The sequence below is a fragment of the Aeromicrobium sp. CFBP 8757 genome, assembly GCF_014841755.1.
Taxonomy (GTDB): domain Bacteria; phylum Actinomycetota; class Actinomycetes; order Propionibacteriales; family Nocardioidaceae; genus Aeromicrobium.
On the sequence record NZ_JACYUM010000003.1, the window covers coordinates 336,562 to 393,157 of the forward strand.

The following is a 56,596-nucleotide window of genomic DNA, read 5'->3' on the forward strand; positions in this document are numbered from 1 at the left end:
CACCGTCGTACAAGGTCGGCCAGCGCATGTGGGAGCAGCTGCGCGACGACTGGGTCGCGGCGCAGGGCGACCGCGCCGACCTGAAGGAGTTCCACCGCCAGGCGCTCTCGGTCGGCAGCATCGGCCTCGGCACCCTTCGCGAGACCCTCCTCGGCTGACGCCCGTCAGGGGGCGGTGACGCCCTCCTGGGGGTCGTCGTCCTCGTCGTCGGGCAGGCGGCACGCCCGCTCGAGCAGCAGCGCCGCCACCATCAGCAGCAGGCTCGCGATCGCCGCCGCGAGGCCGCGCACGAAGCGCTCACGGCCCAGCGTCGCGTCGAGCGCGTCGAGGAAGGCCAGGGCGTACCCGCCGTAGTAGCCACCCACGAGTGCCCCGACGATCGCGCTGGCCTTGGCCAGCGCGAGCATGCGGATGCCGTGGTCGACGGCGATCCGCTCGTGCCGGCGGTGCAGCGTCTGCCACGTGCTCCACGCGAACATCCCGACCACGACGGCACCGGCCAGGAGCGTCAGCGGGGCGATCCACCCCAGGCGGGGCGGGTTGCCCCCCAGGCGCACGACCAGCGGCGGCGTCAGCCGCCCGGCGACGACGCCGACCGCGAGCAGGACGGCGACCAGCAGCGCCGGGGTCGGCTTGGCGATCACAGGATGATCTCGAGGTCCTCACGCTTGACGACGCCGCTGACGTCCACATCGCCGATCAGGTCGGCGACGAAGCCCTTGCCGGGGATCTCGCCCTCGGGGTCGATCTCGAGCCACGGCACGAGCACGAAGCCGCGCTCGTGGGCGCGCGGGTGCGGCAGCACGAGCTGCTCGTCCTCGGCGACCCGGTTGCCGACGACGATGACGTCGACGTCGAGCGTGCGCGGCGCGCCCGGCTCGGAGCGCTCGCGGCCGAACGCGTCCTCGATCGCGAGCGCGCGGTCGAGCAGCGTGTGGACCGTGAGGGTCGTGTCGATCAGGACGACGGCGTTGAGGAACTTGCCCGAGCCGTCGGGGCTGCCGACCGGCTCGGTCTCGTAGACCGACGAGATCGCGACGATCGTGACCTCGGGGGTGTCCTCCAGCGCGGAGACGGCCCCCTGCAGCTTGTCGATGCGATCGCCCAGGTTCGATCCGATCGCCAGGACGGCCTGACGGATCGGACGCATGCCGCCCGTCATCGTGTCGGCGTCCAGCACGTACGGGGTGGGCGCTTCGGTCACTGTCTGCTCCGCTCTATCGTGACGGCGACGTCGTGGAACGTCACCGCGATGGGCGCTTCGGGCTTGTGCACCGTCACGCTAACCCATCGGACCGGCTCTTCGGCCAGGCACAAGTCCACCATACGGAGCGCGACCGTCTCGATGAGGTCGACGGGGTCGCTCACGATGGCGTCGTGGATCTGCTGCGCGAGCACCCCGTAGTGCACCGTGCGCGTCAGGTCGTGCTCGCGCGCCGCGGGTCCGAGGTCGAGACCCAGGCTCACGTCGACGACGAATGTTTGCCCGTTCTTCTTCTCCTCGTCGAACACGCCGTGGTGTCCGTGCGCCGAGATGCCGATCAGGTCGATGCGGTCGAGACCGTCGGGAATGGCCATTCAGTCGTCCTCCTGCATCAGCTCGGCGATCGGCGAGGCGTGGCGGGACCAGAACTTCCAGCCGCCCCCGGTCCTGACCACGATACTGGTGCACACCGCACGGCCCCCCGCGAAGGCGTCGGGCGACGACATGCCCTCGCCCGACAGGATGTTCTCGGTGCACACGATGACGGCGGTGTCGGGCTCGTCGGCGCCGCGCGGCAGCATCACGACGTCGACGTCGGTCAGGAAGAACTGGATGTAGCCGACGTTGGCCATCAGGACGGTCCACGACCGCAGCACCTGCGCCGTGCCCCTCAGCGGGACGGCTCCCGGGTGCACGCACGACGTGTCGGGGTCGTCGACCCACAGCGACGCCATCAGGTCGACGTCGCCGGACTCGACGGCGTCGTAGAACAGCCGGTGCACCTCGAGCGGCTGGACGGTCATCGCGGGCCCGACTCGGCGGCGAGCCGGGCCGCGACGCGCACGGCGTCGGCGGACGACCGCGCGTCGTGCACGCGCACGCACCACGCACCGGCAGCGGCGGCGAGGGTCGACACGGCGGCCGTGGCGTGGTCCCGCTCGCCGGCCGGACGCGGTCCGTCGGGCCCGGCGAGCAGCTCGCCGAGGAAGCCCTTGCGGCTCGCGGCGACGAGCAGGGGGAAGCCCATCGCGACGAAGGCGTCGAGGTGGGCCAGCACGGTCCAGTTCTGCTCGCCGGTCTTGGAGAACCCGAGGCCCGGGTCGACGATCACGCGCGACGGGTCGACGCCGGCCGCGAGCGCCGCGTCGACCTGCTGGCCCAGCTCGGCGCGGATGTCGGCCACGAGGTCGTCGTAGTGCGTGTGGTTCTGCATCGTGGCGGAGTGCTCGCGCCAGTGCATCAGCACGACGGGCGACCCGACCTCGGCGGCGAGCGCCATCATGGCGGGATCGGCCCGGCCGCCCGACACGTCGTTGATGATCGTCGCCCCTGCCTCGAGCGCACGGCGAGCGGTCGCCGCGCGCATCGTGTCGACCGAGACGCGGACGCCCTCGGCGACGAGACCCTCGATGACCGGCAGCACCCGGCGGGCCTCCTCGTCGGCGTCGATGCGCAGCGCGCCGGGACGCGTCGACTCGCCGCCGACGTCGACCAGGTCGGCCCCCTCGGCCACGAGCTCGACGCCGTGGCGGACGGCGGTCGCGGCGTCGAGCCAGCGTCCCCCGTCGGAGAACGAGTCGGGCGTGACGTTGACGACCCCCATCACGAGGCACCGGTCGTGGTCGGGCACGGGCGGCCTAGCGTGCCGTGATGAGGCCCATGGCCTCGGCGCGGGTCGCGGGATCGCGCAGCTGGCCGCGGACCGCGCTCGTGACGGTCTTGGCCCCGCCCTTGCGCACGCCGCGCATCGCCATGCACAGGTGCTCGGCCTCGAGGACGACGATGACGCCCTTGGGCTTCAGGATGTCGACCAGCGACTCGGCGATCTGCGTCGTGAGCCGCTCCTGCACCTGCGGACGCCGTGCGTAGACGTCGACCAGGCGGGCGAGCTTCGACAGGCCCGTGACCCGGCCGCCCTCCGCCGGGATGTAGCCGATGTGGGCGACGCCGAAGAACGGCACCAGGTGGTGCTCGCACATCGACCACAGCTCGATGTCCTTGACCAGCACGAGCTCCTCGTGGCCGACCTCGAACTCGATGTTGAGCACGTCGGCGGCGGTCTGGTCGAGGCCCGCGAGCAGCTCGTCGTACGACTTCGCGACGCGCTGGGGGGTGTCCTTCAGTCCGTCGCGGTCGGGGTCCTCGCCGATCGCGAGGAGCAGCTCGCGGATCGCCGCCTCGGCGCGGGGACGGTCGACCGTCACGTCGGCTCACCCGTGCCGTGGACGTCGGGGCCGGCCGGCGGGGGCGCATCGACGCCCGCGTCGGGGCCGATGACGATCGGCGTGCCCCGGTCGGCGTTGTCGCGGTACGACTGGCCCATGATCGTGTCGACGGGCGGACGCGTGTCGGGCACGCGCGACTCCGACCCGGTCCAGGCCGGACGCACCTCGCGGCGACGCAGCGGCTGGAAGATCGCGGCGACCTGCGCCTTGTCGAGCGTCTCCTTCTCGAGCAGCTCGGTGACGAGGGCGTCGAGCACGTCGCGGTTCTCGTGGAGGATGTCGAAGGCCTCCTGGTGCGCGAACGTGATGAGCTTGTTGATCTCGTCGTCGACGATCGCGGCGACGTTCTCGGAGTAGTTGCGCGCGTGGCCGATGTCGCGGCCGAGGAACGGCTGGCCCTCGTTCTCGCCCAGGCGCACCGCGCCGAGGCGCTCGCTCATGCCGTACTGCGTGACCATCGCACGGGCCACGTTGGTCGCCTTCTCGATGTCGTTGCCGGCACCCGTCGTGGGGTCGTGGAACACGAGCTCCTCGGCGGCGCGCCCGCCCAGCATGTAGGCGAGCTTGTCGAGCAGCTCGGCGCGCGTCTGCGAGTACTTGTCCTCGTCGGGCAGCACCATGGTGTAGCCCAGCGCCCGTCCGCGCGGCAGGATCGTGATCTTGTGCACGGGATCGCTCTGCGGCAGCGCCGCGGCGACCAGGGCGTGCCCGCCCTCGTGGTAGGCCGTGATGCGCCGCTCGTTCTCGTTCATCAGGCGGGTGCGCTTCTGCGGGCCCGAGATGACGCGGTCGATGGCCTCGTCGAGCGAGGCGCTGTCGATCGTCTTGGCACCGTTGCGGGCCGTCAGCAGGGCCGCCTCGTTGAGGACGTTGGCCAGGTCGGCGCCGGAGAAGCCGGGGGTGCGGCGCCCGATCGCCTCGAGGTCGACGCCGGGCGCGATGGGCTTGCCCCGCGAGTGCACCTTCAGGATCTGGGTGCGACCGGCCAGGTCGGGGGCCTCGACGCCGATCTGGCGGTCGAAGCGGCCCGGGCGCAGCAGGGCCGGGTCGAGCACGTCGGGGCGGTTGGTGGCCGCGATCAGGATGACACCGCCGCGGACGTCGAAGCCGTCCATCTCGACGAGCAGCTGGTTGAGCGTCTGCTCGCGCTCGTCGTGGCCGCCGCCCATGCCGGTGCCGCGGTGGCGACCCACGGCGTCGATCTCGTCGATGAAGACGATGGCGGGAGCGTTCTCCTTCGCCTGCTCGAACAGGTCGCGGACGCGGCTCGCGCCGACGCCGACGAACATCTCGACGAAGTCGGAGCCCGAGATCGAGTAGAACGGGACGCCGGCCTCGCCGGCGACGGCGCGGGCCAGCAGCGTCTTGCCGGTGCCGGGCGGGCCGTACAGCAGGACGCCCTTGGGGATCTTGGCCCCGACGGCCTGGAACTTGGCGGGCTCCTGCAGGAACTCCTTGATCTCGCCGAGCTCCTCGATCGCCTCGTCGCAGCCCGCGACGTCGGCGAACGTCGTCTTCGGGGTGTCCTTGCTCATGAGCTTGGCCTTGGACTTGGCGAACTTCATGACACCGGCGCCGCCGCCCTGGCTGCGGCTGAGGAAGTAGATCAGCAGGCCGAAGATCAGCAGGATCGGCAGGAACGAGATGAGGAAGGAGCCGATGAACGACTGCTGGGGGACGTCGACGTCGAAGGTCTTGAGCTTCTTGTCGGCGACGGCGGTCTCGGCCTGCTGCACGAGGCGCGCACCCTGGTCTCCGAGGTACTCGGCCTTGACCTTGGTGCCGTCGTCGAGGGTCGCCTGAATCTGCTGGTCGCCGTCGATGAACTTGACGTCGCGGACCTTGCCGGTGTCGAGGTAGGTCACCATCGTGGCGGTCTTGATCTGCTTGAACCCGTCGGCCGACGACGAGACCGAGATGACCGTTATCACGACGATCGTGATCAGCGCGATCCAGACCCAAGGGCCCTTGAAGAGGCGTTTGAAGTTCATGTAGCGGCGTGGATCGGGTCCACTCCTCCTCGGGTGCTGGTCGGTAGTCGAACGGTACACGGGGCGCCGCTCATCAGTTGAACGCGCTCAACCGCCGTCATCGTTCCCGAGCGGAGTTCGCCGACAGCGAACTGGGCCCTATGAATACACGTGGGGCGAGAGGGTGCCGATGCAGCGCAGGTTGCGGTAGCGCTCGTCGAAGTCGAGGCCGTAGCCGACGACGAAGGCGTTGGGGATGTCGAAGCCGACGTACTTGACCTCGACCTCCATCTGCTGCGCGTCGGGCTTGCGCAGCAGCGTCGCGATCTCGACCGACGCGGGCCCGCGCGAGCGGAGGTTCGTGATGAGCCACGACAGGGTCAGGCCCGTGTCGATGATGTCCTCGACGATCAGGACGTGCCGGCCGTTGAGGTCGGTGTCGAGGTCCTTGAGGATGCGCACGACGCCGGACGACTTGGTGCCCGAGCCGTACGACGACACCGCCATCCAGTCCATCTCGACGTGGCGGTGCAGGCTGCGGGCCAGATCGGCCATCACCATCACGGCGCCCTTCAGCACGCCCACGAGCAGGAGGTCCTTGCCCTCGTAGTCGGCTTCGATCTGACGCGCCATCTCGGAGAGGCGGGTCGTGATCTGCTCCTCCGTGAAGAGGGTCTGGTCGAGCTCGAGGTCACCTTCGACATGCGTCTGGTCCACGGGATCAGCCTCCCACAGGGGTGGCTGCGAACGTCAGGGAAGTCCCCCCTGACGTCCTGGCACGGGTCACGCTCACCCGTCCGGGCAGCTCGATGCGCCGCTGCCCGTGCCAGTCGGTGACGAGTCGGTCGAGCTCGAACAGGTGGGTCGACGACAGCTCGTCGGCCGAGGCGCCGGCCTCGAGGGCGATGCGCCGCAGCACCCGCGACCGCAGGGCCCCGGGCAGCGCGGCGAGCACCGCGACGTCGTGGGGCTCGGCGACGTCGGCGGCGAGCGCGTCGAGCAGCGCGCCGTCGGCCCGCACCTGGTCGGCGGTGCGGGCCAGCGCCTCGGCGACGCCTCCGCCGAGGACGTCCTCGAGCACCGGCACGACCTCGGCCCGCACGCGGGAGCGGCGGAACGCGGGGTCGACGTTGTGGGGGTCGCTCCACCACTCGAGGCCGGACGCACGGCAGATGCGCTCGGTGTCGGACCGCCGCAGCGTCAGCAGGGGCCGGCGCCACAGGCCGTCGCGGGGCGCCATGCCGGCGATCGAGCGCGGCCCGGAGCCGCGGCCGAGACCCAGCAGGACCGTCTCGGCCTGGTCGTCGAGGGTGTGGGCGAGCAGGACGGCCGCGGCCCCCGCCTCGTCGGCGGCGACGGTGAGCGCCGCGCGTCGCGCGCTGCGGGCGGCGGCCTCGGGGCCGCCCGTGCGCCCGACGTCGACGCGCCGCACGGTCGCCGGCACCCCGACCGACGTCAGGCGTCGCACCGCGGTGGCCGCGACCTCGTCGGACCCCGGTTGCAGCCCGTGGTCGACGACGACGGCGGTCAGCGCGAACGACTCCTGGCCCGCGACGAACGCCGCGACGGCCGCGAGGGCCAGCGAGTCGGCGCCCCCGGAGACGCCGACGACGACGGGCGAGCCGGACGGGAGGTCGGCGAGCGAACGCCGCACCAGGTTGCGTCCCGTCGCGACCGCGGGATCGAGCGCACCGCCCACGTCGGGCCTAGCCGTGCACGCGCGTGATCCACGCGGCGGGATCGAGGATCTCGGCCTTGCCGGGGAGCTGGTCGGGGCCGGCCCACACCTGGTTGAAGCCGTCGAGGCCGACGGTGTCGATGACGTGCCGCACGAACGTCGCCCCGTCGCGGTACTGGCGCATCTTGGCGTCGACGCCGAGCAGTCGTCGCAGCATGCGGTCGAGCGGGCTCGCGCCGGCCCGCCGCTCGGTGAACTTGCGCCGGATCTCGGCGACGCTGGGGATGACCTCGGGGCCGACGCCGTCCATCACGACGTCGGCGTGGCCCTCGAGCAGCGACATGATGCCCGTCAGCCGGTCGACGATCTCGCGCTGCCGGTCGTTCTGGAACACCTCGCTGAGCGATGCGTCGGAGTCGCCCTTGACGATGCGGACGACCTCGCCGAGACCGTCCGACATCATCGACGCCACGGCGGACGAGTCGAGGTCGGTCGCCTCGATGAACTCGTCGATCAGCGACGTCATGTGGCCGCGCATCCAGTCGACCGCGGTGAACTGCACGCGGTGCGTCTCCTCGTGCAGGCACACCCACAGGCGGAAGTCGTGGGGGTCGACGCCGAGCTTGCGCTCGACCTCGACGACGTTGGGGGCGACGAGCAGCAGTCGTCCGCCCTCGCCGTCGGGCCCGGTCCAGAACGGGTCGAACTGGCCCAGCACCTTCGACGACATGAACGACATCAGTGCGCCGACCTCGGCGCCGCTGACCTTGCGGCTGATCGAGCCCCCGAGGCGCGACGACCCCTTGCCGGCGGCCGCGAGCCGGGCCTCGACGGGATTCATCAGCAGCTCGAACGTGTTCAGGTTGGCCTCGACCCAGCGCGGCCGGTCGATCACGAGCACGGGGGCCGTGGCGGAGCGGGCGTGCAGGTCGCTGAACTCGCGGACCGGCCCCTCGGAGCGGGCCGCGCCCTCGCGCAGCTCGGCGACCGCCTCGGCTGCCTCCGCGGCCGACAGGTCGGGGCCGGGACGCGACAGCTTCGTGGCCGTCGTGAGCGCGAGGTTCCAGTCGATCATGCGCCAACCGTACGCCCGGCCCGGTCGCCGGGGAGGCCGCCCGAACCACCCGGTCGCCAGGGAGGCCGCTTGCGGCCGACCGTGAGCGAAGCGAGGCGACATACGCAAGCCCTGACGCCGTGGTTCGCCTCGGGCTCCGCCCTCACGGGCCCCCACTCGCTGCGCTCGCGGGAGGTACCCCCAGCTCCGCTCCCTGGCGAACGAAGGCATGCGGTCGCCAGGGAGGCCGCCTGCGGCCGACCGTGAGCGAAGCGAGGCGACATACGCAAGCCCTGACGCTGTGGTTCGCCTCGGGCTCCGCCCTCACGGTCGCTCCGCTCCCTGGCGAACGAAAGCGTGCACTCGCCAGGGAGGCCCCTTGCGTCAGCCCTTCACCTCACCAGGCTTCGCAGGGCAGGCGGCTTCGCCGCGTCACGCTCCGACGCTCGCTCGGTCTACGCGCAGGAGCAGGTGGCGATCGCGGCGGTGACCTCGTCGAGGGCCGCCTGGGCCTGCAGGGGCTGGTCGCGGTCGGAGTCGTCGCTCATGACGGCGAACAGCACGGGTCGCCCGTCGGCGTCGATCGCGTAGCCGGCGAGGGAGTGGATGCCGGTCAGCGTGCCGGTCTTGGCCCGCACCGAGCCCCGCGCGGTCGCGAGCCCGGCGAACCGGTCGACGAGCGTGCCGGTGAACCCGCTGACCGGCAGGTCGGCCAGCAGCTCGGACGTGCGCGACGACCCCGTCGCCCTCTGCAGCGTCTGGACGAGCGTCGTGGGGCTGATGCGGTTGTCGCGCGACAGCCCGCTGCCGTCGCCGAGCTTCAGCCCGTCGGTCGTGATGCCCGCCGACGTCAGCGCCGCGGCGACCGCCTCGGTGCCGCCGTCGAACGATGCGGCCCGCCCCGAGGCGAGGGCGAGCTGGCGCAGCACGACCTCGGCCGCCTCGTTGTCGCTGACGCGCACGAGAGTCTCGACGATCTGCTCGATCGTCGCGCTGCGCACCTGCCCGACGGGCTGCGCGTCCGCCGCGGCGACGGTGCGGGACGGCTCGCCCGTGACCGTGATGCCCCGGTCGGCCAGCAGCCCGGCGAACGTGCGGGCCGCGTCGGCCGACGGGTCGGCGGCCCGCACGCCGTTCGTGACGGCCTGGTCGACCCACAGCGCGCTGACCCGCGTGACGATGTTCGCCGTCACGTAGTCGGGCTCCCACGCGGGGCTCGCATCGGGGCCGGTGAAGAGGGAGTCGTCGTAGCCGAGCGTCACGGACGTCGTGCCGGACGCCGTGAGGGCCGCGGCCGTCCGCCGCGCCAACGTCGTCAGGTCGGCCTGGAACACCCGGTCGTCGACGCGGCGGGCGGGCTTGGTCGACAGGTAGGGGTCTCCCCCGCCGACCAGCACGATCGCGTCGCCCGAGCGGACGACGGTCGTGGTGAACCGGGTGCCCGGGTCGATCGTCGAGAGCGCCGCGAACGCCGTCAGCACCTTGGTCGTCGACGCCGGGGCGTACGCGCGGTCGGCTCCGGCCGCGTAGATCGGCGTGCCGTCGGTCGAGACCGCCGCGAACCCGACGCGGGAGCCCAGCACGGGTTCGCCGAGCGCCGGGTCGACGGCGGCCGCCAGCCGGGCCGGATCGATCGCGCCGGTCGCGTCGGTCGTGGCGTCGGGCACCGCCGAGGCGGGCTCGTCGCGCAGGGTCAGCCCCTCGGGCGGGACGACGTTGGACGGCCCGCAGTCGCCGCCGCAGATGAAGCGGTTGAGGTCGCCGCGCCCCCACAGGGTCGTGCCGAGGGCCACCACGAGGACGACGACCAGCACCGGCAGGGCCAGCACCGTGACGCCGGCCACGACCCTGCGTCCTCGCTGACCCGTCACATGCGCCAGACTATAGAGACCCCCGTCGCGCCATCACCCGGTGCGACGCACCCCATCATCAACCGCCGGAGGCACCCGTGATTTTCGACGTCACCGTGGAGATCCCCAAGGGCAGCCGCAACAAGTACGAGGTCGACCACGCGTCGCACCGCATCCGTCTTGATCGCACGCTGTTCACCGCAACCCAGTATCCCGCGGACTACGGTTTCATCGACGACACCCTGGGCCTGGACGAGGATCCCCTCGACGCCCTCGTGCTCCTGTCGGAGCCGACGTTCCCGGGCTGCGTCATCTCGTGCCGCACGATCGGCATGTTCCGCATGACCGACGAGGCCGGCGGCGACGACAAGGTCCTGTGCGTCCCGGCCAAGGACCCGCGCCAGGAGCACCTGCGCGACATCCACCACGTGCCGGAGTTCGACCGCCTCGAGATCGAGCACTTCTTCACGGTCTACAAGGACCTCGAGCCCGGCAAGTCCGTCGAGGGCTCGACCTGGACCGGACGCGTCGAGGCCGAGGCCGAGATCCAGGCCAGCTACGCCCGCTTCAAGGACAACGGCGGCTACTGAGGATCGAGGGAGGACACGCGGCGCTCAACACCGGTTGAGCGCCCGCGTCCGACCTAGCATTTCCCGGTGCCCGCTCGCCTGCTGTCCCCCGTGCCGATGAGGCTCCTCGTCGCGACCCTCGGGGCGCTGCTGCTGACCGTCGGCCTGGTGTCGCCGGCCCAGGCGCGTCCCGCGAAGGTGCCGGTGCCGTACGTCACCGCGGCGTCGCCGCACACCCTGACCGTCACGTGGCCCGCGGTCGACGGTGCCCGTCGCTACACCGTCCACGTCGCGTCGAGCCCGTCGAAGGCGGCCCGCTCGACGTTCCGCACCCACTGGTCGCACGGGCGTCGCACGTCGCTGAAGGTCAAGAACCTGCGCGCCGACCGCCGCTACTGCTTCACGGTGCAGGCCGCGGGCCGGGGCGGCGGCGGTCCGCGGTCGGCCGCGGCGTGCAGCTACACGCTGCGCCGACCCGTCCGCCTCGACAGCGCCAAGGTCTCGGTCGCGACGTTCAACGTCTGCGCGTGGGCGCCCAACTGCAAGAAGTGGACCAAGCGGCGCGAGAACGCGATCGTCCAGCGGATCGTCGACGCGGACGCCGACGTCGTCGGCCTGCAGGAGGTCACGTCGAAGGCCGACCGGCTCACCCAGCGTCTCGAGAAGCACGGCTACCTGCGCTACGCCGCCCCGCAGCGCAAGGTCGACGAGGCGATCTTCTACCGTGCGTCGGCCGCCGACCTGGCGGTCGCGACCCGGACGGCCCGGCAGTGCGAGGTCGAGCCGTACCGAGGCCCCGACAGCACGGTGGGGTGGCGGTTCCCGCGGCACCTCGACGAGGCATCGCAGCAGTGGTACGTCTACCGGGGCAGCGGCTGGCTGACCGAGGAGCCGGTGTGCCGCGACCGCCTGCTGCCGGTCGAGCAGGAGGGGCGGATCAGCTCGCCGTCCGGTGCGACGGGCGTGTGGGCCGCGCTGCGGCTCAAGCGCAACGGCCAGACGTACGCGTTCGTGTCGGCCCACCTCTCCCACGGACCCACGACGGCGGCCGCCCGCCTGCGCGGCCGCGAGACCAAGCACCTGATCCGCTCGACCCGCGAGGCCGTCGGCGGCCTGCCGGTCATCTACATGGGCGACTTCAACTCCTACCGCGGCGGCCCGGGCGGCGACCCGCCCCGTCGCGTCATGTCGAACCGCGGCATGACCGACACCTACGACGCGTCCGCGACCTACACGCGTCCGTACGTCAGCAGCTTCAACGGCTGGGACCGCAAGGTCGAGACCCTCGACTACTGGGGTGGCCACATCGACCGCATCTTCATCCCGAAGCGCATGAGCTCGACGTCGTGGCGGGTCGAGGCGCGGACGAAGAAGCGTCGCTACGTCGGCACCCAGGCGTCCGACCACAACCTCGTGCGCACCACGATCCTGCTGCCCTGAGGGACGATCAGGCGCACACTGGTGCCATGAAGCGCTCGTCCCTGGCCGCGTCGACGATCGTCGCCGCCACCGTCGCCCTCGTCCTGCCGCTGCTCGCCGCGGCGCCCGCCACCGCCGCGGCGCGGCCCGAGCTGCGCGTCACGGTCGTGCAGTCGGGCCTGCAGCACCCGTGGGACCTCGCGTTCCTGCCGGACGGCTCGATGCTCGTGACCGAGCGCGACCGCAAGCGCCTGACGCTGCGCACCCCGTCGGGACGCACGCGGACGATCTTCACCGCGCCGCGCAGCATGTGGTCGGGCGGCGAGACCGGGCTCATGGCCGTCGAGCCGGCCCGGGACTTCGCGTCGACGCGCGAGTTCATGACGTGCCACGGCTACCGCACGGGCGGGGTGCAGGACGTCCGCGTGGTGCGGTGGCGCCTCAACCGGGCCGCGACGTCGGCGACGTACGTGCGCACGCTCGTCTCGGGGCTGCCGTCGACGAGCGGGCGGCACGGTGGGTGCGCCCTCGTGACGGGGTCGGGTCAGCAGCTCTACATCGGCACCGGCGACGCCGCGGTGGGTCGCAACCCGCAGCGGCTGACGTCCGGCGGCGGCAAGGTGCTGCGCGTCGACGCCCGGACGGGCCGGGCCGTGCGCTCCAATCCGTTCATCCGCAGCTCGAGCCGCATGAAGCAGCGCGTCTTCACGTACGGGCACCGCAACGTGCAGGGTCTCGCACGGCGCGGCGACGGGACGATCTGGTCGGTCGAGCAGGGCAGCTACCGCGACGACGAGGTCAACCGGTTGTCGAAGAAGGGCGACTACGGCTGGAACCCGGTCCCCCGGGCCGCGGGTGACGCCGCCTACAACGAGGGCGTCGACTCCCCCATGACCGACCACCGGCTGCGGGGCGGGCAGAGGTCGGCGAGGTGGCGCTCGGGCGCGACGACGATCGCGACGAGCGGCGGGACGTTCGTGACCGCCTCGGGCTGGCGGGGCTGGAAGGGCGCCCTGGCGGTCGCGACGCTGAAGGACGAGTCGCTGCGCCTGCTGCGGTTCAGCCGGTCCGGCTCGCTGCGGGAGACCTGGACGCCCGCCGCGCTCGACGGGACGTACGGGCGTCTGCGCGCCGCCGTGCAGGGGCCCGACGGGGCGCTCTACCTGACGACGTCGAACGGCTCGGACGACAAGGTGCTGCGGGTCACCGCCCGCTGACGGCCGCGGTCAGGGCCGGGAGCCGCGCAGCAGGGCGCGCATCGTGTCGGCGAAGACGCTGACGTCGATCGAGTGGTCGAGCGAGCGCAGCGTGCCCAGCCCGATGCCGAGGCTCAGCAGCGTCGTGGCGGCCTGGTCGGCGTCGACGACGTCGTCGAGCCCGGCCTCGGTCGTCACCTGTCGCACGAGCTGCGCGATCGCCGACCGGATGGCCCGGTGGCGCTTGACGAGCTCGGTCGCGACGTACGGGCTCTGGCGGGCGATCGCCCCGAACTCGACCTCGAGCGCGGTCCAGCGGGGCTGGCCGAGCCCCTCGCGGGCCCACGCCGCGAAGGCCTCGATGCGTCCGTCGAGATCGGTGTCGCGCGTGAACGCCGCGACGACGCCGGCGATCTGCTCCTCGTGGATGCTGTCGAGCACCGCCATGCACAGCTCCTCCTTGCCGGAGAAGTTCGAGTACACCGCGCCCTTCGAGAAGCCGGCGCGCACCGCGACCTTGTCGAGCGACGTCGCGGCGTAGCCGTCGGCGAGGAACATGTCGCGCGCCACCTCGATGAGGCTCTCGCGGGTCTGCGCCTGGCGCTCCGCCCGGGTCGTGCGGGCTCCGTCGACCGTCACAGCTGCTCCTTCTCGATCGGACCGGGGTGGTCCGGAACACTCTTGCAGACCAATCAGATACCGATAGTATCTGAACGGTGATCACCAAGGACATCGTCATCATCGGCACAGGGTTCTCCGGCATGGGCATGGCCATGAAGCTGCGCGCGGCCGGACGCGACGACTTCGTCGTGCTCGAGAAGGCCGACGACGTCGGCGGCACGTGGCGCGACAACACGTACCCCGGCTGCGAGTGCGACATCCCCAGCCACATGTACTCGTTCTCGTACGAGCTCAACGCCGACTGGAGCAAGAGCTTCTCGGGTCAGCGCGAGATCCACGAGTACATGCGCGGCGTCGCCGACGAGCAGGGAATCCGCCCCTACATCGACTTCGGCGTCGAGGTCACCGGCGCGTCGTGGGACGAGAGCCGCCAGCGGTGGACGGTCCGCACGGCGTCGGGCGACGACTACGAGGCGCGCTTCGTCGTCGCGGGCGTCGGTGGGCTGCACATCCCGAACGTCCCCGAGATCACCGGCGCCGAGACGTTCGCGGGCCCGCGCTTCCACTCCGCGCAGTGGGACCACTCGGTCGACCTGAAGGGCAAGAAGGTCGTCGTGATCGGCACGGGGGCCAGCGCGATCCAGTTCATCCCGATCATCGCGCAGGACGTCGCCTCGCTGACGGTCTTCCAGCGCACTCCCCCGTGGGTGCTGCCCAAGAAGGACAAGCCGACCCCCGAGTGGCGCAAGAAGGTGTTCGCGACCGTCCCGGGCGCCCAGCGCGCCTACCGCGACCTGCTCTACTGGGGCCTCGAGGCGCGCGCGATCGCGTTCAACGGGCACCTCAACGTCCTGCCGTTCGCCGAGAAGATCGTCAAGCGGCACCTCGAGAAGTCGGTGCCCGACCCCGAGCTGCGCGCCCGGCTCACCCCCGACTACCGGCTCGGGTGCAAGCGCGTGCTGCAGTCGAACACGTACTACCCGACGTTCACGCGCGACAACGTCGAGCTCAGCACCGACGGCGTCCGCGAGATCGTCCCCGAGGGCGTCGTCGACGCGCACGGCGTCCTGCACGAGGCCGACGTCGTCATCTACGGCACGGGCTTCCACGTCATCGACGCCTTCGACTACCTCGACATCAAGGGACGGGGCGGCGTCGACCTGGCGTCGCAGTTCCGCGAGGGCGGCGTCGAGACGTACATGGGCATGATGGTCAACGGCTTCCCGAACCTCGCGTTCATGCTGGGCCCCAACACGGCGCTCGGCCACAACTCGGTCGTGTTCATGATCGAGCAGCAGACCAAGTTCGTGATCCGGCTCCTCGACGAGATGGACGGCCTGGGTGCCGCCGCGGCCGAGCCGACCAAGCAGGCGCAGACGGCGTTCAACGAGGAGATCCAGCGCCTCGTCGAGAAGGGCATCTGGACGCAGGGCGGCTGCACGAGCTGGTACCTCGACAGCCATGGCAAGAACCGCACGATCTGGCCCAAGTTCACGTTCCAGTACTGGTGGGAGACCCGCAAGGTCAACCACCCCGACTTCACCTGGGAGCAGGCTGCCTAGACCGAGCGAGCAGCCCCACCCGCCGCAGTTTCCCAGGTTCACCTCGGAAACTGCGGCGGGTTCGTCGAGGATCTTCGGGGTTCGCCTGGGAACCCCACACTCCACCCCGGTCGCTACCGGGGTGAGGCGCCAGTTTTCGGCGTGACTCCGAAAACTTTCCGGGGTGAACCTGGGAAACCGCGGGTCAGGCGGGGCCGACGGCGGTGACGGTCACGGCGGCCTCGCCGATCTCGTCGCTCTCGGCGAGGTCGACGGTCGCCGAGATGCCCCAGTCGCGGTCGCCCTCGGGGTCGTCGAACGTCTGGCGGACGGTCCACGTGTCGGGCCCCTCGGTCACCATGAACAGCTCGGGGCCCCGCGAGCCCGGTCCGGTGCCGATGTTGGTCTGGAATCCCGACTCAGCCGGGTACTCCTCGCGGTAGTCGGCCATCGCGTCCATCCACGCCTGCTCGTCCCAGTCGGAGTCGGGCTCGAGCGCCGCGAGCTCGGCCCAGCGTCCGAAGGCCGCGAGCTCGACGCGGCGGAACATCGCGTTGCGCACCAGCACGCGGAACGCGCGGGGGTTGCCGGTGACGGGCCGCGGCTTCTCGCTGGCCATCGCCTGCGGGCGCACGTCGAGCGGGTCGGTGCCGGGGTTGATGAGGTCCTCCCACTCGTCGAGCAGCGACGAGTCGGTCTGCCGGACGAGCTCGCCGAGCCACTCCGTGAGGTCCTCGAGCTCCTCGTTGCGCGCCCTCTCCGGCACGGTGCGGCCGAGCGTCTTGTAGACGTCCGACAGGTAGCGCAGCACGAGCCCCTCCGAGCGGGCGAGCTGGTAGTCGCCGATCAGCTCGGAGAACGTCATGGCCCGCTCCCACATCTCGCGGACGACCGACTTGGGCCGCAGCTCGTGGTCGGCGACCCACGGGTGACCGCCGCGGTACGTCTCGTACGCCGCGGTGAGCAGCTCCTCGAGCGGCTTGGGGTGCGTGATCTCCTCGAGCAGCTCCATCCGCTCGTCGTACTCGATGCCGTCCATCTTCATCTCGTTGATCGCCTCGCCGCGGGCGCGGTGCCGCTGCGCGTTGATGATCGGGCGCGGGTCGTCGAGGGTCGCCTCGACGACCGAGACGACGTCGAGGGCGTACGTCGGCGACTCGCGGTCGAGCAGCTCGAGCGAGGCGACCGCGAACGGCGACAGCGGCTGGTTGAGCGCGAAGTTGGCCTGCAGGTCGACGGTCAGGCGCAGCGTGCGTCCCTCGTCGTCGGGCGGGTCGATCCGCTCGACGACCTCGCCGGCCAGCAGGGCGTCGATGATCTCGTCGACCTGCGCGAGCATCCGGTCCTGCGAGTCCTCCGACTCGCCGCTCTCGCGCAGCAGGCGCTCGAGGGACGCGCGGGCGTCGCCGGGTCGCGAGACGACGTCGAGCACCATCGCGTGGCTGACCTTCATGCGCGACACGAGCGGCTCGGGGGTGCCGGTCGACAGCTTCTCGAACGTCCCCTGCCCCCACGACACGAAGCCCTCCTGCGGCTTCTTGCGCTGGATGCGCTTGAGCTTCTTGGGGTCGTCGCCGGCCTTGCGGACGAGCCGGGCGTTCTCGATCTCGTGCTCGGGCGCCTCGACGACGACGTGCCCGATCGTGTCGTAGCCGGCGCGTCCCGCGCGGCCGGCGATCTGCTGGAACTCGCGGACCTGCAGCTGCCGCTGGCGGACGCCGTCGTACTTCGACAGCCCGCTGAACAGGACGGTGCGGATCGGGACGTTGATGCCGACGCCGAGCGTGTCGGTGCCGCACACGACCTTGAGCAGGCCCTGCTGCGTCAGGGTCTCGACCAGACGGCGGTAGCGGGGCAGCATGCCGGCGTGGTGCACGCCGACGCCCATGCGGATCAGCCGCGACAGGGTCTTGCCGAACGCCGACGAGAACCGGAAGTCGCCGAGCGCGTCGGCGATCGTGTCGCGCTCCTCGCGGGTGGCGACCTTGATGCTGGTCAGCGCCTGCGCCCGCTCGAGCGCCGAGACCTGGGTGAAGTGCACGACGTAGACCGGCGTCTGCCCGGTCTCGATGAGCTGCTCGAGCGTCTCCTGCACGGGTGTCGACACGTACTCGCTGACCAGCGGGACGGGCCTCTCGGTGGACGTGACGACCGCGGTGTCACGGCCGGTGCGCCGCGAGAGGTCGCCCTCGAGCCGCGTCGTGTCGCCCAGCGTCGCCGACATCAGCAGGAACTGGGCGTGCGGCAGCTCGATCAGCGGCACCTGCCACGCCCAGCCGCGGTCGGGGTCGGCGTAGAAGTGGAACTCGTCCATCACGACCAGGCCGATGTCGGCGTCGGCGCCCTCGCGCAGCGCCATGTTCGCGAGGATCTCGGCGGTCGCCGCGATGATCGGCGCATCGGCGTTGACGGCCGCGTCGCCCGTGACCATGCCGACGTTCTCGGCCCCGAAGATCTCGCACAGGTCGAAGAACTTCTCGCTGACGAGGGCCTTGATCGGTGCGGTGTAGACGCTGCACTCGCCGCGGGCCAGCGCGGCGGCCATCGCGCCGGTCGCGACCAGGCTCTTGCCCGAGCCGGTCGGCGTCGCGAGGACGACGTTGGAGCCCGCGACGCACTCGAGGATCGCCTCGTCCTGGGCGGGGTACATCGTCAGCCCGCGGGACCCGACCCACTCGGTGATCGCGCCGTACACGGCGTCCTCGTCGTAGGCGGCCCCGGTCTTCGGCAGCAGGTCGATGAGGCGCATCGCACCATTGTCGCGCGTGCGGCGGTGCGTCAGGCCCCCGCCTGCACGCGCAGGCCCGCCAGCAGCATGTCGAGGCCCGACCGGAAGACGTCCGCGTCGTCGTGCCGCTCGAACTCGTCGGCGATCTGGTGCAGGAACGGGAACTCGTCGGCGTCGTAGGCGCGCCACCGGTCGGCGTACGCCGTCAGGAACTCGGCGGGCTCGAGACCGCTCTCGAAGAACTCCTTCGGCGGCGGCTGCGCCATGTCGACCGCGACGCCGACGACGTAGCTGACGATCGACGACACGGCGTGGAACCGCTGCTGCGGGCTGAGATCGAGGCGCATGACCTGCTGGCCCAGGCGCTCGAACAGGCGGATCGAGTTGGTCTGCACCCCGGTGTTGCGCATCAGGTGGTTGCCGAGCCACGGCCGGCGCACCATCTCGTCGAACATCGCGAGCGACACGGCGCGCAGGGTGCCGATCGGGTCGGAGCCGTCGACGAGATCGTCCGTGCCGGCCAGCACGCGCCCCATGACCTCGTCCGTCGCGCGGTCGAGCAGCTCGTCCTTGCTGGACACGTACCAGTAGATGCTGCCGACCCCTCCGCCGAGACGCGCCGCGAGCGCCCGGAACGTCAGGGCGCCCTCGCCGTCCTCGTCGAGCAGGGCGATTGTCGCCTCGAGGACGTTCTCGAGCGAGTGCGTCACGCGGGGGCGGCGACCGGTCGGCATGTCCCCATCCAATCACGCCGTTGCTCTTTCTCGAACAGTGTTCTATAGTTCGAACGTCGTTCGATAGTCGAACGTCGTTCGATACTCAGGAGGTGCCGCATGAGCGACACGATCTCGTCCGCCCCCGCGGCGTCCCACCGCTCGATCCGCTCCGCGGCGATCCCGCTGGCGGCCCTGTGCCTGGCCTTCTTCGTCGAGATGGTCGACAACACGCTGCTGACGATCGCGCTGCCCACGATCGCCCGCGACCTCGGCAGCGGGACGACGGCGCTGCAGTGGGTCACCGGCGCCTACTCGCTGACGTTCGGCGGGCTGCTGCTGACCGCAGGCGCCGCGGCCGACCGCCTCGGACGGCGACGCGTGCTGCTGACGGGCCTGACGGCGTTCGGGCTGATCAGCCTGTGCGCGATCGCGGTCTCGACGGCGGGAGAGCTCATCGCCCTGCGGGCCGTCCTCGGCCTGGCCGCGGCCATGATGGCGCCCGTCACGATGTCGCTGGTCTTCCGGCTCTTCGACGACGAGGCCCTGCGGATGCGGGCCATCACGATCGTCATGGTCGTCGGCATGTCGGGGTTCGTCCTCGGCCCCCTGCTCGGCGGCACGGCCCTGACCCACGTCGGGTGGGAGTGGCTGCTGGTCGTCAACGCGCCGATCGCACTGGTCGCGTGGATCGGCGTCCGGTTCGGCGTCCCGCAGGACCACCCGGACGACCTGACGCACGACGCGCTCGACCTGCCCGGCGCGCTGCTCAGCATCGCCGCGATCGGCCTGGCCTGCTACACCCTGACCAGCGGCGTCGAGAACGGCTGGCTGTCGGTCGTGACGATCGGCTCGGCCCTCGGTGCGGTCGCGGCGGCCGTGGCGTTCGTCCGGCACGAGCGGCGCACCGCCGCGCCGATGCTCGACCTGCGGCTGTTCTCGAGCGGCACCGTGCGCGGCGCGGCGATCGCCCAGATCGGGACGTCGATCGCGATGGCGGGGGTGCTGTTCGGCCTGATCCTGCACTTCCAGTACGCGTACGGCTGGAGCCCCGTCCGCGCGGGCCTGGCCAACCTCCCCCTGATCGTGACCATGATCGCCGCGACCCCCCTCTCCGAGTGGTTCGCGCGACGGTTCGGGCACCGCGTCGCGTGCCTGATCGGGGCGGGCCTGCTGTCCGGCGCCCTCGCCGGCATGGCGTGGGGCGTCGAGCACGGCTACCCCGCGATCGCCGTCGCGATGGTCGTCATGACGATCGGCCTGCGCACCGTCATGACGATCTGCGCCGTCGCGCTCGTCAGCGCGATGCCGGCCAACCGCACGTCCGTCGGGGCCGCCCTGAACGACACGGCCCAGGAGTTCGGCACGAGCGTCGGCACCGCGATCATCGGCACCCTCATCGCGGTGCTGGTGACGTCGCAGCTGCCCGCGGGCACGTGGAGCGGCGAGCTGGTCGCCTCGTTCTTCCACGGCGAGCGGATCGCCTACGCGGCCCTCGCGGTCGTCGTCGGGCTGGTCGCCACCGGCGGGGCCCTCACGCTGACGGACTCGCGGGCGACCGACGAAGTTCGCTAAGCAAGCGCTTAGGAGTGCGCTATCGTCGCACCATGAAGGCGATCCAGATCACATCCCTCGACGGCCCCGAAGCGATCGAGCTGCGCGACGTCCCCGATCCCGTGGCCGGCCCCGACCAGGTGCTGATCCGCGTCCACGCCGCGGGCGTGGCGTTCCCCGAGGTGCTGCAGTCGCGCGGGCTCTACCAGATGAAGCCCGACCTGCCCTTCACGCCGGGCGCCGAGATCGCCGGCGAGGTCGTCACGGCCCCCGAGGGCTCGGGCCTCGCGCCCGGTGACCGCGTCGCCGCCCTGTGCCTGCTGGGCGGATTCGCCGAGCTGGCCGTCGCCCCGGTCACCGAGACGTTCCCGCTGCCCGACGCCGTCTCGTACGAGCAGGGCGCGTCGATCATCTTCAACTACGGAACGGCGTACTTCGCCCTCGTCGAGCGCGGGAAGCTGCAGCCCGGCGAGTCGGTGCTGGTGCAGGGTGCCGCCGGTGGCATCGGCACCGCGGCGATCCAGGTCGCCAAGGCCTTCGGCGCGGGGCGCGTCGTCGCCGTCACGTCGACCGCAGAGAAGGGGGCCGTCGCGCTCGAGGCCGGCGCCGACGAGTTCGTCCTGGCCGACGGCTTCAAGGACTCCGTCGTCGCGGGCGGCAAGGTCGACGTCGTCGTCGACCCCGTCGGCGGTGACCGCTTCACCGACTCGCTGCGCAGCCTCAAGGACGACGGGCGGGTGCTCGTGATCGGCTTCACCGCGGGCGAGATCCCGACCGTCAAGGTCAACCGCCTGCTGCTCAACAACGTGTCGGTCGTCGGCGTCGGGTGGGGCGCGTACGTCCTGCAGCGTCCCGGCCACATCGCGACCGAGTGGGCCGCGATGGAGCCGCACCTGGCCAGCGGGGCCCTGGCCCCCGTCGTCGGGCCGACGTTCCCGCTCGCCGAGGCGTCCAAGGCGCTGCTGACGCTCGACGAGCGCCGCGCCACGGGCAAGGTGCTGCTGACCCCCTGAGTCCTGACGTCAGGGACGGAACCGCGCGACGGGGTTGACCAGGGTGCCGGCGAACAGCAGCGAGTCGGCCTGGTCGGCGAGGTCGACCATCTGCCGGGTGTCGCGCAGCTGCAGCCGGTTGAGGCACGAGTGCGCGAACTCGGGCGCGAACAGGTCGATGCGCGCGAACGCCTCGGCCAGCTCGGGGTGATCGGCCTGGTGGTCGGCGATGCACTCGGCCACCAGGGCCCAGAACTCGTCGGGCGCCAGCATCCCGTCCTCGGCGAGGATCGCGGCGAGGAACCGCAGGAACCCGTCGAAGACGTCGGTCAGCACCGACAGCGGCTTGACCTCGGCGGGGACGTCAGCGCGGACGCGCTCGACCTCGGCGGGCAGCTCGAGGTCGCCCATGACGGCGATCTCCTCGCCGATGTCCTTCATCAGCACCCGCGTCGGCACGTGCCCGTCGAGCACCAGGACCAGGTTCTCGCCGTGCGGCATGAACGCCAGCTCGTAGCGGTGCAGGCAGTGCACGACGGGTCGCAGGTACGCCCGCAGGTAGCGACGCACCCACGTCGTGGCGTCGAGCCCGGACGCCCGCACCAGCGCGACGGCGTACGACGCGCCGTCGCGGTCGCGGTGCAGCAGCGACGCCATCGTGGCGAGCCGCTCGCCGTCCGCCAGCCGGGCCTCGGGGCTCTCGCGCCACAGCGCGGCGATCATCTTGGTGTACGGCGACGCCGTGCCGAGCCGGTGGTAGGCGTCGCCGGTGTAGGCGATCGCGGCCCGCTCGCGCAGCACGCCGAAGCCGCCCGCGACGAGCTCCTCGTCGGACGCCACGAGGTCGGCGACCCAGTCGTTGATCGCCGGCGTGGCCCGCATGTAGCGCGGCGACAGCCCCCGCACGAACCCCATGTTCTGGATCGACAGCGCCGTCTTGACGTAGTGGCGGTCGCGGCGGGACGTGTTGAAGTACGTCCGGATCGACTGCTGCGCCTGGTACTCGTCGTCGCCGCGGCCGAGCAGCACGAGGTCGTCGCGGCCGAGGTCGGCCGCGAAGGTCACGGCGATCTTGTGCTCCCACTGCCACGGGTGCACCGGCACGAGCAGGTAGTCGGACGGGTCGAGCCCGCGACCGCGCAGCGTCCCCGCGAAGCGACGCCGCGTCGACGGGTCGAGCTCGCCGGTGTAGAGCGACTCCTCGTCGAGGCCCTCCCCGAGCGACAGATGGGCGAGGCTGCGCCGCGCGGCCACCCAGACGATCGTGAAGCGCGACCCCGTCTCGGGCGCGTACGCCGCGTGCTCGGCGAGCGAGAAGCCGATGCGGCCGTTGTTGGCGACGAACGCCGGGTGACCCTCGGTCATCGCGGCCTCGATCGCCTGGAAGTCGGCGCCGACGAGCTCGCGCGCCGACGCCGTGGCGTGCACGTGCTTCCACGCCGATCCGGCCAGCGTGCTGCTGATCTCCTCGAGGTACGTCGGCAGCAGCCCGTCGGGGATGCCCAGCACGTCGGCGTGCTCGACGACGAAGGCCAGGGCGTCGACGTCGGCGGGCTCGCCGTCGACCGTCCGGACGATCGACCACGGGCCGACGACCCAGTGGTCGAGGTCGTACCGGTGGGCGTGGAACAGGTAGTGCGAGCGTCCGTCGGGCGAGAACAGCTCGTGGTCCGGCCCGACCGGGCGGGGGTCGAGCAGCCGCTCGTGCGCGAACTCGCCGATCGCCTTGGCGACCAGCATCCGGTGCGCTCGGCCCATCGGCCCGGGCGACAGGTGCGCGGCGCCGTCGACGTCGGCGACGTGGTGCGGCCCGCGCCCGAGGTCGCTGCGCTCGAAGTCGTCGCGGGTGCAGACGCTCAGGGCCGCGACCTTGTCGGACAGCTGCACGTGTCCCACGACCGTGAACCCCGCGGACGCGTTGAGGGCCGCGATGCGCTGGTTGCGGACGTCCGGCTCGACGACGACGCGGTGCCGGCGCGGGTCGTCGAGGCACAGCTCCATGACCGTGCGGAACACCGCCGACGTGAACCCGCTGCGCGGCCGGTCGGTCGGCGCGACCAGCACGTGCATGCCGATGTCGCCGAGCCGCCAGTCGTATCGGCCGGCCAGCTCGCTGTGCTCGGGGTCGTACGTCTCGGCGAAGAAGGCCGGCTCGCCGTCGACGCGGCCGAGCCACGCGTCGTGGTGCCGGTCGGCGACGATCGCGGCGTACGCGTCCCAGACGTCCTGCACCGAGGCGTCCTGCATGCCCCAGAACACCGACCGGGGGTGCGTGACCCAGGCGTGCAGCACGTCGCCGTCGCGGTCGACGTCGACGGGCTCGATCGTGACGGTGCCGACCTCGGTGCTGCGCGACAGCAGGACGTCCGCGGTCGTCATCGGGCCACCCCCGCCGGACGGCGGGCGAGGTCGAGCGGCACCCCGAACTCCTGGAACGCGACGTGCCGCTCGACGGGGTAGACCTCGCGCCCCGTCAGGCCGCGGATGATGATCGAGTTGCGGTAGGCCCCCATGCCCAGGTCGGGCGCGATGAGGCCGTGGGTGTGCTCCTCGGCGTTCTGCACGTAGATCTCCTCGTCGTCGTGGTCGATCGTGTAGTCGGCGGCGACGTCGTAGCGTCCCCGGTCGTCGAAGCGGATGCGTCCGGCGATGCCCGACACGAACGCCGGAACCCGGGCGCGGTAGCCCGTCGCGAGGACGAGCCCCTCGGTCTGCAGGTCGAGGGGCTCGTCCAGCTCGGTGTGGCGCATCGCGAGCGCGTAGCGGCCGGCCGCCTCGTCCCACGACGCGTCGGTCAGCTCGGTGTTGGTCAGCAGCCGCGTCGGCACGTCGCCGTGCACGCGCTTGCGGTAGAGCGTGTCGAAGATCGCGTCGACGAGGTCGCGGCTGATGCCCTTGTAGAGCGCCCGCTGCTCGCGCAGCAGCTCGTCGCGGGTCGTCGCCGGCAGCGCCTGGAAGTGCCGCGTGTACTCCGGTGACGTCATCTCGAGCGTCAGCTTGGTGTACTCCATCGGGAAGAACCGGGGCGATCGCGTCGCCCACACCAGCTCGTAGCCGTGGGTGTCGATGTCCTCGAGCAGGTCGAGGTACACCTCGGCGGCGCTCTGCCCGCTGCCGACGACCGTGATCGAGCGCCGGGCCTGCAGCTCGGCCTTGTGTCCCAGGTAGTCGGCCGAGTGGATCACGGGGCCGTCGAGCCCGCTGACCGCCGACGGCACGTGCGGACGGGTGCCCGTGCCGAGCACGAGCCGCCGCGCCCGGTACGTCTCGGTCGAGCCGTCGCGCAGGCGCGCGGTCAGGACGTACGCCTCTCCGTCGTGCTCGACGCGGTCGACGTGGCGCCCGAAGCGGACGCCCTCGACCTGAGCCGCGGCCCACCGGCAGTAGGCGTCGTACTCGGCCCGCAGCGGGTAGAAGCTCTCGCGGATGTAAAACGGGTACAGACGACCGGTCTGCTTGAGGTGATTGAGGAACGAGTAGCGCGACGTCGGGTCGGCCATCGTCACGAGGTCGGCCATGAACGGCACCTGCAGCGTCGCGTCCTCCAGCATCATGCCGGGGTGCCAGCTGAACTCGTCGCGTGACTCGAGGAACACGCCGTCGAGGCCGTCGACCGGCTCGGCGAGGCACGCCAGGCCCAGGTTGAACGGGCCGAGGCCGATCGCGGCGAAGTCGTGGACCGTCGCACCCATCAGTGCACCTCCTGGGTGGCCCGCAGGTCGTCGAGCAGCTCGTGCCCGATGTCGGTGACGAGCGCCAGCACGGCCCGCAGGTCGTCCGGCGTGGTCTCGGGGTTCAGCATCGTGAGCTTGAGCCACGCCCGGCCGTCCGACCGGGTGCCGGCGATGACGGCCGAGCCGCTGCCCGCGATCGCGCGGCGGATCGCGGGGTTGACCCGATCGGCGTCGTCGTCCGACATGCCGGGCGGACGGAACCGGAACACCAGCGTGCTGAGCGTCGGCGCCGTGACGACCTCGAGATCGGGGTCGTCGAGCATCAGCCCGTGCCCCGCGGCGGCGAGGTCGACGACGGCGTCGACGTAGTCGCCGATCGCGTCGGCGCCCATCGCGCGCAGGGTCATCCAGAGCTTCAGGGCGTCGAAGCGGCGGGTCGTCTGCAGGCTCTTGTCGACCTGGTTGGGCTGCGCGGACGACCGCGGGTTCAGGTAGTCGGCGTGGTACGTGACGTGCCGCAGGGCGTCGCCGTGGCGGAACAGCACGGCGCTCGAGCTGACGGGCTGGAAGAACGTCTTGTGGAAGTCGACCGTGACGGAGTCGGCGCGCTCGATGCCGTCGAGCAGGTGGCGCCGACGGGTCGAGACGAGCAGCCCACCGCCGTAGGCGGCGTCGACGTGCATCCAGACGCCGTGCTGGGCGCACACGTCGGCGACGTCGACGAGCGGGTCGATGCTGCCGTAGTCGGTCGTCCCGGCCGTCGCGACGACCGCCATCGGGACGAGGCCGGCCGCGCGGGCGTCCCACACGGCCCGGTCGAGCGCGACGGCGTCCATCCGGCGGCGGCGGTCGGTCGGGATCGTGACGACGGCGTCGGGCCCGAGGCCGAGGACGTTCGCCGACTTCTGCACGCTGAAGTGGCTGTCGCGCGAGGCGAAGACGCGCAGGCGCGAGGCGTCGCCGGCGAGGTACGCCTGCCCGCGGGCCACGAGCAGGGCCTGCAGGTTGGACTGCGTGCCGCCGCTCGTGAAGACGCCGTCGGCGTCGGGACCGAGGCCGATGCGGTCGGACGTCCACCGCACGAGCCGGCGCTCGATCTGCGTCCCGCCGCCGCTCTGGTCCCACGTGTCGAGCGAGGAGTTGACCGACGACACGAGCACCTCGGCGACCAGGGCCGGGACGACGACGGGGCAGTTGAGGTGCGCGAGGTAGCGCGGCTCGTGGAACCACACCGCGTCGTCGAGGTAGACCGACCGCACCTCGTCGAGCACGGCGGCCATGTCGTCGAGGGGGCGGTCGAGGTCGACGTCGTCGACCTTGGCGCTGACGGCGCGGACGTCCGCGCCCGACCACGGCCCGTCGACCCCGGCGACGTGATCGGCCACGACCGCGACGCCGCGCGCCATCTCGTCGCGATATCGTCCGATGTTGGCTGCGTTGAACAGATGGTGACGCACGAGCTCTCCCCCGAGAAGTGGGTAGGACAGGCTTACCTAATCCGACTCGGGCGGTGGAATCAACCCCCTGCGACATCCCTCACACGAGACATGCTGACGCCCGATCCTCGGCGAAGAGCCGGTCCCACATGACGGACAAGTGCGGGTCCGTGCCGTCGTAGCCGCGGGCCGAGATGGCTCGGTGCACACGGTGGACGACCTCGCGCTTGTCCCGCAGATCGGCCGAGGTGACCACGATCAGGCGCCACCCCGCTGCTTCGAGCTCCTCGCGTCGCTCACGGTCGCGCTGCCGCTGCCGGGCGTCGCGCTCGTGGTGCCAGCCGTCGTACTCGACCAGCACCTTCCACCGCGCGTAGACCAGGTCGCCCCGCGCCAGGAACCTGCCCGATCCGTCCAGGATGTCGACGTTGCACGATGGTTCGGACAGGCGTGCGAAGACGATCATCAGCCGCAGCGTCGTCTCGAGCGGCGACTCGACCCCCTCGCGCGTCAGTGCCATCACCCGACGGACACGACGCACCCCGTCCAGGTGGCGGCCCATCGCGTAGTCCATCAAGGCTTCGGACGTCGTGTGACCGCGGTGGATCATGTGCTCGATCGCCTGGACGAGCGATACCAACCGCACCTTCGTCGCGATGTCGACGATCGTCCTGTCGGCTCCGGTCACGGGAAGTCCATCCAGCACGACCGGACGCAGAGCGCCACGTCGTCGGTGGGTCACGATGCCGGCGAGCCGGCTGTGGGTCGAGGTGGCGGTGGAGACGTGCAGCGGCCAACCGTCGTCCAGCGTCAGTCCGTACAGGCGCATCGCCGTGGTGTGACTGACGACGGCGTCGGCCGGCAGCACCAGCAGCGCCGCCGTCAGCCACACGTGCAGATCGAGTGACCGGTCGGACGCGATGTAGACGCCTCGGAGGAGCCGGCGATATCGCGAGCTGCGGAGGCGCCCGACCGGCACGCCAGCATCTGCCGCTTGCCGGACGGTGAAGGGCCGCGAGGTGTCGAGCACGTCCCGACCCTCCCGCCGCAGCAGACACCCCCACCAGGCCCGACGGCACCTCTGTGGAAAACCCCCACCCCGCGCGGCCCTAGGAAAACCCCAAGATGTGGGCACCGTCTGTCGGTTTCTCGGTGCAAACCGACCGGACGTGCCCACATCTCGTGCTTGCGGGCCGGCGACCGGGCGGTCGCCGGACGGAGTCAGCGCTCGCTGTCGAGCATCGCCATCTGCTCGCTCGCGTAGCGCGTGCCGGCCACCTGGTCGAGCGGCATCGCCGCCTCGACGTCGGCCAGCTGCTCGGCGGTCAGCGCGACGTCCGCGGCGCCGAGGCTCTCGGCGAGACGCTCGCGCGTGCGGGCACCGACGACGGGGACGATGTCGTCGCCGCGCGACGCCACCCAGGCGATCGCGGCCTGGGCGACCGTGATGCCCGCGGCGTCCGCGACCGTCCGCAGCGCCTCGACCAGCGCGAGGTTCCGGTCGAGGTTCTCGCCCTGGAACCGCGGCGTGTGCGAGCGGAAGTCGCCGGCACCCTTCGTCGCCGCGTCGTAGTGCCCGCTGATCAGGCCACGCGACAGGACGCCGTACGCCGTGATGCCGATGCCGAGCTCGCGGCACGTGTCGAGGATGTCGCCCTCGACGCCCCGCGAGATCAGCGAGTACTCGATCTGCAGGTCGCTGATCGGGTGCACCGCGTGCGCCCGACGGATCGTCTCGGCGCCGACCTCCGAGAGCCCGATGTGACGGACGTACCCCGCCTCGACCAGCTCGGAGAGGGCGCCGACGGTCTCCTCGATCGGAACCGTGGGGTCGAGGCGTGCCGGGCGGTAGACGTCGACGTGGTCGACGCCCAGCCGCTCCAGCGAGTAGGCCAGCGACGTCTTGGTGGCCGCCGGGCTGGTGTCGGCGCCGAGCCACGAACCGTCCGGGCCGCGTTGCGCGCCGTACTTGACGCTGATCGTGACGGCGTCGCGGTCGCGTCCCTGCAGCGCCTCGCGCAGCAGCAGCTCGTTGTGGCCCATGGCGTAGAAGTCGCCGGTGTCGAGCAGCGTGACGCCCGCGTCGAGCGCGGCGTGGATCGTGGCGATGCTCTCGTCGCGGTCGGCCGGGCCGTAGAGGGCGGACATCCCCATCAGGCCGAGGCCGATGGCCGGCGTACCGCCGAGGGTTCCGAGGGTCTTGGTGCGCAGTGTCGATGTGGTCATGCCTCCACGGTGCGCCTCGCGGGCCACGGGCGGGAGAGGAGCGCTCACCCACGGATTCGCGGTCCCTGCCTCCGGGGCGCGGTGCGAGCCATGATGGACGCATGCCCATGGACCGCGCCGCGCTCGCCGACTTCCTCACCCGTCGCAGGGACGCACTCCAGCCGTCCGACGTCGGTCTGACGGCCGGCCCCCGACGTCGCGCGCCGGGCCTGCGCCGCGAGGAGGTCGCACACCTCACGGGCATGTCGGTCGACTACTACGCCCGGCTCGAGCAGGCCCGCAGCCCGCAGCCGTCCACCCAGATGCTGCAGGCCCTTGCGCGCACCCTGCGGCTGAGCCGCGACGAGACCGACCACCTGCACCGGCTCGCCGGCCACCCCGCTCCCGACCGCACCGGGTCGTCGCGCCACGTGCGGCCCGTGCTGCTGCATGTGCTCGACCAGCTCGACGACTGCGCCGCGTTCGTGTGCTCCGACCTCGACGAGGTGCTGGCGCAGAACCGGCTGTCGGTGCTGCTGCAGGGCGACCACTCCGGGCGCACGGGCCTGCGGGCCAGCTCGACCTACACGTGGTTCACCGAGCCCGGCGCGCAGGACGGCATCGTGGCCGAGGACCGACCCGAGCACAGCCGCGTCCGCGTCGCCGACCTGCGAGCCACCTGGTCGCGTCGCCACGGCGACGCCGACGTCAGGGCGCTCGTGGACGCGCTGCTCGACGAGAGCCCCGAGTTCGCCGAGATCTGGGAGCGGCACGAGGTCGGGGTCAAGCACCTGCAGCACAAGAGGTTCGTGCACCCGCGGATCGGCGAGCTGACGGTCGACTGCGAGACCCTCGCGACCGACGAGGACGGCCAGCGCCTGATCATCCTCGGCGCGGCGCCCGGCAGCGACGCCCACGGCCGGCTGCAGCTGCTGCGGGTGCTCGGCGAGCAGACCCTGGAGGTCTGAGCGCACCCTCGCGACCGCCGCGCCTATGGTGGGTCGGTGACGTTCACCGGATTCCCCGAGGCGGCCCTCGACTTCTACGACGACCTCGAGATGGACAACACCAAGACGTTCTGGGAGGCGCACCGCGACGTCCACGCGACCGCCGTCGCCGCGCCCATGAAGGCGCTGACGGCCGCGCTGGCCGACGAGTTCGGCGACGCCAAGATCTTCCGCCCGTACCGCGACGTCCGGTTCTCGAAGGACAAGACGCCCTACAAGACCCACCAGGGCGCCTTCGTCGCGAAGGGACCCTCGACGGGCTACTACGTGCAGGTCGGGGCGCCCGGCGTCCGGGTCGGCGTGGGGTTCTACGAGGCGTCGGGCCCCCGGCTCGCGAGCGTCCGCGAGGCGATCGTCGACCAGCGGCGGGGCGCCGAGCTCGAGGACGTCCTGGCCGCCCTGTCCGCCGCCGGCTGGGAGGTCGGCGGTGACCGCCTCAAGACCGCACCCCGCGGCTACTCCGCCGACCACCCCCGCATCGAGCTGCTGCGGCACAAATCGATGACGCTCGGCAAGGCGTACGGCTTCGAGCCGGTCATCCACACCCCCGAGCTGCTCGACCGTGTGCGCGCCGACTGGCGCGAGGCGACACCGTTCGTCGAGTGGGTGCTGCGCTACGCCAGGGCCTGAGACGACACGGCCCACCGCGTCCGGCCGGCCGCCTTGGCGTCGTACAGCGCCCGGTCGGCAGCGTCCATCAGACCGCTGAGACCGTCGATCGTCGCCGACTGCGCGGCGGCCAGGCCGACGCTGATCGTCACCGGGACGAGCCGCTCGTCGACGACGACGCCGCAGCGCAAGGCCTCGACGAGCGCCTCGGCCGCCGCCTCGGCACCCTCGCGACTCGCGCACTCGGTGATGACGAGGAACTCGTCGCCGCCGAGCCGGATCGCCACGGCGTCGTCGGACTGGGCGCTCCGGATGCGCTGCGCGGTCTGCACCAGCACCTCGTCGCCGACATGATGGCCGAACCGGTCGTTGACGGCCTTGAAGCCGTCGAGGTCGCAGGCCAGGACCGCCACCACCGCGTCCGGCGCGACCCGCCCCAGCAGTGCGTCCATCGCACCGCGCGCACCCCGGCGGTTGAGCAGCCCCGTCAGCGGGTCGTGCTCGGCGTCGCGGCGGTGCCTCATCTGCTCACGACGCTCGAACGAGATGTCGACGATCGTGCACACGGCCCGCTCCGGGGCCGAGGCGACGCCACCGATGCCGCGCACCGTGACGCGGAACCACCGCGCGTCGCCGCCGCGGCCCGTCTCGGCCACGAACGTCACGGCGGGCGCACCCCTGCCGAACACGCCGTCGAGGGCGTCGCACATGCCGCGCCCGCCGTCGTGGACCGTGACGGCACGGTCGAACGCTGCGGCGTCGGTGACGTCCGGCAGCGCCTCGCGGAAGGCCCGGTTGGCGTCGACGAACGCCCCGCCGACCTCCGCGATCGCCGTCAGCGTCGCGGCCGTGTCGAAGGCCAACCGGTAGATGCGCTCGTTGAGCGCGGTCCGCGCCAGCGTGCGGGCCGCCGCGATGGCGGTCTCGGCCTGCCTGGCCACGATCTCGACTGTCGAGGCCTGGGCCAGCTCGGGCACCAGCCCCGACCGGGGCATGTCGACGCTCACGACCCCGATCATCTCGCCGGCCGAGTCAGACATCGGCACGAACAGCGCGTAGTCGGGCTTCCAGGCGCGGGGATCGTCGGCCGTGCGGTCGAACCACTCCGTGTCGTCGGACGTCCAGCTGCCGGCCACCGAGCTCTCGCCCGACTCCTTGCTCAGCAGCAGGCCGTGGTGCGGCACCGAGGCGGCGAACTCGGCGTCCCACTCGTGTCGCGGCGCCTCGAGGCCGAGCAGCGCCTCCCCCACCTCGGGCGGGCCCGCCACGGCCACGACCTTGAGGTCGCCGGAGTCGGTGACCAGGTTGATCGCGGCCGATCCGAAGTCCGCGACGTCGACCAGGGCGCGACACACGGTGTCGAGGACGGTCTGCAGATCGGTCGTCGAGGCGAGCGACCTGGCCAGGTCGACCAGACCCTCGACGGTCCTCAGGGAGAGGACCGGCTGGGACACGAAGCCCATGTGCACACCTCGCTGCCGTGGAGCGCTCACGCTATCGCGAGCGAGCCACGGCTGCGCGGCGAATCCCGACCTTCGGGACCTCAGAGATGGACGGCCTTGAGCCCCGCCTCCGGGTAGCGATCACCGGCCGCGACGCCCACCGGCGCGACCTCGTCGAGCGAGGCGAGATCGGACGCCGAGAGCTCGATGTCGGCGGCGGCCACGTTCTCCTCGAGGTACGTGCGGCGCTTGGTGCCGGGGATCGCGACGACACCCTGCTGGTGCAGCACCCAGGCGAGTGCCAGCTGGCCGGGTGTCGCGCCCTTGGCCTCGGCCAGCGAGCGCACCGCCTCGACGACCGCGAGGTTGGCGGCGATGTTCTCGTCCGACCAGCGCGGGTTGGTGCGCCGGAAGTCGTCCGCGTCGAGCTCGTCGGTCGAGGCGATCGCCCCGGTCAGCAGGCCCCGCCCGAGTGGCGAGTAGGCGACGAACGCGATGCCGAGCTCACGGGTCGTGTCGAGCACGCCGTTGACCTCGGGCGCGCGCTCGAACAGCGAGTACTCGGTCTGCACCGCCGTCAGCGGGTGCGTCGCGTGCGCGCGGCGGATCGTCTCGGGCGCCGCCTCGGAGATGCCGAGGTAGCGGACCTTGCCCTCCGCGACGAACTCGCCCATCGCGCCGAACGTCTCCTCGATCGGGACGTTCGGGTCGACACGGTGGATGTAGTACAGGTCGATCGTGTCGCGGCCGAGGTGGCGCAGCGAGCGCTCGAGGGCCGTGCGCAGGTACTCCGGGGAGCCGTTGGTGCCCTTCCGCTCGCCGTCGTCGGTGATCTCGACGCCGGTCTTGGTCGCCAGCGCGTACTCACCGCTGCGGCTGCCGATCGTCCGGCCGATCAGCTGCTCGTTGATGAACGGTCCGTACATCTCGGCGGTGTCGATCAGGCTCACGCCGAGGTCGAGCGCGCGGTTGAGGGTCGCCTCCGACTCCTCGTCGTCACGGGCCCCGTAGAACGCGGACATGCCCATCGCGCCGAGCCCCTCGACGCTGGCCTCGAGGCCCTGGCTTCCCCATGCGGTGGTCTTCATCGCAGCACCTGTTCCTTGTAGTAGTCGATCTTGCGGTTGATGGCCGTCAGGTGCGTCTGCACCTCGGCCAGCTCCTCGAGCACGTGCACGCGGTGCGCCTCGAGGATCGCGAGGCGGTCGGCCTCGCTCCCGTCGACGCGGTACAGCTCCACGAACTTCTTGATGTCGCGGATCGGCATGCCGGTGCGGCGCAGCATCACGAGCGTCCCGAGCCAGGCCACGTTCTCGCGGGTGTAGCGGCGCTGGCCCGACGACGACCGTCCGGGACGGTGGAGGGTCAGGCCCTCCTTCTCGTAGTAGCGCAGCGTGTCGACGCTCAGCCCGCTCGCCTCGGCGGCGGCGCTGATCGTCAGGCCCTCGGCGGGCACGTCGGTCAAGGTCATGTCTTCAGCATGACCCCTGGAGCGCGCTCCAGCACAAGTCGAGAGGCACGATGGACTCATGGCCGACCGCATCGAGACCGACCGCTTCATCCCCGCTCCTGCCGCCGACGTGTTCGCGGTGCTGACCGATCCGCAGGGCCACGTCGCGATCGATGCGACCGGCATGCTGCAGGACGCCGACGGCGAGCGCGTGACGGCGGCGGGCGACACGTTCGTCGTCCACATGGACCGTGAGTCGCTGAACGACATCCCCGACTACGGCAAGTACGACGTCACGGTCACGATCGAGGACTTCGAGCCCGACCGACTGATCTCGTGGACGATCCTCGGCCGGGTGCGGCCCGGCATGGGCCACGTCTACGGCTACCGCCTCGAGCCGGTCGACGGCGGCACGCGGGTGACGTCGTTCTACGACTGGTCGGACATCACCGAGCGGGCGCGCGCGAGCGGTGTCTTCCCCGTCGTGTCGAAGACGGCGCTCAGCGGCACGCTCGGCATCCTCGACCGGACGGTCAGGCGCGGCTACCCGCGCGGCTGACGGTCACGAGTCGACGCCGTCGATGGCCGTGGCCAGCTCGCGGATCTGCTGTGCGTAGCTCGCGTAGTTCAACGTGGCGTCCGTCGTCCAGCCCACGATCCGCCCGTCCCGCGCTGCGTCGATCGACGACCAGGTCGGGTAGTCCGAGCGGATCTTGTCGAGGCCGTAGGCGTACGGACGCTGGTCGAGCAGGATCAGATCAGGGTCGAAGTCTCCTGCGTTCTCCCAGCTGACGGGCGCGAACGAGCCCGATCCGGGAGTGCGGGCGACGTCGGACTCGATGAACGTCAAGCCCCAGTCCCGGTAGTCGCGCAGCTCGGGGAACTCGTCAGTGATGGCGACGTAGAACTCGTCCGTCGGCGAGACCGCCAGCACCTTGACGTCAGGCTGGGCCGCGATCGCCGACTTGAGGTCGGAGACGGCCTGCTCGAAGTCGGCACGATCGGCGTCGATCCGTGCTCCCTCGACGTCGGCGCCCAGCAGCTGGGCCAGCTTGCGGTACTCGACGAGCGACTCCGAGGCCGTGCCCGTCGCCGACACGGCGGCCATCGGCGCGACCTTCTGCAGGTCGGTGACGACCTTGGCGTCCTTCGCGCCCAGGCCGCCGAGGAAGTCACCCGGGTAGGCGCCGGTGATGATCAGGTCGGGCTCGAGCCCGACGACCTTCTCGACGTCGACCTCTCCGTACGCCTGACCGACGCTCTCGGCGCCCTTCAGGTCGAGCCCCGCGAGGGTGAAGCTGTCCTCGAGCGGGCCGGCCCCCCACACCCCGACCGGGTGGATGCCGTACGGGATCAGGCCGGCGGCGGCCTGCTCGCTGGCGACGATCCGCTGCGGGACGTCCTCGAGCGCGACGGTCTCGCCGCGACCGTCGGTGTAGCTGAAGTCCGGGGACCCCGAGGCGGCGTCACGACCGCTGCCCTCCGAGGCGCTCGAACCGCAGGCTGCCAGCACGATCATGAGCAGGCCCGTGACGATGGCGGGCAGGGCGAGAGAGCGGAAGCGCGGGGACACGGAGGGCCTTTCGACGGGGACGGTTCGCCGCAAGATTAGGTAAGCCTAGGCTGTTCTACAATCCAGATGACATGACGCCAGTACGCCCGTGCTGACACCTCTGCGTCCATCCAGCGACACCTGAAGGCGGCGACGTGCCCGATCGACCCGCCGATGTCGCCCAGCTGACAGCGTCAGAATTCTGGGCGGCGCACTCCCTTGTTGCCACGGAGTCGTGGTTCGAGCCGCACACGCACGCCGAGGACCATCTCGCCTGGGTGCGACGAGGCACGGGCGAGATCACGGTCGCGGGCGTCCGGTGGGACCTCCACGCCGGTGCGATGGTGTGGGTGCCCGCAGGCGTCGTGCACGACGTCGCACTGCGGGCCGGCGCGGACCTGCTGAGCCTCTACGCGAACGTCGGTCTTCGACCGGCCGGTCCGTCCTGGGTGCGGGCACGCGTGCTGCACGCCGACCGCCTGCTGAGCGCTGTCGTCGAGCACCTGGCCGACGACTCACCCGCCGCGGGACGCCGCCACCTGTGCTGGACCCTCTACTCCGATCTCATGGCCGACGCCACGGACCTGTTCGACTCGTTGACGCTGCCCACCGATCCCCCCGCGCGGCTCGTGGCCGAGCAGGTCCTGCGCTCCCCCGGCGACCCGCGCGGCATCGAGGCCTGGGCGTCGGGCGCCGGCGTCAGCTCGCGCACGCTGATGCGGGCGTTCCTCCGCGACACGGGCTGCACGTTCGGGCGGTGGCGAACCCTGGCACGGCTGAACGCGGGCGCGGCACTGATCGTCGCCGGGGAGCCGGTCCATGTCGCCGCCGAGGCGGTCGGCTATCGGACGTCCAGTGGTTTCATCGCCTCGTTCAGGGCAGAGTTCGGCACGACGCCCGAGAAGTACCGTCGCCAATTGAGGTGATCACACTGCCGGGCGCTCCGGCCGGGGCCTGGTGGTCCAGTGCAGCAGGCCGTGGCCCTTGTAGCCGTGGTGTCTTCGACACAACGGCCCGAGGTTGTCTCCGGCGGTGGGGCCTTCGGGAAACGGGATGCGATGGTCGTAGTCGCAGAACTTGGCCGGGACCATGCACCCGGGGCCTTGGCACGTCCCGTGCAGGAACTGCAAGGCGATCTTGAGGATGTCGGGGGCCAGTCGGCCGATGTATTCGTGCGCCAGGACGTCGTCGTTGACCGGATCGACCACGATGCGGTGCCAGAACGTCGAGCCGGAGCCGACGACCGCGGCGATCCAGGCGGCCGGGACGCCCCACCGGCCGTCGGACGACTCGGCGAAGCCGGGCGTGAAGCCCGCGAGCACGTCGGCGCCGACGGTGACGGCGATGTTGGCGTCGATTGCGGACGATGCGGCGTCCGACTCGGTGCACCAGGCGACCAGCAGGTCGGCCTCGCGCTGTGCGAGCGTGCGCTCGTCGTCGGGGTCGGTGATGCGGCGAGCAGCCTTGCGGTAGCGGTCTTCGATCGCCGCGAGCTCGTGCGACGGCAGGTAGGCGCTGAGCCATCCCATCGAGTCGTCGCCGTGCTTGACCGACACGTACCGCTTGGCGCGCTCGTCCTCGGCGCGCCCGATCGCGAGATCGGCCTCGACCCGGCGGACGAAGGCCTTGAGCCACGCGCGCAGCTCGGCGACGGTGTGGGTCTCGGCGTAGGCGACGACTCGCTGGTCGAGACGGTGCACCGACTCGGTGCGCTTGAGCTGGTCGATGGTGCTGCCGATCTCGCGCACCCGCGCCAGGTCGATCCGGCCGTCCAGGAACGCGCCCCACGTCGTCGGCGACTGGTCGCGGACGGTGTCGGCGAACGAGAGCCGGTACTGCACCTGCCCCTCGCTCATGCCGGAGGCCTCACCGATCGTCAGCGCGACGGACCCGCGCTCGACGTGCCGTCGCATCGGCGACTCGTCCGACGCGGCGATGCGCTGCAGCTCGGCGTCGCGGTAGTCGAGCATCGCCACGATCTCGCGTGCCTCGGCCCGCGCGCGCTCGCGCACGACGCCGGTCAGGACGTCGGTCGAGACAGCTGAGGTGGTGGCCACACATCCAACCTAGAGGTCACCACCGACACCCTTTTGCGCTGCAATCAGAGGGTGTGAACAACCTCGAGAACTGTCACGAGGAGGTCTTGACGAACCACTTGCATTTTGCAAGTGTGGATGTCATGAGCCTCTTCATCACGTGCCCCGTCGACAACGTCGACCGCGCCACGGCCTTCTACACGGCACTCGGCTGGACCCTCAACGCCGAGATGTCCGACCACAACGTGTCGTGCTTCGCGATCGCGCCCGAGCAGTACGTCATGCTCGGCAGCCGCGAGATGTACGCCAGCGTCGGAGGGACCGACGACCTGATCGGCGGGCCCGACACCCCGTCGAAGGTCACCGTCTCGTTCGACCTCGGCAGCCGCGAGGCCGTCGACGAGCTCGTCGACCGAGCCGTGGCCGCCGGCGGGCGCAACGGCGACATCGACGACTACCCGTTCATGTACCAGCGCCAGTTCGACGACCTGGACGGCTACCACTACTCGCCGTTCTGGATGAAGCCGGACACCGACCCGACCGCGTGACCGGACTCGCTGCCGCGCTCGACGTCGTCGGAGCGCGATGGGCCCTGCTCATCGTGGAGAGGCTGCTCGAGGGTCCGCAGCGCTACGGCGACCTGCAGCGCGATCTCGGCGTGCCCACCAACATGCTCGCCACCCGCCTCCGCGAGCTCGAGGCCGCCGGCGTCCTGACCCGACTGCCGCTGCGCCACAACACCCGCGCATACGCACTGACCGACCGCGGCCTAGCCCTGCACGACGCCATCGCCGCCCTCGCCCGCTGGGGTACCGACCACACTTGAGCGCGACGCTCGGTCACTCCGCTCTCGCGGTCGCCCTTGAAGCTTGACGCCCGACGTGTCCTATTCGCGGGGGAATGACGTAGGTCGCGATCGCATGCGCGAGACGCGGGCGGGTAGCGATAGACCGGCTCAGTCGTGAATTGAGGCGTAGCGGTTGCGGGACGCTAGGGTTCCCAAGATGGTCTACTACTGGCTTCGGATCTACGTGCGCGTCATCCCCTTCGCCGGTCTAGTCTGCGTCGCCGGTGCCATCTATTTCGCGTTCTCCGGCGAGTCTTCAGAAGTGCGCGACTGGGCTGGCGGCGCGGCTGGATGTCTAGGCGGATTTGTCATTGGATGGCTCGCTATACGGGTGATTGAGAACAGGCGCGCCAGCGCTTAGGGCTATGGCGGTGAAATGCCCGAGACCCTCTAGATGCGGCATCTAGAGGGCCTCCGCAGGATGAAGGCCCCGTCAGGGCTTCTTGCGCAGCAAATACACGTCCATGATCCAGCCGACGGTCGTCTTGACCTCGATGCGGGTCGTCAGGACGTCGACGGCGACCTCGGTGACGCGGCCGGCGACGAGGCGTTCGTCGGGGGTGCCGAGGTTGGCGCCCCACCAGATCGTCCACTCCTCGAAGCCCTCGAGGTCGATCGTCGAGTTGAGCATGACGAGGATGTTCTCGGCACCTGAGGCGAGGGCCTCGCGCAGGCGGCGGCCCGTCGTGACGACGATCGGCTGGCCGATGTCGTGCAGGACGATGCGGTGCCGCGCGGCCAGCAGCTGCAGGCTCGAGATGCCCGGGATGACGTCCCACTCGGCCTCGACGCGTCCGCGGGCCAGCACCTTCTCGACGATGCGGATCGTCGAGTCGTAGAACGCGGGATCGCCCCACACCAGGAAGCCGACATCGCCCTCTCCATGCCCGAGGATCGCCTGCTCGTACGCCTCGGCGCGGGCGTCGTGCCAGTCGACGACGGCCTGGTCGTAGTCGTCCGGGTCGCGGTCGCGCTCGGGGTCGCGCACCGCGACGACGGGCGGGATGTCGTCGAGGTGCCGCTCGAGCAGCGCCTGCCGGGCGGCCAGCAGCTGGTCTCCCCCGGGCTTGTCGGCCTTGTCGGCGGTGATGAAGTAGTCGACCGAGCGCAGCGCCCGGACGGCCTCGATCGTCACCTGGTCGGGGTGACCGGCGCCGATGCCGATGATCCTGATCCGACGCATCAGCCGCGGTCCTCCAGGTCACCCTCGACGTCGAGGTAGACCTGCTGCATCGCGGCCAGCACGTCGGCGTCGGGCTCGGCCCACAGGTCGCGGTCGACGGCCTCGTTGAGCCGCTCGATGATGCCGCGCAGCGCCCACGGGTTCGACGTCTTCATGAACTGCTGGTTGGTCTCGTCGAGGACGTACTCCTTCGCGAGGGTCTCGTACATCCAGTCGTGCACGACACCCGTCGTGGCGTCGAAGCCGAACAGGTAGTCGACCGTCGCGGCGAGCTCGAACGCGCCCTTGTAGCCGTGGCGCTGCATCGCACCGATCCACCGCGGGTTCACGACGCGGGCGCGGAACACCCGGGTCGTCTCCTCCTGCAGCGTGCGGGTGCGGACGGCGTCGGGCGACGTCGAGTCGCCGACGTACGCCTTGGGGTCGTTGCCCGTCAGCGCGCGCACCGTCGCGACCATGCCGCCGTGGTACTGGAAGTAGTCGTCGGAGTCGGCGATGTCGTGCTCGCGGGTGTCGATGTTCTTGGCCGCCACCGCGATGCGCCGGTAGTTGGCGCGCATGTCGTCGGCCGCCGGGGCGCCGTCGAGGTCGCGGCCGTAGGCGAAGCCGCCCCATGCCGTGTAGACCTCGGCGAGGTCGTCGTCGTTCTTCCAGTTGCCGGCCTCGATGACCTGCAGGATGCCCGCTCCGTACGAGCCGGGCTTCGAGCCGAAGATGCGGGTCGTCGAGCGTCGCTCGTCGCCGTGCTCGGCGAGGTCGCGCTGCGCGTGGGCCCGGACGTAGTTGCGGTCGTCGGGCTCGTCGAGCTCGGCGACCTGGCGGATCGCGTCGTCGAGGATCGAGATGACGTGCGGGAACGCGTCGCGGAAGAAGCCCGAGATGCGCACCGTGACGTCGATGCGGGGACGGTCGAGCTCGTCGAGCGGGACGATGCGCAGGCCGTTGACGCGGCGCGAGGCCGGGTCCCACTCGGGCTCGACGCCGATCAGCGCGAGCACCTCGGCGATGTCGTCGCCGGACGTCCGCATCGCCGACGTGCCCCACACCGACAGGCCGACCGAGCGCGGGTACTCGCCGGTGTCGTGCAGGTGCCGCTCGATCAGCGAGTCGGCCATCGCGCGTCCGGTCTCCCACGCGAGGCGCGACGGGACGGCCTTGGGGTCGACGGTGTAGAAGTTGCGACCCGTCGGCAGGACGTTGACGAGTCCGCGCAGCGGCGAGCCCGACGGCCCGGCCGGGATGAAGCCGCCGTCGAGGGCGTGCAGCACGTGGTCGAGCTCGTCGGTGGTCTTGGCCAGACGCGGCACGACCTCGGTCGCGGCGAACTGGAGCACGCGGACGACGTCGGGGACGTCGGTGAGCGTGCGGGCCACCGAGGCGTCCCAGCCGGCCTCCTCCATGCCGATCACGAGGGCGCGGGCCTGCTCCTCGATCTCGTCGATCGCACCGAGGTGGCCGTCGCCCTCCTTGAGCCCGAGCGCGGAGCGCAGGCCGGGGACGGCTCCGGTCTCGCCGCCCCAGATCTGGCTGGCGCGCAGGATCGACAGCACGAGGTTGACCCGCGCCTCCCCCGCGGGCGCCTGCCCGAGGACGTGCAGGCCGTCGCGGATCTGCGCGTCCTTGATCTCGCACAGCCAGCCGTCGACGTTGAAGATGAAGTCGTCGAAGTCGGCCTCGTCGGGGATCTCGTCGAGGCCGAGGTCGCGGTGCATCTCGGCGGCCCGCATGTGTGTCCAGATCTGCGAGCGGATCGCGGGCAGCTTGGCGGGGTCCATCGCCGCGATGTTGGCGTACTCGTCGAGCAGCTGCTCGAGCTTGGCGATGTCGCCGTAGCTCTCGGCGCGCGCCATCGGCGGGATCAGGTGGTCGACGATCGTGGCGTGCGCGCGGCGCTTGGCCTGCGCGCCCTCGCCCGGGTCGTTGACGAGGAACGGGTAGATCAGCGGCAGGTTGCCGATCGCGGCGTCGGTGCCGCACGCCGCCGACAGGGCTGCGTTCTTGCCCGGCAGCCACTCCATCGAGCCGTGCTTGCCGAGGTGGACGACGGCGTGCGCACCGAAGGCCTCCTCGACCCAGCGGTAGGCCGCGAGGTAGTGGTGCGAGGGCGCCATGTCGGGGTCGTGGTAGATCGCGACGGGGTTCTCGCCGTAGCCGCGGGGCGGCTGGATCATGAGGATGACGTTGCCGGCGCGGATCGTCGCCAGGACGATCTCCTGCTCGTCGTTGACGAACAGCTTGCCGGGCGCGGGGCCCCAGGCCTCGAGCATCGCGTCGCGCAGGTCGGGGTGGAAGTTCTCGAACCACCCGGCGTACTGCGCGGCGGGGATGCGCACGTGGCTCTCGGTGAGCTGCACCTGCGTGAGCCACTCCTCGTCCTGGCCGCCGGCGGCGATGAGCGCGTGGATCAGCGCGTCGCCGGCCTCGGTCAGGTCGTCCATCTCGAGCCCGGGGACCTCGCCGGGGGCGCCGAGGTCGTAGCCCGCGTCGCGCATCGCGCGCAGAAGGCGGATCGTCGAGGCGGGGGTGTCGAGGCCGACGGCGTTGCCGACGCGGCTGTGCTTGGTCGGGTACGCCGACAGCATCAGCACGATCTTCTTGTCGGCGGCCGGCAGGTGGCGCAGACGCGCGTGGGCGATCGCGATGCCGGCCACGCGGGCGCTGCGCTCGTCGTGCGCGACGTAGCGGGGCAGCCCGTCCTCGTCGATCTCCTTGAACGAGAACGGGGCGGTGATGATGCGTCCGTCGAACTCGGGGATCGCGATCTGGTTGGCCGAGTCGAGCGGCGTCACGCCGTCGTCGGACGCCTCCCAGTCCTCGCGGCTCGACGTCAGGCACAGGCCCTGCAGGATCGGGATGTCGAGGGCCTTCATGCGCTCGACGTCCCACGACTCGTCGTCGCCGCCGGCGCTGACGGTGCCGGGTTTGGTGCCGCCGGCCGCGAGCACCGTGACGATCAGGGCGTCGAGGGTCGCGAGCTCGGCGAACAGCTCGTCGGGGGCGGCGCGCAGCGACGAGCTGAAGATCGGGACGCCGACGGCCTCGCCGGTCGCATCGATCGACGTGGCCAGGGAGTGCGCGAAGCCGCTGTTGCCGGACGCCTCGTGCGCCCGGTAGTACAGCACGCCGATGCGCGGCAGGTCGCTGTTCTCGACGGCCTCCGGTCGGGCTGCCACTCCCCATTCCGGGAGCACCGCCGGCGGCTCGAAGCCCTCGCCCGTCAGCAGGACGGTGTCGGACAGGAAGGCGTGCAGCTGCGCGAGGTTGGCCGGCCCGCCCTCGGCGAGGTAGACGTGCGCATCGGCCGCGACGCCGATCGGGACGGTCGACTGCTCCATCAGCTCGGCGCTCGGGGTCTGCTCGCCGCCGAGCACGACGATCGGCTTGCCGATGTCGCGGATGCGCCAGAAGCCCGAGCACAGGTCCTGCGGCGAGCCGAGGATGCGGGCGACGATCAGGTCGGCCTTCTCGAGCGCCTCGGCCATCTCGGTGTGGTTCGGCCGGGACGGGTTGGCGTACAGGTAGTCGGCTCCCGACGCCCGGGCCGACAGCAGGTCGGTGTCGGACGTGGACAGCAGCGCGATGCGCGTCATGTTCCTCCTCGGGGTTCTCGCCCCGTCTGGTGGGTTGCTCCACGTCGAGTGTCTGGCTGGGCCCCCTCGCGGGGGAACACAGTGGCGGAACCGCTCCGGACTCGCACCGGATTCCTGCGCCGTGGAAGTGCCGTCAGCCTACCGGGCCGACGGCGGTCGGCGGACTCACGAGCCGAGACCCAGCTCGCGCAGCCCGGCCGCGACCTCCTCGAAGCCGTCGACGTTGCGGATCGACGGGTCCATCGTGGTGCCGGGCAGGATGATGAAGCGCTTCTTCCTGACGGCCGTGAGGTTCTTGGTGGCCGGGTTCGACTCCAGGAACGCGATCTTGGCGGCCGCGGTGTCGCCCTCCGAACCGCGGGTCAGGTCGGCCAGCACGAAGACGTCGGGGTCGCGGTCGACGACCGACTCCCAGCTGACCTCGGGCCACAGCAGGTCGAGGTCGTCGAAGGCGTTCGTCGCCCCGACGGCGCGCGTCATGATGCCCGGCGCACCGCAGCAGCCGGCGAAGTACGGCGTCTTGGTCGAGGAGTACCACCAGGCCGTCGAGACCCCGCCCGCGTCGAGACCGTCCGCGGCGGTGGCGGCGCGCCGCTTCAGTTCGGCGACCAGGGCGTCGCCGCGATCCTTCACGCCGAACAGCGTCGCGACGTCGCGGATCTCGGCGTACTGGTCGTCGAGCGTCAGGGCCGTGGTGTGGGTCGCCTCCTGGCCGGCGCACTCGCTGGGCGACTGGTAGACGTCGATGCCGAGGTCGGTGAACCGCTGGCGGTCGGCGATGCCCTCGTCGGTGAACGTGTAGTCGAACGTCGCGTAGACGAGATCGGGCTCGAGCGCCAGGACGGACTCGAACGACGGGAACTCTTTCGGGAACAGGTTGAGGCCGGCGAGGTCGTCCTTCAGCCCGGGCAGGACGTTGGTGTCGCCGAGCCCGGCGCCGACGATGCGGTCACGGAGCCCGAGCGCCAGCAGCAGCTCGGTCGCCGGCTGGTTGACCGTCACGGCCCGTTGCGCGGGACGGTCGAGCTCGACCTTCCGGCCGCAGTTCGTGACGCTGACGGCGGGGTCGGACGAGCCGCGGCCGGCCTCGCCGTCGGACGACGACGAGCCGCAGGCGGCGAGCGGGAGCAGGACGAGCAGACCCGCCGCGGCGGCGGCGGACAGGCGGCGGTCAGGACGGGGCGACGACATGGGGGTCCCTCTCGGGGTCCGGGGGCCCGTGCGCGAGGCCCCGTGGGCGGTTGACGTCGACCGGACGGTCGGCGGCCAGCAGGTCTTCGGACTCGGGATCGACCGGACGGCGCGCCTTCCCGGACCTCTCGGTCCAGTGGCCTCGTGCTCCGCCCGTCACCCTCACCGCTGCGCGTCAGTCCCGGAGTCTCACCGGGTTCCCTGGCTCATCGCTGAGTTGACTGGCACCCGGAACCTAGCAGCGGGCGCCCATCGATCACCACATGGTTCTCGTCACAGGACTGGATCACCCTGCCCACCGGCGCCTGACCGCTCGTCGGCCCGGACCGACCGCTCGTCGCGCGCGGGTGGCGACACACGTCGCCGATGTGGTCTGGTGAGAGACGGCCCGCGACCCGGGCCCCTTGACGACCGACGGGGAGCCCACCATGACCACCACGCAGGCCCGGCCAGACCACCGCGGGGGCCACCGCGTCCGCAGCATCGCGATCTGGAGCGTCGTCGCCCTCGTCGGCGCGACGTGCTGGGCCGTCCTCGCGCTGTCGCGCGGTGAGGACGTCTCGGCCCTCTGGATCCTGTTCGCGGCGCTCTCGTCGTACGCGATCGCGTACCGCTTCTACTCGCGGTTCATCGCCAAGAAGGTGCTCGAGCTCGACGACACCCGCGCCACGCCGGCCGAGCGGCTCGAGAACGGCGTCGACTACGAGGTGACCGACCGCCGGGTGCTGTTCGGCCACCACTTCGCGGCGATCGCCGGCGCCGGCCCGCTCGTCGGCCCCGTGCTCGCGGCCCAGATGGGATACCTGCCCGGCACGATCTGGATCATCGTCGGCGTCATCCTGGCCGGCGCCGTGCAGGACATGGTCGTGCTGTTCCTGTCGATGCGCCGCGACGGCAAGAGCCTCGGCCAGATGGTCCGCGAGGAGATCGGCGTCGTCGGCGGCACCGCGGCCCTCATCGCGGTGTTCGCGATCATGATCATCATCCTGGCGGTGCTGTCGCTGGTCGTCGTCAACGCGCTCGCCGAGTCGGCGTGGGGCGTGTTCTCGATCGGCCTGACGATCCCGATCGCCCTGTTCATGGGCTTCTACCTGCGCTACATCCGCCCGGGCCGGGTGCTCGAGACGACCGCGATCGGCGTCGTCGCCCTGCTGCTGGCGATCATCGGCGGCGGCTACGTCGAGCAGCTGGGACTCGAGAGTGCCCTGACGATCTCGAAGGAGCACCTCGTCGTCGCGCTGGTGGTCTACGGCTTCATCGCGTCGATCCTGCCCGTGTGGATGCTGCTGACGCCTCGCGACTACCTCTCGACGTTCATGAAGGTCGGCGTCATCGCGCTGCTGGCGGTCGGCCTCGTCGTCGCCGCGCCGGTGCTGCAGGCCGATGCCGTCACGAGCTTCGCGACCGACGGCGACGGACCGGTCTTCGCGGGCAAGGTCTTCCCGTTCGTGTTCATCACGATCGCGTGCGGCGCCCTGTCGGGCTTCCACGCCCTAATCGCGTCGGGCACGACGCCCAAGATGATCAGCAAGGAGAGCCACGTCCGCATGATCGGCTACGGCGGCATGCTGATGGAGTCGTTCGTCGCGATCAGCGCGCTCATCGCGGCCGTCGTGATCGACCAGGGCCTGTACTACTCGATGAACGCGCCGGCCGGCATGACCGGCGGGACGGTCGAGGGCGCGGCGCAGTTCGTCGGCACCCTGGGCTACACGATCACCCCCGACCAGCTCAGCGCCGCGGCCGCCGCGATCGAGGAGCAGACGCTGGTCTCGCGCACCGGTGGCGCGCCGACCCTGGCGTTCGGCCTGTCGCAGGTGTTCCACGAGGCGTTCGGCGGCAACCTGCAGGCGTTCTGGTACCACTTCGCGATCATGTTCGAGGCGCTGTTCATCCTGACCGCGGTCGACGCCGGCACGCGCGTCGGACGGTTCATGCTGCAGGACACGATCGGCAACGTCTGGAAGCGCTACGGCGACGTCTCGTGGCGTCCGGCGGCCTGGTCGGCCAGCGCCATCACGGTGGGCGCGTGGGGCTACATGCTGTACATCGGCGTGACCGACCCGCTCGGCGGCATCAACCAGCTGTTCCCGCTGTTCGGCATCGCGAACCAGCTGCTCGCGGCGATCGCCCTGACGCTGTGCGTCACGCTGCTGATCAAGCACGGCAAGCTGAAGTACGCGTGGGTGCCGGGCATCCCGCTCGCGTGGGACCTCGTCGTGACGATGACCGCGAGCTGGCAGAAGATCTTCTCCGACAACCCCGCGCTCGGCTACTTCGCGCAGGCGTCGCGCTACCGCGAGGCCCGCGACGCCGGCGAGCTGCTGGCCCCCGCGACCGACCGGGACCAGATGGGCCAGATCATCACCAACTCGACGACCAACGGCGTGCTGCAGTCGGCGTTCGCGGTGCTGGTGATCGTCGTGGTCGCCAACGCCGCGCTCATCTGGGTGCGCGCGATCCGCGCCGGCTCGCTGCCCACGACCGAGGTGCCGCACACGCCGTCGCAGATCGTCGCCCCCGCCGACTTCTTCGCGACGGCCGACGAGAAGAAGGCGGTCGCGGCGTGGGAGGACGAGCGTCGGCCGGTTCGGAGCGGACGATGAACGCGCTGGTGCGCACCTGGCGCGGCCTGCGGTGGTACCTGCGGACGTTCAGCGGCGAGTCGCGCTGGGACGACTACCTCGCGGCGTGCGAGCGCGACGGCGTGACGCCCGCGAGCCGGCGCGCGTTCGAGCGGCACCGCGCCGACCAGGTCGAGCACGCGCCGATGGCCCGGTGCTGCTGAGATCGGTGCTGCCGAGATCGGTGCTGCTGACGTGACAGGGGTTGCGGCGATCCGTGGTCGACGCAACCATGGGCTGACGACCTCGCCTGATCGACCCATCGCTCGACCCGCTGTTCGGCCCTAGGGGGACCACCATGCACGTCGTCATTGCCACGGACGGATCGAAGCAGTCGCTCGACGCCGCCCGCTACCTCCGCTCGTTCTCCGATCCCGAGTCGGTCGTGTCGGTCAGCGTGCTGGCGGTCATCAGCCCGCTGGCCGCCGTCCCGTTCGCCACCGAGAGCGACAGCGGGCAGAAGGACATCGAGGAGCTGTCGTTCCGCACCGCGGCCCAGGCCGCGACCGCGCAGGTCGCCGAGCTGCTCGCCGACTGGGGACCCAGGATCACGCAGCAGATCCGCAGCGGCTCGCCGGCCGCCGAGATCGTCAAGGCCGCCAAGGCCAAGGACGCCGGCCTGATCGTCGTGGCGAGCCAGAGCTCGCGGGCGTCCGCCGTGCTGATGGGATCAGTCGCGCACCGGGTGCTCAACACCGCGACGTGCCCCGTGCTGGTCGTCCGCCCCGGCGCCAAGCCCACGAAGAAGAACAGCCGCAAGAAGTAGCCGCACTCAGCCGATGCGACGCCCCTCGTCGTCGAACGGGCGCGGCCAGCCCCTGCGGTCGCTCAGCCGGTTCACCGCGGGCCGCAGACCCTCGGGGATGTAGCCGATGCGCGGGCCATTGCCGCCGCGCACCGTCCGGCGTCGGATGTCGATGACGATGTAGACGACGACCGTCACGAACACGGCGGCGACCAGCACGGTGGTGAGCACCGCTCGATTCTGCCTCACCGCGCCGCTCCGTGTGGGCGTCGTCGCGTGGCAGGATCACGCCATGACGGACGCGCACGAACCGGATGACGACCCGTTCGCCTCGGCGCCCCGGTATCCCGCGCCCGGTCGGCCCGAGCGGCCCGCGCATCGACCGGACTCACCGTGGCCGTGGGTCGCCGGCGCGATCGTCCTGGCGGTCGTGGGCGTCGTCGTCCCGCTCGTCGTATTTCTGATCCACCTGCTCGTCACGTACGACGGCTGACGACGCGCGCGGCGGACCCTCCGATGGGACGATGGGGCACCCACCACGAGGAGTCACGATGAGCTGGATCGGCCCCGCCGCGAAGAAGGCGGTCAAGTACGGCCCCCAGGCCAAGATCGCGTGGGAGAAGGCCGGCAAGCCCGCGGCGGAGATCGCTGCCAAGAAGGCGCAGACGCAGCTGCAGCGACGCAAGGCGTTCGCCAAGGCCGCGACCGTCGTCGAGGGCTCGGTCATCCGGCTCGTCCACGCGGGCGAGCCCGTCCACGTCGTCCTGGCCCACGGCGAGCCCCTCGAGGCGTACCCGCCGGTCGACGTCGAGCTGCCGGCGCTCATGAAGGACGCCGACCTCAGCGCTGCCGTGACGTCCGAGGAGCACGAGACCACGCGGGTCGGCGCACGTGTCGCCCGCGCCCGCTCGCGCGTCAGGCACCGCGGCGACGACGAGGGCAAGGGCCTGCCGTCGTAGCCCCGGCCGTCGTGTCAGGGCGCCGTGGAATCATGGTCGGATGACCGTCCGCACCCATGTCGACCGATGCCCGGGCGTGCTGCGTCCGTGGATCGCCGCCGACGGCGCGATTGTCCGGCTGCGGCTCATCGGCGGCGTCATCGCGTCGTCGTCGCTGAGTCGTCTGCTCGCGATCGCCGAGGAGCACGCCGACGGAACGGTGCTGCTGACCAAGCGCACCAACCTGCAGCTGCGCGGCATCGAGCACGCCGACGGCTGCGTGCCGCCGGCGCTGGTCGAGGCCCTCACCGCGGCGGGCCTGCTGCCGTCGACGAGCCACGAGCTGGTGCGCAACGTCATGGTCTCGCCGCTGACCGGGCGCACGGGCGGCCTGGCCGACCTGCGAGGCACGGCGCTCGAGCTCGACCGCCTGCTGTGCGCCGAGCCCGAGCTCGCACGCCTCGCGGGACGGTTCCTGTTCGTGCTCGACGACGGACGCGGCGACGTCGGCCACCGCACCCTCGACCTCGGCGTCACGGCCGTCGACGCCGGCCACGCCCAGCTGCGCATCGGATCGCAGCTGTGGGGGCCCGTCCTGCCACTCGACGACGTCCCAGCGGCCCTCGTCGAGCACGCGCTGCGGTTCCTCGCCGCGGCCGGCACCGGCGAGAGCGCGCCGTGGCACGTCGACGAGCTGCCCGGCCAGGGCGCCGAGCTCGTCGCAGCCCCCACACCCCGCGACGTCCGCACCCAGGTCAGATCACTCCCCCTGCGGCACGGCATGATCGCCCAGGGCGCCGATACCGAAGCCATCCACCTGGACGTCCCCTCAGGCCTGCTCAACCGCAACCTCGTCGACGCCATGGCCGCCAGCTGGGCCGACGAGGTCATCGTGACCCCGTGGCGCAGCGTCATCATCCCCGACCTGGAGGTCGAGTGACCCTCACACGCCCCTCGCGCCACTTCGACTACGTCGACGACGGCGGCGCGATCTACGTCGACTCCTTCGCGACGATCCGCGCCGAGGCCGACCTGTCGCACCTGCCCGCCGACGCCGAGAAAGTCGCCGTCCGCATGGTGCACGCGTGCGGACAGGTCGACCTGACCGCCGACCTCGTGATCCACGAGCGCCTCGTGACGGCGGCTCGCGGCGCCCTGCAGGCGGGCGCGCCGATCATCACCGACGCGACGATGGTCGCGTCCGGCGTCACCCGCGCCCGACTGCCGCACGACAACGAGGTCATGTGCTTCCTGCGTGACGAGCGCGTGCCGGGCCTGGCCGCCGCCTGGAGCACGACGCGCTCGGCCGCCGCGGTGTCGCTGTGGGAGGAGCACATGGAGGGCGCGGTCGTCGCGTTCGGCAACGCCCCCACGGCCCTGTTCCACCTGCTCGAGATGCTGCTCGACGGCGCGCCGCGTCCCGCCGCGATCATCGGCACCCCCGTCGGGTTCATCGGTGCGGCCGAGTCGAAGGACGCCCTCGCGGCGCTCACCGAGGTCGACGCCGCCCTCGACATCCCGTTCCTGACGGTGCGCGGACGGCGCGGGGGCTCGGCCATGGCCGCGTCGGCGATCAACGCCCTGGCCCAGGAGAAGGAGTGAGCGGCTCCGCTCCGGGACGACTCTGGGGCATCGGACTGGGACCGGGCGACCCCGAGCTCATCACGCTCAAGGCGGCCCGGCTGATCGAGTCGGCCGACGTCATCGCCTACCACCAAGGCGTCGGCAAGCAGTCGAACGCCCGGCGCATCGCGGTCGGCCTGTTCCCCGACGGCGTGGTCGAGGAGGTGCTGCAGTACCCCGTCACGACCGGCACGACCGACCACCCGGGCGGATACGCCGGCGCGATGGCCGAGTTCTACGAGGAGTGCGCGACACGCCTGGGCGACCACCTCGCGGCGGGCCGCGACGTCGTGATCCTGGCCGAGGGCGACCCGCTGTTCTACGGCTCCTACATGTACATGCACGACCGGCTCGCCGACCGTTTCGAGACCGAGGTCGTGCCGGGCGTCCCCGCGTTCGCCGCCGCGACCGCTGCCGTCGCGTCGCCGCTGGTGCGGCTGACGGACGTCCTGACGATCCTGCCCGGCACCCTGCCCGAGCCCGAGCTGGCCCGCCGCCTGGCCGACACCGACGGCGCCATCATCATGAAGCTCGGCCGCACGTTCCCCGCCGTCGTCTCGGCGCTGCGCCAGGCCGGACGGCTCGAGGGCGCGCTGTACGTCGAGCGGGCCTCGATGCCCGAGCAGCGCTGGATGCCGGTCGCCGACGTCGACCCGACCTCGGTGCCGTACTTCTCGCTGATCGTCGTCCCCGGCGACACCAAGCCGCGGCGCGCGCGCACGACGACCGGTGCGGCCGCGGCACCCGCGACCGCCGAGGTGCTGGTCGTCGGGCTGGGGCCCGGCCCCGACCGGTGGATCACGCCCGAGGTCGCCGAGGCGCTGGCAGACGTCCAGCACGTCGTCGGCTACGCGCCGTACGTCGACCGCGTGCCGCAGCGCGAGGGCCTCACCCGGCACGCGTCCGGCAACACCGTCGAGGTCGACCGTGCCCGCCTGGCCCTCGACCTCGCGCTGGCCGGCGAGCGCGTCGCGGTCGTCTCGGGCGGTGACGCCGGCATCTTCGGCATGGCCGCCGCGGTGTTCGAGGCCGCCGAGGACGACGCGTACGCCGACGTCCCGGTGCGGGTGCTGCCCGGCCTCTCGGCCGTCCAGGTCGTCGCGGCCCGCGCGGGGGCGCCGATCGGCGGCGACTTCGCGGTCATGAGCCTGTCCGACCGGCTCAAGCCGTGGTCGCTGGTCGAGAAGCGGCTGCGCGCCGTGGCCGAGGCCGACCTGGTGCTCGCGGTCTACAACCCGCGGTCGCGGTCGCGCACGACCCAGGTCGCCGACATGCGGCGCATCCTGCTCGAGCACCGCGCGCCCGAGACCGTCGTGGTCGTGGGCCGCGACGTCGGACGCGACGAGGAGTCGCTCGTCGTCACGACGCTCGGCGACCTCGACCCCGAGACGATCGACATGAAGTGCCTGGTGCTGATCGGCGCGACCGGCACGCGCGTCACCCCGGCCGGCCAGGCCTGGACCCCCCGCTTCGCCGGCTGACGCGACGCGACGCGACGAAGGCAGGGGGCCGGGGGCCCGAGGGCTCAGCGGGTCGGGTCGTCGCCGACCTTCACGAGCAGCTTGCCGAAGCTCTTGCCCTTCAGCAGGCCGAAGAACGCCTCGGGGGCGTTCTCGAGGCCGTCGACGACGTCCTCCTTGTACTGCAGCGAGCCGTCGGCGATCCACGCCGCGACGTCGCGCTGGAAGTCCTTGTAGTGCGCCTTCACGAACTCGTTCTGGATGAAGCCGCGCACCGTGATGCTCTTGGTGAGGATCGACTGCATCAGGCGCGACGAGCGGTCGGGCCCCTCGGGCAGCTCGGTCTCGTTGTAGTGCGCGACCAGGCCGCACACCGGCACCCGCGCGTACGTGTTGAGGCGCGGCAGCACCGCGTCCCACACGTGGCCGCCGACGTTCTCGAAGTAGACGTCGATGCCGTCGGGCACGACGGCCCTGAGATCGTCGGCGAACGTCGGCGAGCGGTGGTCGAGGGCCTCGTCGAACCCGATCTCGCGCAGGAACGCGACCTTCTCGGGGCCACCGGCGATGCCGACGGCACGCGCACCCTTGATGCGGGCGATCTGGCCGACCGCCGAGCCGACGGGTCCGGCGGCCGCGGCCACGACGACGGTCTCGCCGGGCTGCGGGCGGCCGATCTCGAGCAGGCCCGCGTAGGCCGTGAAGCCCGGCATGCCGAGCACGCCGACCGCGGTCGAGACGGGCGCCTTGGAGGCGTCGAGCCTGCGCACCTGCGAGGCGGGCTGGACGTCGTACGACTGCCAGCCGCCGTACGACAGCACGATGTCGCCCACCGCGAGCGACGGGTCGCGCGACTCGACGACCTCGGCGACCGTGCCGCCCTCCATGACCGCGCCGATCTCGACGGGGGCCGCGTACGACTTGGCGTCGTTCATGCGGCCGCGCATGTAGGGGTCGAGCGACAGGTAGATCGTGCGCAGCAGCACCTGGCCGTCGGCGGGCTCGGGCAGCGGCACCGTCTCGATCTCGAAGTTGTCGGTGGTGGGCTCGCCGTGCGGGCGGGAGGCGAGCAGGATGCGGGTGTTGTGCGTCGTGTCAGTCATCACCTCCGACGATACCCACCGCCTGCGAGACTGGGACCATGACTCAGCGCAGGGCGTTCTGGCGCTCGATCGAGGCCGTCCACGACGTCGTCTACTTCTCGCCCCAGGCGAAGGCCCGCTACGAGGCGACCGGGCTCAAGGGCTACTGGATGGGCTACGTCGCGTCGCGGTCGGCCGCGGTCGGCACCCCGTCGGCGGGGCTCGTCACGGCGCTGTTCCACGGCTTCGCACCGTCGCTGGTCGCCCGCGCCGTGCCCGACGCGTGGCAGATGGCGTCACGCGACGACGTCCTCGAGGCCCGGCTCGGACTGGCCCGCGACGCCCTCGCGCCCGCGCTCGACGACGCCGGCACCGACGTCGCGCAGGTCGCCCGCGAGCTCGGCCAGGTCGTCGACGGGCTCGACCTCGCCGGCCGTCCCCTCGCCGCGGCGCACGCCGACCTGCCCGCGCCGGACGACGACATCGGACGCCTGTGGCACGCCGCGACGACGATCCGCGAGTACCGCGGCGACTGCCACGTCGCGGTGCTGACCGCGGCGGGCCTCGACGGCGCCTCCGCCAACGCGCTCGCCGTCGCCGCCGGGCTCGTGCCCGACGGGCAGCGGGCGATCCGCGGGTGGACCGAGGACGAGTGGGACGAGGCGGTCGGACGGCTCGCGACCCGCGGCTGGGTCGACGCGTCGGGGTCGCTGACCGAGACCGGACGCTCGGCCCGTGCGCAGGTCGAGGACACGACCGACCGGGTGTGCGCGGCCGGCCTCGACCGCCGCGCGACCGGACGGGCCATCACGGTCGAGGACGCCGTCGTCGACGTCGCGCGGGCCCTCGAGCGGGCCGGCGCCGTGGCCTACCCCAACCCCACGGGCGTCCCCCGACCCTGACGGCGGTGCGACACACTGGGGCCGTGACCCTCCGCAGAAGCTTCTGGCACGCCGTCGAGACCATCCACCACGTCGTCTACTTCAGCCCCGACGCCAAGGCGGCCTTCGAGGCCGTCGGCCTCAAGGGCACGTGGATGGGCTACTTCGCGTCGCGGGCGGTCGCGCTCGGCACGCCCCCGCCCGAGGTCGTCGTCGCGACGTTCCACGGCTTCGCGCCGCGCATGGTGCACCGCGCGCTGCCCGCCGCGTGGGAGCTCGCGTCACGCGACGACATCCTGGCGGCGCGGCAGCAGCTGGCCCGCGAGACCATCGCCCCCGGCTTCGACGACGTCGACGTCGCGGCGCTGGCCGCCGGGCTGCAGGCCGGGCTGCCCGGGCTCGACCTCGCGGGGCGTCCGCTCGCCGCGGGCCACCGTGCGCTGCCCGTGCCCGACGACGACCTCGGCGCGGTGTGGCACGCGGCCTCGACGCTGCGCGAGTTCCGCGGCGACTCGCACCTCGCGGTGCTGACGGCGGCCGGCATCGACGGCGTCACGGCCAACGTCCTCGCCGTCGCGGCCGGCATGGCGATGACGGGCCAGCAGCAGCTGCGCGGGTGGACCGACGAAGAGTGGGCGGCCGGCGCCGACGGCCTGCGCTCGCGGGGCTGGATCGGCGACGACGACGCGATCACCGAGGCGGGCATCATCGCCCGCACGCAGATCGAGACCGACACCGACCGCGCGACCGCGGCGGGCATCACGCCCGACGCCGTCGAGCACTTCTCGTCCGTCGCGCACCTCGCCGTCACGGCGTCGAAGCAGATCGTCGCCGCGGGCTTGGACCCGACCGGCCACTGACCCGCCGGCGTCCGCACCGGGTCAGCGCCCCGTCCAGACCGGGTCGCGGCCCTCGGCGAAGGCCAGGACGCCCTCGCGCGCGTCGTCGGAGAGGATGACCGGCGACGCCATGACGCTCTGCCGCTCGAAGGCCTCGTCGGGGTGCCAGGCCGGCGCGGCGTCGACCATCTGCTTGCCGACCGACACGCTGAGCGGCGCGTTCGCGGAGATGCGATGGGCGAGCTCGAGCGCCGCGGCCAGTGCCCCGCCCGCGGGAACGACCCGGTTGACCAGGCCCAGGTCGGCCAGGCGCTGCGAGGGCATGGGGTCGCCCGTCAGCGTCAGCTCCATCGCGATGTTGCGCGGCAGCCGGTCGCGCAGCCGCATGACGCCCCCGGCCGCGGCGAGCAGTCCGCGCCGCACCTCGGGGACGCCGAAGACGGCGTCGTCGGCCGCGACGACCAGGTCGGCGGCCAGGGCCAGCTCGCAGCCGCCCGCGAGCGCGCTGCCCTCCACCGCGACGACCAGCGGCTTGAGCGGCGGACGGCCCGTGAGCCCGAGCGGGCCCCGACGCTCCGTCACGGGGATCTCGCCGCGGGCCGCGGCCTTCAGGTCCATGCCGGCGCAGAACGTGCCCCCGGCACCCGTCAGCACGATGACGCGCACGCCGTCGTCGGCCTCGGCGTCGTCGATCGCCTGCTCGAGCGCCGTGGCCGCTCGGACGTCGATCGCGTTGCGCACCTCCGGACGGTCGAGCGTCACGATCGCGACGGCTCCGTCGCGCTCGACCCTCACGGGCGCGCGCGGCGGATCGGGCAGGGCGGCGACCTTGCGTCGCACCAGCGTCGCCGCGCCCGCGGCCAGCCGCACGGTGCGGCCGATCGGGTCGCCGTCGACCGCGAGCGCGAGCGCGACGATCGCGGCGTCGTCGGTGCGCACCAGCACCCGGTCGCCGTCGGGCGTGAGGGTGCTCAGCACCGCGGCCTCCGGTCGGCCCGAGCGGTCGTACGGCACCGTGACGGCCTCGACCACCACGTCGCCCTCGTACGTCCGGAGCGCCCGTCGGGCGGGCGGACGGTCGACGGTCGGTCGCAGGTGGGCGTAGGCGACCTGCGGCGGGGTCGCCGAGTAGAGGCCGACCGCGTGCTTCGTGGCGTACCAGCCGAGCGACGTCGACAGGCCCGTGCTGGTGGGGTCGGCGCGCAGGATCGGCACCATCGTCGCGATCGCGTGGCTGCCGTACGCGTTGCCGGGGCCGCCCGCGAACGTCAGCCCGCCCGTGACCGACAGCGGACGGTCGGGGTCGTCGAGGGGCAGGTCGAGGGCGTCGGCCGCGATCTGCACCGCCGACGGGAAGCACGAGTAGAGGTCGACGTGCGCGACCTGGTCGATCGTCAGACCGGCATGGTCGAGCACCGCCCGGCCGGCCGCCCGGATCGCCGGCGACCGCGAGAGGTCGGCCCGTTCCGAGACGAACCACTCGTCGTGCGCCGACGCTCCGGCCAGGACGAAGACCCAGCGGTCCTGCGGCACGCCGGCCGCCTGCGCCGCGGCGACGCTCGTCACGACGAGCCCCGACGCCAGGTCGACCTGCAGGTTGGCGCACAGCAGCTTGTTGTAGGGCTCGCTGATGGCCCGGTTGGCCGGCGTCGCGGTCGCGAGCTCGTCGGCCCCGACCTCGGTCGGGCTCCACGCGTACGGGTTGCGGGCCGCGATCGCCGACATCCGCGACCACAGCTCGGCGACGGCCCGCCGGTGGGTCGGCACGTCGTGACCCCGACGGCGGCGTACCGCCGACTCGATCAGCGCGTACATGAACACCGGGGCGCCGAGGCCGACCGCGGTCTCGACCTCGTGGTTGGCGACGCGGTCGACGCCGACGACCCGGTCGGGGGCGGCGCCGTCCTCCTGCACGGGCCACGCGGGCGACCGGCCGTCCTTCTGCAGCGCCGCCAGCGTCGACCCCGCCTCGGCGCCCGCGACCAGCACGATGCTCGACCGCCCCGACGCGACGGCCGCGGCGGCCTCGTTGACCAGCAGCTGCGACCCGTCCCCGCCGTACGGCGTCGACTGGACGCGCTCGGACGGGCTCGCGCCGACGGCCTCGGCGACGAGCGCCGCCTGGTCGCGGTACGTCCACGACGCGCTCGGGATCGCGTAGACCGCGTCGGCGGCGCGCAGCAGGTCGTCGCCCACGCCCGAGTCGGCGGCCGCGGCGCGCAGGGCCCGGGCCGCGAGGGCGACGGGGTCGGCGGCGGCGTCCGGCTCCCGCTGCACGACCTGGCCCACGCCGACCACGACCGGCGTGCGCGGGTCGAGGACGCGACCCGTCGCCGTGTGCACCACGGGCTCGTCGCGCACGGTCCACTGCGGACGTGCCGACGCGCCGGCGTCCATCGCGGCGATGCGGTCGACCGAGACCCTCAGCGCCGCGTCGATGCTGCGCATGACGGTCGTCCCCACGGGTCCGCGCAGCGGGGGGCCGTCGGCGCCGACGTCGACGCGCACGAGCGACCCCGCGCCGTCGGCCACGACGGTGGCCCACAGCCCGAGGACGATCCCCATCGGGCCCGTGCCCCGCAGCACCAGACCCGTCGCGCCGGCCGAGACGACGGTCCATCGCACCTCGGCGGGGATGTCCATCAGCAGGAGCTGCTGCGCGAAGGCGTCACCCTCGGCGAGACGCCCCGGCGGGTCGCCGCGCCAGGCCGAGTGCAGCGTGAACCACTCGGGCGCCCGGTCGAAGTCGGCCAGCGCCTCACCGAGCAGGTCGGCCGACGTCGGTGAGGACGCGGTCGCGGTGCTGCGGCGCCCGAAGTCGTCGATGCCGACGGGCGCCGGGATCGTGACGGCGCCGGGAGCGACGTC

General features: G+C 71.8%; 53 protein-coding genes and 1 riboswitch (2 of these 54 running past the window's edge). Of the genes, 23 read left to right on the forward strand and 30 right to left on the reverse strand.

Annotated elements, in window-relative coordinates:
- Positions 1-158 carry the end of a DUF885 domain-containing protein gene (locus tag IFT73_RS11265; protein ID WP_192167682.1) on the forward strand. The gene continues 1,495 nt to the left of window position 1, outside the view, so only the last 158 of its 1,653 coding nucleotides appear in the window; the start codon falls outside the window, past its left edge; it ends in the stop codon at positions 156-158.
- A 6-nt stretch (positions 159-164) separates the two neighbouring features.
- Here the strand turns inward: IFT73_RS11265 and IFT73_RS11270 are convergent, their stop codons facing one another.
- From IFT73_RS11270 to dacB, 11 genes are all read right to left on the reverse strand, one after another.
- A complete protein-coding gene (locus tag IFT73_RS11270; protein ID WP_192167683.1) occupies positions 165-644 on the reverse strand; it encodes a DUF3180 domain-containing protein in 480 nt (159 codons plus the stop codon).
- Positions 641-1,204 (reverse strand): 2-amino-4-hydroxy-6-hydroxymethyldihydropteridine diphosphokinase, encoded by a 564-nt coding sequence (gene folK, locus IFT73_RS11275; RefSeq protein ID WP_192167684.1) that lies wholly within the window; start codon positions 1,202-1,204, stop codon positions 641-643. Before folK ends, IFT73_RS11270 begins: the two co-directional genes overlap by 4 nt.
- Entirely contained in the window at positions 1,201-1,578 is a 378-nt protein-coding gene (gene folB / locus IFT73_RS11280) for a dihydroneopterin aldolase (RefSeq protein ID WP_056605678.1), read from the reverse strand. The genes folK and folB overlap by 4 nt, the downstream gene beginning before the upstream one ends.
- The gene (locus IFT73_RS11285) at positions 1,579-2,007 is read right to left on the reverse strand and encodes a nuclear transport factor 2 family protein (protein WP_056605673.1); all 429 of its coding nucleotides are present in this window, start codon (positions 2,005-2,007) and stop codon (positions 1,579-1,581) included.
- A complete protein-coding gene (gene folP, locus IFT73_RS11290; RefSeq protein ID WP_192167821.1) occupies positions 2,004-2,807 on the reverse strand; it encodes a dihydropteroate synthase in 804 nt (267 codons plus the stop codon). The genes IFT73_RS11285 and folP overlap by 4 nt, the downstream gene beginning before the upstream one ends.
- Before the next feature lie 34 nt (positions 2,808-2,841).
- Complete coding sequence (folE, locus tag IFT73_RS11295) at positions 2,842-3,408, reverse strand: GTP cyclohydrolase I FolE (RefSeq protein ID WP_192167685.1); 567 nt, start codon at positions 3,406-3,408, stop codon at positions 2,842-2,844.
- Positions 3,405-5,420, reverse strand: a complete 2,016-nt coding sequence (gene ftsH / locus IFT73_RS11300) for an ATP-dependent zinc metalloprotease FtsH (protein WP_192167686.1) — start codon at positions 5,418-5,420, stop codon at positions 3,405-3,407. Before ftsH ends, folE begins: the two co-directional genes overlap by 4 nt.
- 138 nt (positions 5,421-5,558) lie before the next feature.
- Complete coding sequence (gene hpt, locus IFT73_RS11305) at positions 5,559-6,116, reverse strand: hypoxanthine phosphoribosyltransferase (RefSeq protein WP_056605660.1); 558 nt, start codon at positions 6,114-6,116, stop codon at positions 5,559-5,561.
- A 4-nt stretch (positions 6,117-6,120) separates the two neighbouring features.
- Complete coding sequence (tilS, locus tag IFT73_RS11310; RefSeq protein ID WP_192167687.1) at positions 6,121-7,098, reverse strand: tRNA lysidine(34) synthetase TilS; 978 nt, start codon at positions 7,096-7,098, stop codon at positions 6,121-6,123.
- A gap of 7 nt (positions 7,099-7,105) precedes the next feature.
- On the reverse strand, positions 7,106-8,152 hold the full coding sequence (locus tag IFT73_RS11315; protein ID WP_192167688.1) for a zinc-dependent metalloprotease: 1,047 nt from the start codon (positions 8,150-8,152) through the stop codon (positions 7,106-7,108).
- A 434-nt stretch (positions 8,153-8,586) separates the two neighbouring features.
- A complete protein-coding gene (gene dacB, locus IFT73_RS11320) occupies positions 8,587-10,002 on the reverse strand; it encodes a D-alanyl-D-alanine carboxypeptidase/D-alanyl-D-alanine-endopeptidase (protein ID WP_192167689.1) in 1,416 nt (471 codons plus the stop codon).
- Positions 10,003-10,079: 77 nt separating this feature from the next.
- Between dacB and IFT73_RS11325 the strand changes: the two genes are divergently transcribed.
- The 3 genes from IFT73_RS11325 (at position 10,080) to IFT73_RS11335 (ending at position 13,186) form a co-directional block, all read left to right on the forward strand.
- On the forward strand, positions 10,080-10,571 hold the full coding sequence (locus IFT73_RS11325) for an inorganic diphosphatase (RefSeq protein ID WP_056605648.1): 492 nt from the start codon (positions 10,080-10,082) through the stop codon (positions 10,569-10,571).
- Between the two features lie 66 nt (positions 10,572-10,637).
- Complete coding sequence (locus IFT73_RS11330) at positions 10,638-11,990, forward strand: endonuclease/exonuclease/phosphatase family protein (RefSeq protein WP_192167690.1); 1,353 nt, start codon at positions 10,638-10,640, stop codon at positions 11,988-11,990.
- A 26-nt stretch (positions 11,991-12,016) separates the two neighbouring features.
- Positions 12,017-13,186 carry a PQQ-dependent sugar dehydrogenase gene (locus IFT73_RS11335; RefSeq protein WP_192167691.1) on the forward strand — a complete coding sequence of 390 codons (1,170 nt, stop codon included), beginning with the start codon at positions 12,017-12,019 and terminating at the stop codon, positions 13,184-13,186.
- Between the two features lie 9 nt (positions 13,187-13,195).
- Here the strand turns inward: IFT73_RS11335 and IFT73_RS11340 are convergent, their stop codons facing one another.
- Positions 13,196-13,804: a TetR/AcrR family transcriptional regulator gene (locus IFT73_RS11340; protein WP_371811249.1), complete on the reverse strand. Its 609-nt coding sequence runs from the start codon at positions 13,802-13,804 to the stop codon at positions 13,196-13,198.
- 77 nt (positions 13,805-13,881) lie between these two features.
- Here IFT73_RS11340 and IFT73_RS11345 point away from each other — a divergent pair, with 77 nt between their 5' ends.
- The gene (locus IFT73_RS11345; protein ID WP_192167692.1) at positions 13,882-15,348 is read left to right on the forward strand and encodes an NAD(P)-binding domain-containing protein; all 1,467 of its coding nucleotides are present in this window, start codon (positions 13,882-13,884) and stop codon (positions 15,346-15,348) included.
- Between the two features lie 184 nt (positions 15,349-15,532).
- Here IFT73_RS11345 and IFT73_RS11350 read toward each other — a convergent pair whose 3' ends face one another.
- Together IFT73_RS11350 and IFT73_RS11355 are read right to left on the reverse strand one after the other, a co-directional pair.
- A complete protein-coding gene (locus IFT73_RS11350) occupies positions 15,533-18,076 on the reverse strand; it encodes an RNA helicase (RefSeq protein WP_192167693.1) in 2,544 nt (847 codons plus the stop codon).
- A gap of 29 nt (positions 18,077-18,105) precedes the next feature.
- On the reverse strand, positions 18,106-18,789 hold the full coding sequence (locus tag IFT73_RS11355; protein WP_192167694.1) for a TetR/AcrR family transcriptional regulator: 684 nt from the start codon (positions 18,787-18,789) through the stop codon (positions 18,106-18,108).
- 99 nt (positions 18,790-18,888) lie between these two features.
- Between IFT73_RS11355 and IFT73_RS11360 the strand changes: the two genes are divergently transcribed.
- Both IFT73_RS11360 and IFT73_RS11365 read left to right on the forward strand, forming a co-directional pair.
- Positions 18,889-20,343 (forward strand): MFS transporter, encoded by a 1,455-nt coding sequence (locus IFT73_RS11360; RefSeq protein ID WP_192167695.1) that lies wholly within the window; start codon positions 18,889-18,891, stop codon positions 20,341-20,343.
- 32 nt (positions 20,344-20,375) lie between these two features.
- The gene (locus IFT73_RS11365; protein ID WP_192167696.1) at positions 20,376-21,335 is read left to right on the forward strand and encodes an NADPH:quinone oxidoreductase family protein; all 960 of its coding nucleotides are present in this window, start codon (positions 20,376-20,378) and stop codon (positions 21,333-21,335) included.
- 9 nt (positions 21,336-21,344) lie between these two features.
- Here the strand turns inward: IFT73_RS11365 and IFT73_RS11370 are convergent, their stop codons facing one another.
- The 5 genes from IFT73_RS11370 to IFT73_RS11390 all read right to left on the reverse strand — a co-directional run bounded on the left by IFT73_RS11370 (position 21,345) and on the right by IFT73_RS11390 (position 28,650).
- Positions 21,345-23,693 (reverse strand): GNAT family N-acetyltransferase, encoded by a 2,349-nt coding sequence (locus tag IFT73_RS11370; RefSeq protein WP_192167697.1) that lies wholly within the window; start codon positions 23,691-23,693, stop codon positions 21,345-21,347.
- Complete coding sequence (locus tag IFT73_RS11375; protein WP_192167698.1) at positions 23,690-25,006, reverse strand: lysine N(6)-hydroxylase/L-ornithine N(5)-oxygenase family protein; 1,317 nt, start codon at positions 25,004-25,006, stop codon at positions 23,690-23,692. The genes IFT73_RS11370 and IFT73_RS11375 overlap by 4 nt, the downstream gene beginning before the upstream one ends.
- On the reverse strand, positions 25,006-26,445 hold the full coding sequence (locus IFT73_RS11380; protein WP_371811250.1) for an aspartate aminotransferase family protein: 1,440 nt from the start codon (positions 26,443-26,445) through the stop codon (positions 25,006-25,008). The genes IFT73_RS11375 and IFT73_RS11380 overlap by 1 nt, the downstream gene beginning before the upstream one ends.
- Before the next feature lie 79 nt (positions 26,446-26,524).
- Positions 26,525-27,454 (reverse strand): DUF559 domain-containing protein, encoded by a 930-nt coding sequence (locus IFT73_RS19610; protein ID WP_192167699.1) that lies wholly within the window; start codon positions 27,452-27,454, stop codon positions 26,525-26,527.
- A gap of 191 nt (positions 27,455-27,645) precedes the next feature.
- On the reverse strand, positions 27,646-28,650 hold the full coding sequence (locus IFT73_RS11390) for an aldo/keto reductase (RefSeq protein ID WP_192167700.1): 1,005 nt from the start codon (positions 28,648-28,650) through the stop codon (positions 27,646-27,648).
- 101 nt (positions 28,651-28,751) lie between these two features.
- On the opposite strand from IFT73_RS11390, the gene IFT73_RS11395 reads away from it, so the two are divergent.
- Positions 28,752-29,597 (forward strand): helix-turn-helix transcriptional regulator, encoded by an 846-nt coding sequence (locus IFT73_RS11395; RefSeq protein ID WP_244633310.1) that lies wholly within the window; start codon positions 28,752-28,754, stop codon positions 29,595-29,597.
- Between the two features lie 36 nt (positions 29,598-29,633).
- Positions 29,634-30,266 (forward strand): TIGR02453 family protein, encoded by a 633-nt coding sequence (locus IFT73_RS11400; protein WP_192167701.1) that lies wholly within the window; start codon positions 29,634-29,636, stop codon positions 30,264-30,266.
- On the opposite strand, the gene IFT73_RS11405 is transcribed toward IFT73_RS11400, so the two are convergent.
- From IFT73_RS11405 to IFT73_RS11415, 3 genes are all read right to left on the reverse strand, one after another.
- Complete coding sequence (locus tag IFT73_RS11405; RefSeq protein ID WP_192167702.1) at positions 30,251-31,708, reverse strand: GGDEF domain-containing protein; 1,458 nt, start codon at positions 31,706-31,708, stop codon at positions 30,251-30,253. The two genes, IFT73_RS11400 and IFT73_RS11405, sit on opposite strands and share 16 nt — an antisense overlap.
- Positions 31,709-31,788: 80 nt before the next feature.
- Positions 31,789-32,775, reverse strand: coding sequence for an aldo/keto reductase (locus IFT73_RS11410; protein WP_192167703.1), 987 nt, complete (start codon positions 32,773-32,775; stop codon positions 31,789-31,791).
- Complete coding sequence (locus IFT73_RS11415; protein ID WP_056605597.1) at positions 32,772-33,158, reverse strand: MerR family transcriptional regulator; 387 nt, start codon at positions 33,156-33,158, stop codon at positions 32,772-32,774. Before IFT73_RS11415 ends, IFT73_RS11410 begins: the two co-directional genes overlap by 4 nt.
- 58 nt (positions 33,159-33,216) lie before the next feature.
- On the opposite strand from IFT73_RS11415, the gene IFT73_RS11420 reads away from it, so the two are divergent.
- Positions 33,217-33,696 carry an SRPBCC family protein gene (locus IFT73_RS11420; protein ID WP_192167704.1) on the forward strand — a complete coding sequence of 160 codons (480 nt, stop codon included), beginning with the start codon at positions 33,217-33,219 and terminating at the stop codon, positions 33,694-33,696.
- Positions 33,697-33,699: 3 nt separating this feature from the next.
- Here IFT73_RS11420 and IFT73_RS11425 read toward each other — a convergent pair whose 3' ends face one another.
- Positions 33,700-34,710, reverse strand: a complete 1,011-nt coding sequence (locus tag IFT73_RS11425) for an ABC transporter substrate-binding protein (protein WP_192167705.1) — start codon at positions 34,708-34,710, stop codon at positions 33,700-33,702.
- Positions 34,711-34,844: 134 nt separating this feature from the next.
- On the opposite strand from IFT73_RS11425, the gene IFT73_RS11430 reads away from it, so the two are divergent.
- Positions 34,845-35,615: an AraC family transcriptional regulator gene (locus IFT73_RS11430; RefSeq protein WP_192167706.1), complete on the forward strand. Its 771-nt coding sequence runs from the start codon at positions 34,845-34,847 to the stop codon at positions 35,613-35,615.
- On the opposite strand, the gene IFT73_RS11435 is transcribed toward IFT73_RS11430, so the two are convergent.
- Entirely contained in the window at positions 35,616-36,746 is a 1,131-nt protein-coding gene (locus IFT73_RS11435; protein ID WP_192167707.1) for an HNH endonuclease signature motif containing protein, read from the reverse strand.
- A 122-nt stretch (positions 36,747-36,868) separates the two neighbouring features.
- Here IFT73_RS11435 and IFT73_RS11440 point away from each other — a divergent pair, with 122 nt between their 5' ends.
- Both IFT73_RS11440 and IFT73_RS11445 read left to right on the forward strand, forming a co-directional pair.
- Positions 36,869-37,273, forward strand: coding sequence for a VOC family protein (locus IFT73_RS11440; protein ID WP_192167708.1), 405 nt, complete (start codon positions 36,869-36,871; stop codon positions 37,271-37,273).
- The gene (locus IFT73_RS11445) at positions 37,270-37,551 is read left to right on the forward strand and encodes a helix-turn-helix domain-containing protein (RefSeq protein WP_192167709.1); all 282 of its coding nucleotides are present in this window, start codon (positions 37,270-37,272) and stop codon (positions 37,549-37,551) included. Before IFT73_RS11440 ends, IFT73_RS11445 begins: the two co-directional genes overlap by 4 nt.
- A 454-nt stretch (positions 37,552-38,005) precedes the next feature.
- Here the strand turns inward: IFT73_RS11445 and cobF are convergent, their stop codons facing one another.
- The 3 genes from cobF to IFT73_RS11460 form a co-directional block, all read right to left on the reverse strand.
- Positions 38,006-38,755, reverse strand: a complete 750-nt coding sequence (gene cobF / locus IFT73_RS11450; protein WP_192167710.1) for a precorrin-6A synthase (deacetylating) — start codon at positions 38,753-38,755, stop codon at positions 38,006-38,008.
- The gene (cobN, locus tag IFT73_RS11455) at positions 38,755-42,345 is read right to left on the reverse strand and encodes a cobaltochelatase subunit CobN (RefSeq protein ID WP_192167711.1); all 3,591 of its coding nucleotides are present in this window, start codon (positions 42,343-42,345) and stop codon (positions 38,755-38,757) included. Before cobN ends, cobF begins: the two co-directional genes overlap by 1 nt.
- Positions 42,346-42,510: 165 nt before the next feature.
- On the reverse strand, positions 42,511-43,536 hold the full coding sequence (locus tag IFT73_RS11460) for an ABC transporter substrate-binding protein (RefSeq protein ID WP_192167712.1): 1,026 nt from the start codon (positions 43,534-43,536) through the stop codon (positions 42,511-42,513).
- Between the two features lie 59 nt (positions 43,537-43,595).
- Positions 43,596-43,777: riboswitch (cobalamin riboswitch) on the reverse strand.
- A 187-nt stretch (positions 43,778-43,964) separates the two neighbouring features.
- On the opposite strand from IFT73_RS11460, the gene IFT73_RS11465 reads away from it, so the two are divergent.
- From IFT73_RS11465 to IFT73_RS11475, 3 genes are all read left to right on the forward strand, one after another.
- On the forward strand, positions 43,965-46,142 hold the full coding sequence (locus IFT73_RS11465) for a carbon starvation CstA family protein (RefSeq protein ID WP_192167713.1): 2,178 nt from the start codon (positions 43,965-43,967) through the stop codon (positions 46,140-46,142).
- A complete protein-coding gene (locus tag IFT73_RS11470) occupies positions 46,139-46,324 on the forward strand; it encodes a YbdD/YjiX family protein (protein WP_192167714.1) in 186 nt (61 codons plus the stop codon). The genes IFT73_RS11465 and IFT73_RS11470 overlap by 4 nt, the downstream gene beginning before the upstream one ends.
- Before the next feature lie 134 nt (positions 46,325-46,458).
- A complete protein-coding gene (locus IFT73_RS11475) occupies positions 46,459-46,926 on the forward strand; it encodes a universal stress protein (protein ID WP_192167715.1) in 468 nt (155 codons plus the stop codon).
- Between the two features lie 6 nt (positions 46,927-46,932).
- On the opposite strand, the gene IFT73_RS11480 is transcribed toward IFT73_RS11475, so the two are convergent.
- On the reverse strand, positions 46,933-47,136 hold the full coding sequence (locus IFT73_RS11480; protein WP_192167716.1) for a hypothetical protein: 204 nt from the start codon (positions 47,134-47,136) through the stop codon (positions 46,933-46,935).
- A 61-nt stretch (positions 47,137-47,197) separates the two neighbouring features.
- On the opposite strand from IFT73_RS11480, the gene IFT73_RS11485 reads away from it, so the two are divergent.
- Genes IFT73_RS11485 through IFT73_RS11505 form a run of 5 tightly spaced genes read left to right on the forward strand, consistent with a single transcriptional unit; the run spans position 47,198 to position 50,947 of the window.
- Complete coding sequence (locus IFT73_RS11485; protein WP_192167717.1) at positions 47,198-47,398, forward strand: hypothetical protein; 201 nt, start codon at positions 47,198-47,200, stop codon at positions 47,396-47,398.
- Positions 47,399-47,456: 58 nt separating this feature from the next.
- Positions 47,457-47,864, forward strand: coding sequence for a hypothetical protein (locus tag IFT73_RS11490; RefSeq protein WP_192167718.1), 408 nt, complete (start codon positions 47,457-47,459; stop codon positions 47,862-47,864).
- A 40-nt stretch (positions 47,865-47,904) separates the two neighbouring features.
- Complete coding sequence (locus IFT73_RS11495) at positions 47,905-48,783, forward strand: sulfite reductase subunit beta (protein ID WP_192167719.1); 879 nt, start codon at positions 47,905-47,907, stop codon at positions 48,781-48,783.
- Positions 48,780-49,445 carry a precorrin-8X methylmutase gene (locus IFT73_RS11500; protein ID WP_192167720.1) on the forward strand — a complete coding sequence of 222 codons (666 nt, stop codon included), beginning with the start codon at positions 48,780-48,782 and terminating at the stop codon, positions 49,443-49,445. The genes IFT73_RS11495 and IFT73_RS11500 overlap by 4 nt, the downstream gene beginning before the upstream one ends.
- Positions 49,442-50,947, forward strand: a complete 1,506-nt coding sequence (locus tag IFT73_RS11505; RefSeq protein WP_192167721.1) for a precorrin-2 C(20)-methyltransferase — start codon at positions 49,442-49,444, stop codon at positions 50,945-50,947. The genes IFT73_RS11500 and IFT73_RS11505 overlap by 4 nt, the downstream gene beginning before the upstream one ends.
- 44 nt (positions 50,948-50,991) lie before the next feature.
- Here IFT73_RS11505 and IFT73_RS11510 read toward each other — a convergent pair whose 3' ends face one another.
- On the reverse strand, positions 50,992-52,029 hold the full coding sequence (locus tag IFT73_RS11510) for an NADP-dependent oxidoreductase (protein ID WP_192167722.1): 1,038 nt from the start codon (positions 52,027-52,029) through the stop codon (positions 50,992-50,994).
- A 38-nt stretch (positions 52,030-52,067) separates the two neighbouring features.
- Between IFT73_RS11510 and IFT73_RS11515 the strand changes: the two genes are divergently transcribed.
- Both IFT73_RS11515 and IFT73_RS11520 read left to right on the forward strand, forming a co-directional pair.
- Positions 52,068-52,910, forward strand: coding sequence for a hypothetical protein (locus tag IFT73_RS11515; protein ID WP_192167723.1), 843 nt, complete (start codon positions 52,068-52,070; stop codon positions 52,908-52,910).
- Between the two features lie 23 nt (positions 52,911-52,933).
- Positions 52,934-53,749, forward strand: coding sequence for a hypothetical protein (locus tag IFT73_RS11520; protein ID WP_192167724.1), 816 nt, complete (start codon positions 52,934-52,936; stop codon positions 53,747-53,749).
- Positions 53,750-53,770: 21 nt separating this feature from the next.
- Here IFT73_RS11520 and IFT73_RS11525 read toward each other — a convergent pair whose 3' ends face one another.
- Positions 53,771-56,596, reverse strand: partial view of a crotonase/enoyl-CoA hydratase family protein gene (locus IFT73_RS11525; RefSeq protein WP_192167725.1) — the 3' portion only. 162 nt of this gene lie beyond the right edge of the window; only the last 2,826 of its 2,988 coding nucleotides appear in the window; the start codon falls outside the window, past its right edge; it ends in the stop codon at positions 53,771-53,773.

Excerpts from the sequence above, each read along its gene's own strand:
- IFT73_RS11510 (WP_192167722.1), bottom strand. The coding sequence starts at position 52,029 with ATGACTGACACGACGCACAACACCCGCATCCTGCTCGCCTCCCGCCCG.
- IFT73_RS11410 (WP_192167703.1), bottom strand. The coding sequence starts at position 32,775 with ATGAAGACCACCGCATGGGGAAGCCAGGGCCTCGAGGCCAGCGTCGAG.
- cobF (WP_192167710.1), bottom strand. The coding sequence starts at position 38,755 with ATGCGTCGGATCAGGATCATCGGCATCGGCGCCGGTCACCCCGACCAG.
- folB (WP_056605678.1), bottom strand. The coding sequence starts at position 1,578 with ATGGCCATTCCCGACGGTCTCGACCGCATCGACCTGATCGGCATCTCG.
- IFT73_RS11350 (WP_192167693.1), bottom strand. The coding sequence starts at position 18,076 with ATGCGCCTCATCGACCTGCTGCCGAAGACCGGGGCCGCCTACGACGAG.
- IFT73_RS11405 (WP_192167702.1), bottom strand. The coding sequence starts at position 31,708 with ATGGGCTTCGTGTCCCAGCCGGTCCTCTCCCTGAGGACCGTCGAGGGT.
- IFT73_RS11355 (WP_192167694.1), bottom strand. The coding sequence starts at position 18,789 with ATGCCGACCGGTCGCCGCCCCCGCGTGACGCACTCGCTCGAGAACGTC.
- folP (WP_192167821.1), bottom strand. The coding sequence starts at position 2,807 with ATGGGGGTCGTCAACGTCACGCCCGACTCGTTCTCCGACGGGGGACGC.
- IFT73_RS11440 (WP_192167708.1), top strand. The coding sequence starts at position 36,869 with ATGAGCCTCTTCATCACGTGCCCCGTCGACAACGTCGACCGCGCCACG.
- IFT73_RS11470 (WP_192167714.1), top strand. The coding sequence starts at position 46,139 with ATGAACGCGCTGGTGCGCACCTGGCGCGGCCTGCGGTGGTACCTGCGG.
- IFT73_RS11360 (WP_192167695.1), top strand. The coding sequence starts at position 18,889 with ATGAGCGACACGATCTCGTCCGCCCCCGCGGCGTCCCACCGCTCGATC.
- IFT73_RS11420 (WP_192167704.1), top strand. The coding sequence starts at position 33,217 with ATGGCCGACCGCATCGAGACCGACCGCTTCATCCCCGCTCCTGCCGCC.
- IFT73_RS11475 (WP_192167715.1), top strand. The coding sequence starts at position 46,459 with ATGCACGTCGTCATTGCCACGGACGGATCGAAGCAGTCGCTCGACGCC.
- IFT73_RS11370 (WP_192167697.1), bottom strand. The coding sequence starts at position 23,693 with ATGACGACCGCGGACGTCCTGCTGTCGCGCAGCACCGAGGTCGGCACC.
- IFT73_RS11485 (WP_192167717.1), top strand. The coding sequence starts at position 47,198 with ATGACGGACGCGCACGAACCGGATGACGACCCGTTCGCCTCGGCGCCC.
- IFT73_RS11495 (WP_192167719.1), top strand. The coding sequence starts at position 47,905 with ATGACCGTCCGCACCCATGTCGACCGATGCCCGGGCGTGCTGCGTCCG.
- IFT73_RS11460 (WP_192167712.1), bottom strand. The coding sequence starts at position 43,536 with ATGTCGTCGCCCCGTCCTGACCGCCGCCTGTCCGCCGCCGCCGCGGCG.
- cobN (WP_192167711.1), bottom strand. The coding sequence starts at position 42,345 with ATGACGCGCATCGCGCTGCTGTCCACGTCCGACACCGACCTGCTGTCG.
- IFT73_RS11315 (WP_192167688.1), bottom strand. The coding sequence starts at position 8,152 with ATGATCGACTGGAACCTCGCGCTCACGACGGCCACGAAGCTGTCGCGT.
- ftsH (WP_192167686.1), bottom strand. The coding sequence starts at position 5,420 with ATGAACTTCAAACGCCTCTTCAAGGGCCCTTGGGTCTGGATCGCGCTG.
- IFT73_RS11375 (WP_192167698.1), bottom strand. The coding sequence starts at position 25,006 with ATGGGTGCGACGGTCCACGACTTCGCCGCGATCGGCCTCGGCCCGTTC.
- IFT73_RS11465 (WP_192167713.1), top strand. The coding sequence starts at position 43,965 with ATGACCACCACGCAGGCCCGGCCAGACCACCGCGGGGGCCACCGCGTC.
- IFT73_RS11490 (WP_192167718.1), top strand. The coding sequence starts at position 47,457 with ATGAGCTGGATCGGCCCCGCCGCGAAGAAGGCGGTCAAGTACGGCCCC.
- IFT73_RS11365 (WP_192167696.1), top strand. The coding sequence starts at position 20,376 with ATGAAGGCGATCCAGATCACATCCCTCGACGGCCCCGAAGCGATCGAG.
- IFT73_RS11415 (WP_056605597.1), bottom strand. The coding sequence starts at position 33,158 with ATGACCTTGACCGACGTGCCCGCCGAGGGCCTGACGATCAGCGCCGCC.
- IFT73_RS11515 (WP_192167723.1), top strand. The coding sequence starts at position 52,068 with ATGACTCAGCGCAGGGCGTTCTGGCGCTCGATCGAGGCCGTCCACGAC.
- IFT73_RS11390 (WP_192167700.1), bottom strand. The coding sequence starts at position 28,650 with ATGACCACATCGACACTGCGCACCAAGACCCTCGGAACCCTCGGCGGT.
- IFT73_RS11285 (WP_056605673.1), bottom strand. The coding sequence starts at position 2,007 with ATGACCGTCCAGCCGCTCGAGGTGCACCGGCTGTTCTACGACGCCGTC.
- IFT73_RS11335 (WP_192167691.1), top strand. The coding sequence starts at position 12,017 with ATGAAGCGCTCGTCCCTGGCCGCGTCGACGATCGTCGCCGCCACCGTC.
- IFT73_RS11395 (WP_244633310.1), top strand. The coding sequence starts at position 28,752 with ATGCCCATGGACCGCGCCGCGCTCGCCGACTTCCTCACCCGTCGCAGG.